A 49,681-nucleotide genomic window follows, 5' to 3' on the forward strand; every position below is an offset into this window, starting at 1 on the left:
TCTTCGGGGTGCTCGACGCGCTCGGTGTCCGGTCCTCGGCGGCACACACCGAGCTCATGCTCACCGACCGGGGGCCGGTGCTGATCGAGGCCGGGGCCCGCCTCGGGGGAGCGACCCTGCCCGACGTCGTGGCGAAGTTCTGCGGTGTGTCACAGACCTTCCTACAGGCCCAGCACCTCGTCGATCCGGCGTCGCTCGACCAGTTCGACGACCGTACACCGGGCTGGGCCGCCGCCGTCCGGAACGTGTCGCTGATCAATCCGGTCCCCGTCGCCGCGCAGGCGGACTGGCACGCCCGGCTGTCGGAGCTGCCGGCGGCCGTGGCGGTCGCGGCGCGCTGCTCCCCCGGGGCCGAACTGCCGCAGACCGTCGACCTGTTCAGTTCGCCCGGCTACCTCTATCTCGCCGCGGAGGACCCGGCCGAGGTCGAGCGGGGCTACGCGATGTTGCGCCGATGGGAACAGCACGGCCTGTACGGGAGCTGACGTGCGGCGCTTCCGGTTCGATCGCGGGCGCCGACGGGGTAAGAAAGGTGCGGAGGAAAACCGCTCACCGGAAGGACCGCCCCGATGACCCTGGAACGACCGATCGCCCCGGACCCGTACGAGCTGCTGCCGACCGTTGCGTCGTTCACCCTGACCAGTGACGACGTGCAGAACGGCGAGCCGATGGACGCCGCGTACGCCCATGGCAGCGTCGGGGGCGACAACGTTTCGCCGCAGCTCACCTGGTCCGGCTTCCCGGCCGAGACCAAGGGTTTCGTGGTGACGTGCTTCGACCCGGACGCGCCGACGGGCAGCGGATTCTGGCACTGGGTCCTGGTCAACCTGCCGGCCGACGTGACGCGGCTGCCGCGCGGCGCGGCCGGGGAGGACCTCGGCGGCGCCTTCACGGTCCGCAACGACTACGGCGAGCAGGGCTACGGCGGCGCCGCCCCGCCGGCCGGCGACCGGCCGCACCGCTACGTGTTCGCGGTGCACGCCCTGGACGTGGAGGGCCTCGACGTCACCCCCGACGCCACCCCCGCGGTCGTCGGCTTCAACCTGGCCTTCCACACCCTGGCCCGCGCCGTGATCCGCCCCACCTACCAGGTCAAGGACTGACCCACCTCGCCGCGATCTTGCACTCCCCGCCTGACGGAAGGGCCGCTGGTGGGCCGAGTGCAAGATCGCGGGCGGGCAGCGACGATCAGGAGGGGACGCGGGCCACCGCGAAGACGGACTGGCCGAACGGCGGGAGGACGAGCTGCTCGGCCGCCTTGGTGGCGGGGAGCACGAGGGTGTCGTAGACCTTGACCATCGGGCCCTCCTTCGGCATCAGCCGGAAGACCTTGGTCGCCATGAAGTAGCCGATCAGGCCGAGCGCGTTCGCGTAGTGGATCTTCTCCACCGTCAGGCCGGCGTCGGTCATCGCGGCGGCCAGGGTCTTCTTGGTGTAACGGCGTACGTGGCCGGTGGCGATGTCGGCCGGGCTCATCGCGAACTGGAACGCCGGCACGATGATGATGACGTTGCCGCCCGGCCGGACCAGGTCGCGCATGCTGCGCAGCGCGCCCACGTGGTCCTCGATGTGCTCCAGCACGTTGTACGACACGGCGGCGCTGTAGTCACCCCGGTCGGAGTGCGGCAGCAGCATCTGCCGGACCTCGATGCGGGGCTGGTCGGCCAGCCGCTCCTTCAGCGAGACGAGCCGGTCCGGGTCCGCCTCGGTGGCGGTGAAGCGCGGCAGGTGCTCCGCCCACTCCAGCGCGTAGTCGCCGAGCCCGCTGCCGATCTCGATCGGGTTGTCACCGAGGTACGGCAGGGCCAGCTCGACGAACCAGCGACGGTGGTTGACCGCTGTCGCGAGGCCCTCCAGGACCTCCGACTGCACGCGCTGATCCCCAGTGATTTCTGCCATGCGTCGATTCCTCACGGTATGAACTCGACCCGCGCCTGGACCGACCGAGTGAATCATCCGCAGTGGCGGCAGAAAAATCGGGGCACCCGGGGTGGCCGAAATGGGGGTCGGGGGTGGGCACGTGATCGGCGGTCGGCGAACCCGGCACATGGTACGCCAGTACCCCGAAACATGTCACGGCGGAGCCTTGGCCTGACTACCCTACGAATCGTCATGACTACTCCTGAATCGGGCCTCCCTGCCGGCGGATCAGGGCCCGGGGCGTCGGCGGGCGCGCCCGACCGGGGCGTACGCCCCTGGAAGGGGTGGTGGACGGACGCCTTGGCGGTGGCGAGCTTCGTCGTACTGGGCTTCTGGGTGACCGCCCGGCTCTGGTTGCGTCCGTCGCACGGCATCCGGGACAACCGTACGGACCAGTCGCAGTTCGAGTGGATGATGGCGCACGGCGCACGTGTGGTGACCGATTTTGTTGATCCATTCACCTCGGGCCAGATGAACGTTCCCGAGACCGTCAATCTCATGGCAAATACGTCCGTATTATCCGTATCTCTGCCAATGACGCCCGTCACACTCCTGATCGGTACCCGCGCGTCGTTTCTGCTCTTTCTCACGCTTGGCATGATCGCCACGGCGACGGCCTGGTACTTCCTGCTGTCCCGGGTGGTCGTCGGCAGTCGCGGGCCCGCCTGGCTCGGCGCCGCCTTCTGCGCGTACGCCCCGGCGATGATCTCGCACGCCAACGCGCACCCCAACATCGTCTCGCAGTACGTGGTGCCCCTGATCGTCTGGCGCACCCTGCGGCTCGCCGAGCCGGGCCGCTGGCTGCGCAACGGCCTGCTCCTCGCGCTCGTCGTCGTGTGGCAGGCCTTCCTCAACCTCGAGGTGCTGCTGATGACGGCCATCGGGCTGGGCGTGGTGGTCGCCGCGCTCGCCCTCGGCCGGCCCGAGCTGCGCCGCCGGTCCCGGCCGTTCCTCGCGGGACTGGCGGTGGCCGCCGCCGTGGCGCTGGTGGCGCTCGCGTACCCGCTCTACGTGCAGTTCTTCGGCCCGGGGGCCTACAACGGGCTGCCCCGGCTGATCCGGGGCTATTCGACGGACCTCGCGTCCTTCGTGGCGTACTCGCGGGAGTCCCTGGCCGGCGACGCCCGCAGCGCGCAGGGGCTGGCGAAGAACCCCACCGAGGAGAACGCCTTCTTCGGCTGGCCGCTGGTGGTGCTCGTCGTCGCCCTGTTCTGGTGGCTGCGCCGCAACGTCGTGGTACGCGGCCTCGCCGTACTCGCGCTCCTCTTCGGCCTGCTCTCCCTCGGGCGTGAGGTGCAGCTCCACGGCGAGGGCACCGGGATACCCGGCCCGTGGGCGGCGCTGGAGAACCTGCCCGTCCTGCACTCGGTGGTGCCGACCCGGTGGGCGCTGGCGATCACCCCGATCGTCGGGATACTGCTCGCGTACGGGGCCGAGCACGTACGCGCCCTGGCCGCCCGGCACCCACGGGCGCGCCCGCAGATCCGCTTCGCCGCCGTCACGATCCTGGCCATGGCCCTGCTGCCGATCCTGCCGACCCCGCTGCCCACCACCCGGCTGGACCCCGTGCCCGCCTTCGTCACCTCGGGCGCCTGGCGGCCGTACGTGCAGGGCGGGCGGAGCGTCGTGACCCTGCCGCTGCCCGACACCCACTACGCCGACCCGCTGCGCTGGTCGGCGCGGACCGGGCTGGACATGCCCATCGCCCGCGGCTACTTCCTCGGCCCGGACACCCGGCCCGGTCGTGACCGGGTCGCCCTCTTCTCCGCCCCGCCCCGCCCCACCAGCGAGTTTTTCGCCGAGATCCGGCGGACCGGGGCGGTGCCGCCGATCACCCCGCAGGCCCGGGTCGACGCGGTCGGTGACCTGCGGTACTGGCGGGCGGGCGCGGTCGTGCTCGGGCCGCACCGGCAGGCCGACGCGCTGCGGCGCGGCATGACCGAGCTGACCGGCATCAGCCCCACGTACACGGCGGGGGTCTGGCTCTGGGACGTCCGTCCGCTCACCGACTGACGGTCTCGCCGGGCGGTCCGGACGGTGGGGGAGAGGCGGGCGTGCGTCGGTCCTTGCGCAGGTCGCCCTCGGAACGGGCGCGCGCGGTCAGCCCTGGCGGACGCAGCAGCCCTGGCAGATCTTGGGCTTGGGGAGGGTGAACGCCAGGCAGCACGTGCGCCGCTGCACGGTGGGCTCGCCGTTCGCGCCGGGGACCAGCTCCACCAGGTCGGCGAGGCCGAGCGTGCCGAGCAGCGTGTCGATCGTCTCGACCGACGAGCCGGGCAGGCCGTCGGCGGCCCGCAGGATGCCGTGGGCGATGCCCGAGGCCACCGAGCCGAGCAGGGTACGCGCGCCGATCCGGACCTCGGCCTGGATCGCGGCCACCATCGGGGCCAGGTGGGCGTCGAGCAGCGTGGCCCGCAGCGTCTGGAGCAGCTCCGCCTCGTCCGCGACGACGCGCAACTCGGGCAGCCCGGTGAGCGCCAGCGGGTCGCTCGGCAGCACGGCGACCGTGGTCGAGCGACGCAGGCCCATGGTGAGCAGCGGCCGGTGGTCCTCGAAGTGGATCAGCACGTCGGCCGGGTCCAGCAGCGGGACCCGCCGGGCCGAGGCCCAGCCGAGCACCACGGGCAGCGCCGTCCAGTAGCTGTACGACTTCCAGGCCAGCGCGGCGCACGCGTGCGGGGTGCCGCCCCAGCGCGAGCTGGCCGAGTGCAGGAACTGCGGCAGGAGGGTGCCGTCGACCAGCGAGGTCGCCTGTTGCCAGCCGAACTCGTCGTGCACGAGCAGGCCGCGCGCGAGACCCGGCACGTCGTCGGTGCCGAACATCGCCCGCATGGCGGCGGTGACCGGGGCCAGCGGCGCGGCGGCGGCATCCTGCTCCGGCATCACCGCTGTCACTGGACTCACCCACCCCGTCGTCAGCCGTCGGCGGGCCGTGGCCCGTCCCATACTAAGGCTAGCCTAACCACACCTGACGAGATAAGGGAAGCCTCGGCTCTGCCGGATCCCCGGGTGCCGGCAACTTTGTCCCGCCTGCGGCGTGCTACCCGGTCGTCGGGGCGGAAAACGCCGCCGCAGTATCGACAAACATCGCTTCATGTCAAGGATCGTGTCGACAAGGTGCCAGTTCCGTGTGTGCGTCGCCACAGAACGTGAAACTGATACTCCCGGCCACGAGGAGGCTGATGACCTCACCGCTCGATCGGGCTGCCGACTCGTTCGCTGCCGAGATCGCCCGGCACCGCACGGGGCGGGGGCTGTCCAAGAAGCAGCTCGCCATCCTGATGGGCTTCGACCCGTCGTACGTGAGCCACGTCGAGGGGCGGCGGCACCGTCCCACCGAGGACTTCGCGCGCCGGGCCGAGGCCGTCCTGGAGGCCGGCGGCGCCGTCTGGCAGCGCTTCAAGGAGTACGACGAACTGCGCCACGCCCGGGCCGAGCGGGCACACCGGGACCCGCCCGTGCCCGGGCAGTGGATGCCGCCCGGCACCGGCCTGATCGTCGAGCGGGAACTCGCCACCCTCACCCACCTGGGCGACGCCTACCGCTGCGTCATCCGGCGCCAGCTCTACAACGCCGGCACCGAGCCGGTCACCCGCTACCTGGTGCGGGTCGCCGTCGACCGCTACCCCAACGACCCCGGGCGTTCCAACCTGCACCACCGGGAACACCCGCTGACCTTCGCCGAACTCCGGCTGCGGGCGCACCGGGAGGACGGGGACGAGCGCGAGGCGATGCACTGGCGGGCCAAGCACGACCGGGATGCCTTCAAGGAGCTGTGGCTGCTCTTCGAGAACGCCGACCGCCGCTTCCCCCTCTACCCCGGCGACCGGGCCACCATCGAGTACGCGTACTGCGTCGGGCACGACAAGTGGGGCCCCTGGTTCCAGCGGGCGGTCCGGCTGCCCACCCGGCAGATGGCCGTACGACTGGATCTTCCGGCGGCCCTCGACCCGCAGGTCTGGGGCGCGGAGACCTCGCTCTCGGCGGAGGAGGGCCCGCTGCGCACGCCCGTGACGAAGCAGGAGGACGCCGACCGGGTGATCTTCGACTGGGCGACCGACGACCCCCCGCTCAACGCCCGGTACCGGTTGCAGTGGCGGTTCCGCAACCAGCCGGAGGACGAGCCGGAGGAGACCGGGCGGGTGCGTCCCAGCGACCGGATGCGCGGCATCGGCATCGTGCAGCGCGGCGCCGAGCTGCTGCGCCAACCCGCGCGCCCGTTCGACCTGCCCCGCGAGGAGCAGGAGGCCCGGGACCTGACCGACCGCCTCACCGCGACCCTCGACCGCCTCGACGAACTGCACCCGTTCCGCAAGGGGGTGGGCATCGCCGCCCCGCAGCTCGGCCTCGACCGGGCGGCGGCGGTGGTCCGGCCACCCGACCGGTCGGCCGAACCCGTCGTGTTGCTCAACCCCCGCGTCGTCGACGCCTCCCCCGACAGCGACGAGCAGTACGAGGGCTGCCTCTCCTTCTTCGACCACCGTGGCCTGGTGCCCCGGCCGCTCCGGCTCGACGTGGAGCACGCCCAGTACGACGGCAGCCGGATCATCACCTCGTTCGAGTTCGGCATGGCCCGGCTCGTCGCCCACGAGATCGACCACCTGGAAGGGCGGCTCTACGTCGACCGGATGACACCGGGGGTGCCGCTCGTCCCGGTCGAGGAGTACCGCGAGACCGGCCGGCCCTGGCGCTACTGACCTCCGCACACGCTACCGACCTCCGCACACCGTCCCCGGCGGCACGACCACGTCCGCGCGGGTGGGAAGGACGGCCGGGCGGACGTGGTCGTGCGGGGCGGTGCCGGTCCGCCCGTACGGGGGACCGGGGCGCGTGCCCCAGGGGGCAGGGGCACGCGCCCCGGCTCGGGGGGAGGAATGCCTAGAGGTTGCCGAAGGTGTCGTAGCGGGTGTGCTCCGGCGGGACGCCGTCCTCGGCGAGGACCCGGAGGGTGGCCCGGACCATGCGGGCCGAACCGGAGACGTAACAGTCGTGCGCCGTCCACGGGCCGTACCGGCTGACGACGTCGGGGACCTCACCCAGCTCGCCGTCGAAGTCGGGATCCTCGCTGCACGCCGGAGTGACCGACAACCACGGGTGCGCGGCCACCAGCTCCTGGAGCCCGGCCAGGCCGTACAGGTCCGCCGCCGTACGGGCGCCGTAGAAGACGTGCACCCAGCGGGTCCGGTTGTAGCTGGCCAGCTCCTCCACGAGCGCCTTGATCGGAGCCAGGCCGACGCCGCCCGCCACGCACAGGATGTCCCGTTCCGAGGAACGGTCCAGGGTCATCGAGCCCATCGGCGCCGCCACCCGCAGCAGGTCGCCCGGCCGCACCCGGCGGACCAGCGCCCCGGACACCCAGCCGGCGCCCTCCGGCGTACGGACGTGGAACTCCAGCACGTTGTCGTCGTTGGGGGCGTTCGCCACCGAGTAGGTGCGCCACACCCGGGGAAGGTGGCGCGGCACCTCCAGGCTCACGTACTGCCCGGCCCGCCAGGGCAGCGGGTGCTGCAACGCCCGGCAGGTCAGCACCGCCGTGTCCCTGCCGTACCGCTCGTGGGTCAGCACCTCCGCGTGCCAGAACGGCGGGTTGTCGTCGGCCGCCGCCCCGGCCAGCATCTTCTCCGTGATCGCCGCGTACGCGTCCCGCCACGCCTGGTCGTACTCCAGGTTCCAGCCGTCGCCGGCGATGCTGCGCAGCGCGTCCATCAGCGCGACGCCCATGGTCTCGTAGTGCGCCGCCTCGACGTGGTACTTCCGGTGGTCCCGACCCAGCGAGCGCAGGTACTCGTCGAAGCTCTCCGGGTCGCCGACCGTCTGCGCGGCGGTGACGATCGCCTCCAGGATCCGGTCGCCCTGCCCGGTCATCTCCACCGGGAAGAGCTTGCGCAGCTCAGGGTCGAGAAGGAAGAGCCGGGCGTAGAAGTGACCACTCAGCCGCTCCCGGTGCTCCTCGACCAGGGTCCAGCTCTCCTTCAGCAGCCTTGCGAAGTCGTCCACGGGCGCGCTCCTTCTCCTGACGGCGGATCGGGCACCCATAGAATGTCCACGGAGCGTGTCGACCGGTCGCACAGAATGTGCGATCGGCTCGTGAGGCTCGTTCGGGCGGTGCCCCCGCCCGTGGAAGTCGGTGCGGCCGCCGGCCCCACCCCGAGGAACGTCGGGCAGAGTGGTGCGGTGACCGTTGAGCTGCAACGCCCGGCGACCCGCCGGATGCTCGGCACCGAGACGCTGCTCGTACTCGGCCTCTCGCTCGGCCAGTCCGCCGTCTACGCGACGGTGTCGATCATCGCGAAGCTGACCGCCGACGGGCCGCTGTCGAAGCAGACCGCCGCGCTCAACACGTCGGCGTCACCCCGGCCGTGGCTGGACCTGACGTACCAGCTGCTCGGGATCGTCTTCGCGCTGCTGCCGGTACTGCTCGCCGTACACCTGCTGGCGCGGGACCCCGGCGACCCGGCGCGGACGCTCGGCCTGGACGCCCGGCGGCCCGGCCAGGACCTGGCGCGCGGCGCCGGCCTGGCCGCGCTCATCGGCCTGCCCGGCCTGGCGCTGTTCTGGGCGGCGGCGCAGCTCGGCGTCAACGCCACGCTGGTCCCGGCCGCGCTGCCCGAACTCTGGTGGACGGTGCCGGTGCTGATCCTCGCCGCCGTGCAGAACTCGGTGCTGGAGGAGGTGATCGTCGTCGGCTACCTGGTCACCCGGCTGCGCCAGCTCAACTGGCGGATCGGCGCGATCGTCGCGACGAGCGCGCTGCTGCGCGGCTCGTACCACCTCTACCAGGGCTTCGGCGCCTTCGTCGGCAACGTGGTCATGGGCGTCGTGTTCAGCCTCTTCTACCTGCGCACCCGCCGGGTCATGCCGCTGGTCGTCGCGCACACCCTGCTCGACGTGGTCGCCTTCGTCGGCTACGCCCTGCTGCCCCGCGAGTGGTTCGACTGGCTCTGACGCCGGGTGCCAGGTGCCGGGGCCCAGCGTGGTGCGGGGCGTCGTCGGTCAGTGGGGCGCGGGCCGCTGCCGGTAGGCCGCGACCGCGCGGGCGGCGAGCCGCTCGGCCGCAGCCGTGTCACCGGCCGCCGCCGCGAGCACCGCCGCGCCGGGCAGCAGCCGGGACGCCAGCCGCAGCGCCAGCCAGCCGCCCGCCTGCGCGACCAGCGGCGCCGCCAGCCGCCAAGCGGCCTCCGCCGCCCGGGGCCAACCCGCCGCGTCCGGCTCCCCCATCGACCGGGCCGCCGTCAACGCCTCCCGCGCGCTCTCGGCGTCCGGATGCACGCGGGTCAGCACCAGCAGGTCCACCGCCCGGTCCGGATCGGCAGGGTCCCGGCCATACGCAGCCGCCAGGTGCAGCACCAGGTTGGCCTGCGCCCACAGGACGGCCGCCAACTCGGCCAGCGGCGCGAAGAGACCCGCCAGCGCGGCGGTCGCCCCACCTGCGCCGGCCTGCCGGACGAACCGCCGGGTCACGAGCCGCGCCAGCCCGTCGGCACCCGCATCGGGGTACGCCTCCCGAAGCCGCTGTGCCCAGTCGCCGGCGCGCGGCCCGAGCACCTCGACAGCGGCCAGGGCCAGCAGCTCCGGCGCGAACGCGGGATGCTCGACCATTCGCGCGGCGGCCAGCCGAAGGACCCTCTCCGGCGTACGCACCAGCGGTGCGCCCGCCATCTCGGTCCGGGTGTCGGTGCCCGGGGCTGGCGTACGTCCCGGGACGGCCTTCTTCACTGCCTTCTTTGCGGGGACCGTCTTCCGGGCGGGCGTGGCCTTCGCCCCGGGAGTGGTCTTCCGGGCGGGCTCGGTCCGCGCGGCCGGCGTGGCCTTCTTCACGGTCGCTCTCTTCTCTGGCACCTTCTTCCCGGGCTCCTTGCGTACCGGCTCCTTGCGCACGGGCTCCTTGCGCACGTCGTCGGCGGTTGTGCTTTCCGGGGCGGACGGGTCGGCGGCAGACGTCGGCTGGTCCCCGGGTACGACGGGCACGCGGTCACCGGTGTGGGGGACGTCACTCCCGTCGCTCTTCCCTGCCCGCGCAGGCCGCTTCCGCGAAGCCGGGTCGGCAGGACCAACGGCCTGGCGGGGCAGCGGCGGATCGGCCGCAGGCGGCTGGAACAGCACCGCGGGCGCCGGCTTCGCCCGCCGTGGGCGCTTCTCGGCACCCTCCGGCCCGGTCGGCTCCGGCGGTGCGGGCGGCGGGCTGAAGGTCGCCTTCGGGGAGCGTCGGCGTGCACCCTCAGCAGGCTCTCGGCGGTTCGGCTCGCGTGGCGGCTGCTCCTGCATATCGATGGAGCGTAGTCTGATCACGCCCGCGTACGACAGTGAAAGGCGAGGTCGGGCCGAGCCCCGGCCCCGTCGCGGACCGCTCCGCGCGCGTGTGGGAGGGGGACCGGGGAAGTCGTTTTGCTCCCGATGGGTGGTGCCCTGTATTCTCGGGCCCGGTGGTCTGCAGGGCCACCAGGGAGACTTCGCCTAGTCTGGTCTATGGCGCCGCACTGCTAATGCGGTTGGGGTCTTAAAGCCCCTCCCGGGTTCGAATCCCGGAGTCTCCGCGCGAAAGCCGGGTGTGTAGACTGGCCAAGCACCGAGCGCCCGTAGCTCAACGGATAGAGCATCTGACTACGGATCAGAAGGTTAGGGGTTCGAGTCCCTTCGGGCGCACTTCACGATCAAGGCCGTAACCAGCGGAAACGCCGGTAGCGGCCTTGATCGCTTCCAAGTGTCGGGAAGGATTTTCCCAGGATTTGGAACTTGGTGCTCCGATGGTGCTCCGTTGTCGATGTGCTGTTCCGGCGGGGTTCCGTGCCGGCCAGTACGGTTGCCTGTCGCGTGGTCCGGATCACGGCCGGGATGCTGGGGCGTCAGCGGTGGCTGTTGTCCGCCGTGGTCACAGTTGTCGATCTTTCTGCATGGTGGGCGTTCGACGGTCGGTCGCGTTGACCTGGGCTGGCGCAGGGTGACAAGCGGATTATTCTGTTGGCCCGGCGATCAACGGCTGGTGACGACGGTAGATCCACGCATCTGACTTGCGCCCCACTCGCCGCCCGGACAACCGAGCCGATCGTTGGGCGCGGGCCGTGCACTCGGCGCTCGGCCCCGGATCGGGCGGGGGCACCCATTGCGGGGCTCCCGACCAAGGGCTGGACAGGCCGTCTGTCCCGGCGGTGCAATGGGTGCCGTGCCGGCGTGAGGGGCCAGGGCTGGCGCGGCCGATCGGGACCGGCACGAGTTCAGTTCGACCGCCCCACGCCCATGTGGCCGATCCTGCGGTGGGAACGTTCGCGACGAGAGCCGGGCGATGCTGCATGCTCATGGCTCCCCTCTGTGTCAAGACACCGCCGGGAGGAGGGTTCTATCCTGGGTCTCGGCGGGTCCAGAAAGTGACTTCTCTATTGTCGGCATCTGCCGACATCAACTCCGACAAATTTTGACACCGCGAACTGCCCTGCAGGGGCGCCGTCGGTCTCACAATGAGACCGACGACAGGTGTGCTGTGGGCACGACCCTGGCACTACCTGCGTTCGGTACCGACGCGGCCTTCGGGCGCATCGGTGACTGTCAGAGCTGGCAGCTGTGGTCTGCACGCTTCGGGACCGCGGCGTCTGCAGGGCGATCGGAGTTAGAAGCAAATGACCAACAGCGACGAGATCCGAGCTGCCCGTCGTGCGCTTGGCCGGCAACTCGCCGAGTTGCGAAAGGCCGCCGGTCACACTCAGCATGGTTTCGCCCGGCTCGTGCAGTACGGCCGCAGCTCTGTGGCGAACACCGAGACCGGTCATCAACACCCTGACCGCGCATTCTGGGTCCGCTGCGACACCACGCTGCAGACCAGGGGCATACTCGTCGCCGAGTACGACCGCATCGCCGAATTGGACCGCCAGCAACGTCGCCTATCGGTGATGCACGCGGTCGAGCCAACGTCTCAGTCGAAGACACCACCTCCCACCAACCCTGACGCACATTGTGCGGACGGCAGCACCGTTCTGTGGGAGCACGAGGATCGCATCGATGCCCGTCGGCTGGCGCTGAAGTCCGCAGCCGACGACGACGCGCGCCTGGCGTATCTCGAGAACGAGGTACGCCAGGCGATCTGCGACAACGAACGCCTCACCCCGGCCCTCCTCACGACACGTATGCGACCGCTGCGCGCCTACGTCGACCAACTCATGGCAGGCCGGCAACACCCACCGCAGCGCGCTCGGCTATACACCGCCGCCGCCCACCTATCCGGACTACTCGCCGCCCTCGCTCTGGACCTCGGCGCGTTCCGCGTCGCACACGCCTACGCCGCCGAAGCCTTTGCCCTCGCCGACGCCGCTAAGGAGCCCGACACACAAGCCTGGGCGCGGGCGACACAGAGCTTAATCGCGTTCTACACCGGCGACTACCACGACGCGCTGGCCTACGCCCAGGACGGCCTGCATCGCGCCGGCACGAGTCCACACCGCATCCGCCTCACGATCAACGGACAAGCGCGTGCCCTTGCCCGTCTCGGCGATCGCTACGGCGTCGACAGCGCTGTCGATCGAGCATTTGCCATGCTGTCCGACTACCCACCCGTCACCCAGGTCAGCACGAGCCTTGCGCTCGGCCCGTACTGCCAGGCCAGGACAGCAGCAAACGCGGCAACCGCCTACCTGGCCCTTGATCGCACCGCACACGTCAACGACCACCTCTCCACCGCCATCGCCGCGTTTGATTCAGCCGGGCTGCGCGGCCCGCAAGCACTGAGCCGCCTTGATATGGCGACCGCGCACCTGCACGTCAACGACCCCGACCCCGAACAGGCGGCCACCCTGGTGATGGAAGCCCTCACCCTCACTGCGGACCAGCGCTTCGAGTCGGTTCACCAACGTGCCCGGCAGGTCCTCGCCACCGCCGGGCCGTTCGCTCGCCACCCGCGGCTGCGGCAGGTGGCGGACCTGCTCGTTGAGCGCACTCAGGTCGCAATCGCAACGCCGCCGGCTCTACCATCGCCGCTATGACCAGCCGGGAACTGGCCAGCCTGCACCAGCGCTGGACCGCCTACCAGGATCTGCCCAAACTCATCGAACACTGGTACTGGCGCCCGGGCTGGCGAGCCGACCGCCGGTTCTACACCTGGCACCTTACTTTCGAACACCAGCCTGAACTGCACCGCCTCGTCACCGGCCTGCAGCGTCAGCTGGTGCTGCCGGGTCTGGACCTGGTGCCGCTTGATGGTCTGCACCTGACTATGCAGGGCCTCGGCTTCACCGACGAGGTCAGCGCCCCCGACCTCAACGCAATCGTCGCCGAAGTGCGGCGGCGTTGCGCCGGCTTGGCGCCGCTGGAGCTGTCCCTCGGCCCCGCCGACCCTGACGCCGAAGGAATCGGTCTGCTGGTCCAGCCTTGGGACCGCGTCGAACATCTCCGCGCCACCATCCGGGACGCCATCGGCACGGTGTGGCCAGCCGTGCCCGAGCCTGCGGGCGGATTCCGGCCGCACGTCACCATCGCCTACAGCGGCTCACGGGCGCCGACAGATCCGATACGTGCCCGGCTAGCCGAACTCCGTAATCAGCCTCCGGCACGGGTGACGGTGAGCGAGGTGACGCTGATCGCGCTGCGGCGAGAGAATCGCACCTATCGCTGGACGACTGCGGCAACGGTGTCTCTGGCCGGGTGACCGTAAACCCTGCCGTCGCTGGCGTGAGAACGGCTTGCTCCGGAATTCCGACCAACTCGGCAGGCGCATATTGACTGTAATCAGTGACGTACTGCTCTCCGGTGCTGTCGCTGACGGTAACCTCGACGTGATGTTGCCGGGTCTCTCTGCGGCGGGCCAATGTGGCGGGTGCGGCAAGGTAGCCGAGTCGATGACACGGTGACAGATGCCGCTGCCCTCGCACCACGTGTCGTAGTCGTCTGCCAGCACCGAGACCGGGCCGAGGGCCAGGGCGGTGGTGGCGGCGACTGGCGTGGAGGTTGTGGTGGGCGCCGTGGGCGTCGCGGCGGCTGCTCGTCAGGTCGGCGCTGGTGTAGCTCCACTCCGGTAGCTTCTGCTGCATGGCGAGCGCGATGCACGGCGCGAGAATCTTCTGAGCGCCGTTGTAGGTGTTTTCCACGGGCTTGCCGGCCACAGCCGGAGCGTGCAGGGCCGTGACGCCGAATACGAGGGCGAGAGGGCCGGCAACGAGAACCCCGCCCCTCCTGAGGCTACGAATGTCCACGCTTCCCCCTTTCACATGCACGCGTGCTGACGCGATCCACCGAATGTCCTGGATGGCAAGTCGAAAAGTGCCTGTCGGTGAATTCCGACAATCCACCGACAATCTTGTCTCCCTCGTGTGGCCACCAGTCCTGCCGGTGGCAACGGTGAAAGAGTCCCCCTAGGAATGTCATCCAGATGTCGGAATTCCTGGTTTCGGGTAGCCGACACCAATGGGTCTCGCCTTTAGTTTTTCATGTTGACGTGACGGATGAATCACCTCGATTGCTGCTCGCGTTCGTCCGGTTCCCGCCTGCACCCAATCGGTCGCGGTGCGCGTCGGTGCCGGGAGGCCGGTCCGCACATCCCGCTGAAGGAGGTAGCGCCGATGCGGCGCAAGTGGTTCGCTCCCGCCGGCGACGGCGAGACCTACAGCCCTTTAGGCATTGACTGTGAAGGCGCGGCCACGCTGTTCGGGGGCCGCAGCGGCTGGATCCGCACTCTTGGTGCATCCGACGAGCAAATTGTCCAGGGGTTCGCCGAGACCAACCGCGCGTTCTGGGCCTTGCTTGACGAGCAACCGCCGCCGCAGTCGCTTCGGCGGCTGGAGCCCCGCCGACGGAAGTGGCGGGCATGAAAGCGGCGCCCCCGATCCCGCAGATCGTCGCGGGCACCCTCTTGCAGCTCGGCGGCGACGACTGGTCCTTCGGCCGGGACCTCACCCCCGGCAGTCCGGTCGACGTTGTAGTTACCTGGCTCCGTAGCGATCTGGCGCACCTCAGCGACGAGTGGATGTGGGTGACCGGCCACCGCCCCGAGTGCCTTTACTCGAGTTCTGACGAGCACCTGCCTTGCATGGAGCTGCGGGTTCGCGTTGCCGCGCTACGTCGGTACGCGAGCGCGACATGAGCCGCGGTGACGAGCCGTGCGGCCCGGCCGACCGGTTTGCGTCCGCGCGGATGACCGTCAAGCAGCACGCCGATGGCCGCAGCTGTTTTCACTGCATGCCCGATGGCAGCTGCGAACAGAACGCCTGGGCGCTACAGGAACTCGCCCAGCGCCTGTCCGTCGCCCAGACCCTCGGCCGGTGCGTCCCCTTGACGAGTGACTAGAAAGGCCAGTTGCGTGCACACTCATCCCGGCATAGCCGACGACGCCGCTTGGCCTGTGCGCGTTCATGCTTCCGTGCCGCAGCGTCAGGTCCGGGCCGCAGGCAACGTGCCCGCTCGGCCCGCGCTAATCGCTGACGAGTTCTGGTTCATGGCCCACGATGACCAGACCGGTCGGCCGCGACTGTTCGAGTCCGCGCTGAACCACGGCTTGGCTGCTGCGTTGCTGGCTGAGCTGTACTCCGAGGAGCGGATCACCTTCATTGGTGGGCGGATTGAGGTGCTGCGGCCGTCGCCGCCGAAGGACTGGCTGCAGCATCTCGTCCTTGACCGGCTGACCACGCAGTTTCAGTACGCCGACGTCCGGACGTGGTTGGCGTTCCTGGCCGTGACCGCGGGTGAGCAGGTCATGACCCGGATGTGGCAGGTCGGGCTGCTGCGGCAGCAGCAGGTCGGCCGGCTGTGGCGTCAACGCACCATCCATGTCCCGACTGACATGAATGTCGCGGCGTCGTCGTGGGCGCGGCTGTCGGTTGATCTGCGGTTGACCCGCCGCCTGACCTCCTTTGACGTGGTGCTCGCGGGCTTGGCCCTGCATACCCAGTTGGACAGGGCCCTGCTCGACGGTGCGTCGCTGGCTGTCCGCACCCATCTGCGTCAGGTGGTCGCGCAGGCCCCACAACCGGTGCGCGAGCTGCTCGCCGAGCTTGACAGCGCTGTCGGCGGAAGCGTCCTGAGTTACCGCACCTGACGTGCGGTCACGCCCTCATCCCCTGTTGAGAGAGAACTGATGCGTTCATCGAAACCCGACACCGTCTCGGCTGTGCTGGCACGCGGCCGTCTCGGGATCCCGTCCGTGGTGTTCTTCGTCATCGCCGCGGCGGCGCCGTTGACCGTTGTCGCCGGGGGCGCGACCACCGGGTACGCCGTCACGGGCGTCGTCGGCATTCCTGTGTCCTACCTTGTCGTCGCTGCGATCCTTGCGCTGTTCGCTGTCGGCTACGTGGCCATGTCGCGGCGCATCGTCAACGCCGGCGCGTTCTACACCTACGTCGCGCACGGTCTGGGCAAGCCGGCCGGCGTCGCCACCGCCTTCGTCGCGCTGTTGGCGTACAACGCGATGCAGATCGGCCTCTACGGCGGGTTCGGCGCGGTGCTGGCCCAGTTCCTGCAGGACCGCTACGGCTGGCACACGACTTGGTGGCTGTGCGCGCTGGCCGCGTGGGCTGCCGTGACCGTTCTCGGGCTGTTGCGTATCGACCTCAACGGCAAGGTGCTGGCCGTCGTGCTTATCGCCGAGTGCGCCGTCGCGGTCGTCTTCGACGTCGTCATGGTCAGCAACCCGGCCGCCGGCGGGATCAGCTTTGACACGCTCGCCCCGTCGCACATCTTCGCCGCTGGCATCGGTGCGGCGCTGGTCACCGCGATCACGGGTTTCGTGGGTTTCGAAGGCACCGTCGTGTTCAGCGAGGAGACGAAGGACCCGCGCCGGACCGTACCGCGGGCCACCTACATCGCGGTGGCGGTCATCGGTCTGCTGTACGGGCTGTCGGCGTGGGCGATGTCCGTCGCCACCGGCCCCGATAAGATCGTCGACTCGGCTCGCGCCGACGGCACCGACCTCATGTTCAACCTGGTGTCGCCGCATCTCGGCGCCAGTGTCGTTATGGTCGGTCGGGTCTTGTTCATCACCAGCCTGTTCGCCGCGCTGCTGGCGTTTCACCACACCGTCGCCCGGTACCTGTTCGCCCTCGGCCGCGAGCGGGTCCTGCCCGCGTGGCTGGGCCGCACGAGCCGCCGCACCGGCGCTCCGAAGGCGGGCTCGATCGTGCAGAGCGTCATCGCGGTAGCCGTCCTCGCCGGCTACGCGGTGGCCGGCGCCGACCCGATCGTGCACTTGTTCTTCTGGATCACCGTCACCGGCGGCCTCGGCGTGCTGATCCTGATGACCGTCACCTCCGCCGCGGTGGTCGCCTTCTTCGCCCGCACCCCACACCACGACGGCCTGTGGCGCACCGCGATCGCACCACTGGCCGCCACCGGAGCGCTGGCCGCCATCCTCGTCGTCACCATCCAAGAGTTCGACACGCTGCTCGGGGTCGCCGCGACATCGCCGCTGCGCTGGTGGTTCCCCGCCGCCTACGCCATCGCCGCCGTCCTCGGCGCCATATGGGCAGTCATTCTGCGCGCTACCCGCCCCGACGTGTTCGCCGCGATCGGGTTGGGCGCGGAGAGCACCACTGCTGCGCTGCGCACCCCCGACGCCACCCGCCTGCCGGTCTGACCAGGAGCGACCATGCGATCGAACAGCACCCTCACCGTCCGCCAGGCCACACGAGACGACGCCGGCCCGCTCATCACCGTGCTGGTGGAGGCGTTCCTCAATGGGCCTGTCGCCGACTGGCTCGTCCCCGACCTCGACGAGCGCCGCAACGTCTACTTCCGCTACTTCACGCACGTTCTCCACCACGGGCTTCAGCACGGTCGCGTCGACACGACCTCCGACCTGTCAGCCGTCGCGATCTGGTACACTCGCGACGAAGTGCCACTACGGGCACCAGCCGACCACCACCACAAGGTGGAGGAAGCCACCGGCAGGTACGCACCGAAGTTCCTGCTGCTCGACGCCATCTTCGAAACACACCACCCACAGGCCCCACACGACTACCTCGCCTACGTCGCCGTCGACCCCTGCCAGCAAGGCCAAGGCGTCGGCTCGGCGCTGCTCACCACCGCACACCGCACGCTGGACGCGACCAACCGGCCGGCGTACCTGGAGGCCAGCAACACCCGCAACCGGGACCTGTACCTACGCCTCGGCTACCGCCAAGGCGCCCCGATCCACCTACCCACCCAAGGCCCTCTGATCTGGAGAATGTGGCGCGGCCAACCAACCGACGGCACCCCCGCACCCTTCCCGACCGACCTCCTACCACGCAGGCGACCACGGTGAACGGCCCCACCCTGGACACCACCATCCGCCAGGCAAAACCATCCGACGTGGCGGCGATCACGGTGCTGCTGGCCGGCGCACTCGACGATGACCCCGTCATCCAGTGGCTGCTGCCCGACTCCACCGAGCGCGTCACCGTCCTGCACCGCCTGCTCGCCGTCGACGTCGATCACGCGATTGAGACCGGGACCGTCGACGTGACGCTGAACCTCTCGGCAGTCGCGGTGTGGCGCAGACACGACCCGGACGCCCCGCGCTGGCCGCTCGGGGACCACCACCTGACAACCTTCGCCGGCACCGCAGCCCACCGCCTGTCGGAGCTCAACTCCGCCATCGACAGCTACAGGTCCTGGGCGCCGCACCACTGGCTGTCCTGGCTCGCCGTGCACCCCGCCTACCAGCGGCAGGGCCTCGCCGGCGAACTGCTGCGCCGACACCACCACGTCGTCGACGGCACCGGATGGCCGATCTACACCATGGCCACCACCGAAGCCGCTCGAAACATGCTCCGCCAGCAGGGATACCACGCCGCACTGCCGCTGCACCTGCCCAGCGGACCGAAGCTCTGGCCCCTGAGCAGAAGGGCCCGCCCGGTCCGCCCGACAGCCGTTTCTTGCCGCCACTGCTGACCAACGCGGCCCCGCCGATCGGCGCCGGGGCCGCCGTGATGCTCCGGCGCCGCATCGCCACCACCCAAGGAGGAACCAACCGCATGCCCATGCCCCGACGACACGCTCCCACCCGCCTTGTGGTGGGTCTTCTCGGCAGCGTCCTGCTCACCGCCTGCCAGTCAGGCCCGCCAACCGGCCGGTCAACGTCCACACCACCATCGCCGCCGCACCAGCAGCCCACCCTCTTACCACCCCCGGTCGCCACCGGACCGAACCTCACCGCGCAGCAACGCCTGACCGCCCTCGCCGCCAGCATTGCCGCCGTCCCGGCCGACACCACCACCGGCCGGCCCTACACCTACCTGCACCTGCAGATGTGGAACCGCGCCACCAACGCGATCACCCGCACCGACCTGCGACGCTGGCGACGCAGCGCGGACAACTCCGGACGCGAAACCACCCGCCGCCTACCCGACATGCTCGGCGTCAACCACCACCCCGACCCCGACGAACGGAAACTGTTCGCACACGCCCCACAGAAGACCACTCAGTACGGGCAGGGCACCCTGCGCCACTACCTGCCCGAGCCGTCACCCACCGACCCCACCACGCTGGCCCACGCCCTCGCGCCACCGATACTGGCCAACGAACCCGCGTACCCCCTCCTGCTCGCCTCCGGCGTCGTCGGACTCGCCACCAGCCAATACCTCAACCATCAACAGCGAATCGCGACCCTGCGACTCCTCGCCAGCATCCCCACCATCACCTACCAAGGCAAAACCACCGACATCGCCGGCCGCACAGGCCTGGCCTTCGCGGTGACCGCCGACGGGTCAACCTGGCAACTCATCATCGACGGACACACAGGCGAACTCCTGGCCGGCCACGAACGTGTGACCGGCACACGACCGGGCCTGTTCTCGTACGTGCTCATCCTCGAACGCGGCCACACCACTGACACCTCCGAGCCCTGTGAGCCACCCACTCCGGTCGAGTAGCGGTCTGAGCCCGGTCGACCGCCGCAAGCCAGGCTCGAATAACCACAGGGTGCCACTGATCAAGGGCATCCCCAGCCGGCCCCGGGAGTGTTGCGATTTCGACACACTCCCGGTAACCAACGCAGTCCGCCACGGCGACGGCCACGGACGTCTGCGAAGCAGAAGGTGCTGGGCAGGCCCGGAACAGGTGTTGTGGTGGTTGTCAGAGGTGGGTAGAGGGCTGGCCCGGCCGTCCGTGCGGGCGCCGCTGGTGGCGCCCCGGAGGATCCCGGCCGGAGCGGAACGTCCCGCCCTGCCAACCTCCGCGATGCGCGACCGTAGCCGCCCGCGACGATGATCAGCCGGCACCAGCCGGCCGGCGTCCGCCGTGCACCTCCGAGCGCGCGGTCCGCGCCCGCAGCTCGGCACGGACCTCGTCGGCCTCGGCGCTGCCCACCTCGGTGAACAGGGCCAGCGCCAGCCGGAGCTGTTGGATCCCGCCAGCGGGGTCACCGCGCCGGAACAGCATCCGGCCGAGCCGGCGTAGCGCCACCGCTTCTCCGTGGCGGAAGTCGGCCCGCCGCATCGCCTCCACGGCCAGTTCGGCGTACCGGACGGCCGGACCGACCTGTCCGTCGCCGAGGCACGCCTCGGCCAGGGTGCCCATCAGGCTGCCCCGGTTGCGCTCGTTGAGCGGTACGCCGGCGACCGCCAGGCCACGCCGCAGGTAGTGCAGCGCCGAGCGGTAGCGACCGAGCATGCACTGCACCTCGCCGAGGTTGCCCAGCGCGTTGGCCTCGATTTCCGGGGCGGCGCTGCGGCGGGCGAGGCGTGCCGCCGCCCGGCAGTGGCGGATCGATTCCTCGTAGCGGCCGGCCAGGCGGTACGCCATGCCGATGTTGCCCTTGGTGGCGGCGCAGGAGCGCAGGTCGCCGAGCCGCTGCCGCAGCCGCAGGCTGCGCGTGAAGCATTCGGCCGACTCCTCGTACTCGCCGGCCATGCCGTGCAGGACGCCGAGTTGGTTGAGCGCGCGGGCTTGGCCCTCGTCGTCGCCCACGGCACGGCTGATCTCCAGGCCGCGGCGCAGCAGGCGCGTCGCCTCTTCGGTGCGGTGCAGGTGGAAGTAGGCCACCGCCAGGTCGTGCAGCAGACCCGCCTGCGCCACCCGGTCGTCCAACCGCTCCGCCGCGGCGATCCCCGCCTGGTCCACGGTGATCCAGTCGCCCACGTGACCGCGCATCTCGAAGAACAGGAAGAGGCTGTCGGCCAGATCGACGCCAGCGCGCGCGGTGGCCGCCGAGGCGGCGGACTGGACCACGGCAGCCACCAGGTTCGGTCGTTCGGCGATCAGCCACTCCAGCGCCGCGTCGGCGTCCACGAAGTGTTCCGGGCCGCTGACCGGCGCCGCCCGGGTGCCCGGACGCAGCAACGCCACCGCATGGCGGGTCCGCTCCAGGTAGTACGTGAACATCCGGTTCAGGGCGGCCGTCCGCTGCGCTTCCGTCTCGTCTTCGGCCCGCTCACGGGCGAAGAGCCGGATCAGGTCGTGCAGTGCGTACCGGTTCGCCACGGGCTCGTCGAGCAGTCGCGCGTCGACCAGCTCGTCGAGCGCGTCCAGCGCCGACGACACGTCGACGTCGAGCAGCGCCGCAGCCACCGCGCAGGTGACGTCCGGGCCGTCGACGGCGCCGATGAGCCCGAACAGCCGGGGCGCCAGCGGATGTGTCAGGTGTTGGTAGCTGACCAGGAAGCTGCTGCGCACCGCGACGTCGCCCAGGCGCAGCTCGTGCAGCACGCGATGCTCGTCGCGCAGGCGGTCGTCGAGCGTCGCCAGGGTCCAGTTCTCTCTGGCCGCCAGGCGCGCGCCGGCGATCCGGATCGCCAGGGGCAGTCCGCCCAGCCGGCGGACCAACCGGGCGGCGGTGTCGGCCTCGGCGTCGATCCGCGTGGCGCCGACGAGCCGGCGGAGCAGTTCGACGGCGTCGGCGTCGTCGAGCACGTCGAGTTCCAGGTGGGTGGCGCCGTCGACGTCGCTGAGGCTGCGACGGGACGTCACCAGGACCGCGCACCCGGCGCCGGCCGGAATCAGGGGCCGCACCTGCCCGGCGTCGTACGCGTTGTCGAGCACCAGCAGCAGGCGCCGGTCGGCCAGCAGCGACCGCAGCGTGGCCGACGCCTCGGCCACGTCGACGGGGATCGCCGTCTCGGCGACACCGAGCGTCCGCAGGAGGCGGCCCAGCGCGTCTAGGGGCGACACCGGGAACACGCCGGCCGTGGCACCGCGCAGGTCCACGTAGAGCTGCCCGTCAGGAAAGGAGTCGGCCACCTGGTGCGCCGCCCGCACCGCCAGCGCCGACTTGCCGACCCCCGCCGGTCCGCTCACCACGCACAGCGGCATGCCGGATCCGGGCCCGGTGCTCAGCGCGTCCCGCAGTGCCGCGAGAGCCCGCTCCCGCCCGACGAGCGTCGGCACGGTGTGCGGCAGCTGCCGGGTCGCCGTAGCCGCCGGCCTGGGCGCGCGGGTGTCGGTCGGCGCCGGCTTCGCCGCCAGTTCGCCGAGCCGGTGCAGCACCGGGCCCGGTTCCAGTTCGAGCTCGTCGGCCAGGGCCCGACGACATCGCCGGTAGGCGTCGACGGCCTCACCGCGGCGCCCGAGGTGGTGCAGCGTCATCACCTGCTGCTCGGCGAAGCGCTCGTGCAACGGGTACCGCGCGACGAGTTCGTCGAGCACCGCCAGCATCTCGTGGTGCCGGCCCAGGTCCAGCCCGACGTCGACGTACTCCTCGTACGCCGTCAGCCGCTGCCGGTGCAGCCACGCGACGTTGACCCCGAAGCTGCCCAGGCACGCCACGTCGGCCAGTGGGTCACCACGCCACAGGTCCAGCGCGCACCGGTAGAGCGTGCCGGCCTCATCGATCAGGCCGGACCCCGCCGCCGCACGGGCGGACTCCAGGAGGGCGTCGAACCGGGACACGTCCAGTTCGGCCGGGTCGACCGTCATCCGGTAGCCGGGCGGGTCCGACGCCAGCCGGTCACCCACGAGCTGCCGCAGGCGCCACACGTGGAGCTGGACGTTCTTGCGCGCGGTGCGGGGCGGCTCGTCACCCCAGAGCAGGTCGACGATGTCGTCGACCGCGGTGGCCCGGTTGGCGTGCAGCAGCAGCGCGGCGAGCACCGCCCGCTGCCGGGGCGGACCGGCGGGGACAGGCTGATCGTCCGCGCAGATCTGCACCGGACCGAGCAGCCCGAAGGTCAGCCGACCACCCATACCCCCGAAGCATAGCGGCCCATCTATACCAGAAATAGAACGGCGGCTGGGAAGCTGCGCCGCACCTCCCACCGGGAAAGGAGATCCTCCCGTGTCTGATCGCAACCTCGGAGAGCGGCTGCCTGTCTGGGTGCCGGCGATGTGGGCCGCCGTGCTCGTCGCCGCGCTGCTGGTGCCGGCCGGCCCCGCCCACGCCTCACACCCCAACCCCTCCTCTACCCGCCACCTGCACAACATGCACTACGCCACGTCCGGATCGTCGGCGGGCGCCAACGACGAGCAGTTCTGCGTCGAGTCCACCGACACGTCCAAGGTCAGCCACAGCGCGGCACGCGCCTTCGTCAAGCAGACGCTGACCGAGATGGGATCCGGGAAGGTCTGGGACGGCCTAGGCAACTGGCGCATCGACCTGTGGGCGACGAGCAGCAACTGCACCTCGTACCCGGCCTCGACCCGCAACACCATCGAAATCGAGATCCACTACGGCTGGGACTGGAGCGCACGCTGCGGCGCCCCCGTGGGCTACTACAACTGCGTCGAGCACGACAACCCCGTGTGGGACGCCGCCCAGGGCCACTACGACAGCCAGTGGGCGTACGTCTTCCTGGTCTTCAGCTCCGGCGGACGCCTCGACAACGTGGGACGGGGCTTCATCAACCACGAGTTCGGGCACGTCTTCGGGCTGGCCGACGACAACGGCAACTGCAACCCGCCCAGCCTCATGCACAGCACCGTCGTCGGCTACGGCTGCGGCAACTGGACCAACTGGTACCCGAGCCCGTCCGACTTCCAGTCCGTCCTGAACGTCATGGCCTGACGTTCCCGCGAGGAGTCACGATGGCACGACACGCCCTCAGGAACCGCCTGTTGACCACGCTGACGGCCTGCCTCGCGTCGGCCGTCGCGGTCGGAGCCGTCGCGGTGTCCGTACTCGACCGCGACCACGGGCACGACCACGACGACCACGCCCACGTCGACACCACCAACGGGCTGCTCGTCACCAACCGCTCGTCGCTGCGGATGTGCGTCGAGGCCGGCGGCGCCGACGGGCAGGCCATCCACACCGACCTGCTCGCGGGACTCGATCGGGCACGTCAGGACCCGAACTGGACCGGCGCCTACGGCAGGGCACGCTTCGACCCGGCGACGGCGCTGACGTCCGGCTGCCCGGCCCCGAACCTTCCTGACCGGGTCGAACGCACGACGGTGGCCGGACCGGGCCTCACCGACGATCCGAGCCCGTACCGCGTCTGGGTCTACGTCCTCGACGAGCCCACCGCCGACCGGATCCTCGGCGTCGGCCGACCGGCCGACGTGGCGACCGCCGAACTGATGCGCGAGGCGAACAGCATGTGGCCCGTCTCCACGGCCCTGCTTGTCCGCCGCAGCCACGTAGCGGACGCGGCTGCGGTGGCGCCGACACTGCGCGCCGCGCTGGGTCTCGTCCGGGCGCACCAGGAACCCGCCCCGTGAACACCCTCCGGCCGGCGCTACCGGCCGGAGGCCAGCGTCCCATCCCGCCCGATCCCGCCCTCGCGGCCGATCGGAACGACTCGAAGGAGGGGCACGTGCAACCATTGCCCTCCCCCGGCCACCCACCACACCGGCGCACCCGGCACCGGGCATCCCGACCGGCACTGCTCGCCGGGCTCTGCGCCGCCGCGCTCTCGACCACCCTCACCGCAGCGGTACCGGCCAACGCCGACCCCACCACGGCCACCCCGGAAGCCGCCCCGGCCACCGTCGGCATCCAAACCGTGCGGTCCGCCGCCGGCTACCAGGTCCGGGTCGACGGCGTCACCCGCGCCACCGTCGCGGTCGGCGACCCCGGCCATTCGGTACGGACCACGCTGAGCCCCACCGGGCGACACGCGGCGCTGATCGGGGACTTCAACGGCCGGTACGGCGCCGAATTGCTCTCCCTCGACGTTGGCAGCGGCAGGTTGACCAGGATCGCCGCCGGACGGATCACCTCCGCCGTCTACACCCACGACGGCCGGCTCGGCTACGTGCTGGCCGGCGACAGCTCCGGGCAGCTGCGGCTGCGCCAGCCCGACGGGGGCGGACCCGACCGGCCCGTCGCCAGTCTCGACGGCGTGGACGTACAGCTGGTCGGCTGGGGGGAGGGCGACGCCGCGGCGCTGCTCACCCACCGCGCCGCCGGCGAACCTTCGGGTCCGTCACTGAGCCGGGTCGACCTGGCCACCGGCGCCACCCGGACCGTGCTGGCCGGCGACGCCGCGAAGGGTGTCGTCTACCGCGACATCCGGGTGACCCGGATCGACGGGGCGCAGCGGGTCAGCGCGATCGTCGCGGACCACATCTACCCGTGCGCCGGCACCTCGTCGAGCCTGCTGCTCGCCGACGAACACGGCGCGACGGTCGTGCGTACGGGCGCCACCCGCGACTCCTACCGCGAGGCGGCCTGGAGTCCGGACGGCGACCGGGTCGCCTACACCATCCAGGCGTGCGTCTCCCCCGCCGAGAAGACGGCCAGCCGATCCCGGGCGTTGCAACGCCTCGACGAACTCAACGGCACCTACGTACGGGACCTCGTCGCGACCACCGCCCGGCGGATCGTCGAGGGCGTAACCCCCCACTACCGTCTCGACGGGTTCACCGGCTCGCAGCTGCGCCTGGCCTCCGAGCGGTACGGCATCCAGACGGTGGACGTGGCGCGGCCGGTGACCGCGGCACAGCTCGACGCCACCGCCGCCGCCCCGGCCTCCGCCGTCACCACCGGCACCAAGGGGGCGACCCCGACGACGCCGGCGGGCGGGCGCGACGGCGCCGGGGACATCGGCGTACAGTCCAAGATCGTCGGCTCGACCTTCATCCACCAGTTGTGGGACACCGCCGACACCTTCAATGGCAACTCGGCCTGCGGCCCGACCAGCGCGGTGATGGACCTCGCCGGCTACCAGCTCGCCAACCAGAACGGCTACTACGTCAGCACGCCGTCGCGGCACTGGTCGCCGTACGGCCGGTACATCACCCACAGTTACACCGCCTACGGCACCACGTACGACGCGGTGGCGCCGGACCCGAACTGGAACTACTTCGCCGGGGCGTACGGCTGGCTGGTGGAGACGCCGTCCCAGGGCACCATCCACCGCTGGATGGGCGACTACCTCGACCGACACGTGAGCTACCCCGTCGCCGAGACCGGCACCGTCACCTGGTCGTGGATCAAATCGAAGATCGACGCCAACCTGATGGTCGTGGTCAGCGGCAACTTCGCCTACGGCCAGTACGGACACATCGGGCTCATCACCGGATACCTCGACGACGGCCGCGTCTACGTCAACGACCCGTACGGCGCCGGCACCGACGGCAGCTGGGACGGCAAGAACACCGTCTACACACTCGACTACATCCGGGGGTGGTACGCATGGGCCGCATGACCCGTGGACTGATCGCACTGGTGGCCGTACTCGGCATCGGGTACGCCGGCGGCCCGGCCGCCGCCGTGCCGGCCAGGACCGACGTGAAGGTCCCAGCGGCCCAGGCCGCGTCGGACGCGGACGAGGTGGGCATCCAGGCCACCGTCCGTTCCGTACGCTGCGCCGGAGCCGCCCGGGCCGCCGGCTGGACCGGCGAGAACCTGGTCATCTCGGTCGCCGTGGCGCTGGCCGAGTCACAGTGCGTCGCGGGCGCGCAGGGCTACAACGGCCCGACGCCCGGCTGCCCCAACGGCTCCCTGGACCGGGGCGCCTGGCAGATCAACAACTGCTACCACTCCTGGGTCACCGACGCCTGCGCCTACGAGGTCTACTGCAACGCCCGCGCCGCCCACGACATCTGGGGCTGGTCGGGATGGAGCGCGTGGGCCACCTACACCAACGGCTCCTACCGCAACTACCTCACCGAGGCCCGCGACGGCGTGAACAACTCCGGCGGCGGGGTCTACGGCACGGTCAACACCGGCGGAGACCCGCTGAACGTCCGCTCCGGCCCGGGCACCTCGTACGCCCTGGTCGGCACAGTGGCCGACGGCACGACCGTACGGATCATCTGCCAGGCCCGGGGCACCCGCGTCTGGAGCGACGTCTACCAGTACTGGACCGACATCTGGGACAAGATCGGCGACGGGCGGTTCGTCTCCGACGGCTTCGTCCACACGGGCTCGTCGGGCACCGTCGCCCCTAGCTGCTGACACCGGACACACGATCCCGCGCCCGGGCGAACAGCCCGGGCGCGGGATCGGGCGCATCGGAGGGTCGCCACCGACCTGCGGACCCACCCGCCGCCCCGTTGACGAACAGGCCACAACCTCGGCTCGGCGGCCAGCGCATTCCACCGCCCCTGTTGCTAGCGCGGTTGTACTAGCAACAGCGCGGTGACGTCGATGTCGTCGCGAGTGGTGATCTGCGGTAGGTCTGCATCGTCGTCTAGGGCTGCCAGCCGCATGGCGTTCTTTCCCTGTTCGAGCGCGATCCCGACAGATTGCGCGGCCGCGATGGCGGCGTAGAACCGGGCGGCGAAGAGGATCGCTGCGGTGTCGTTGATGGTATCGCTCATCGCGATCACGACGGGGACGGCCGGGAGTAGCGCTTCCACGCCGTAGGTGGTGTTGCAGGCGTTGAGGACCAGCAGCGTCGGCGGTGTGCTGGTCGCGCTCAGCACGCGGGCCAGCAGGTCGAACTCCAGCTCGGCACCCTTGAGGTCCCCGTCGGTCGCCTCCATGAGCAGTCTGCCGTAGTTTCCGTGACCCGAGAAGTGCACAACGTGGGGGCGGTGGTCGTTTAGCCCGTCGACGATATCCGAGGCGGTAGCAGCCGGAAGGTGCTCGACGGTGACGAGCTCACGGTGTTTGGCGCCGCGTAGCTGTTGCTTGACCTGCCGCACCTCCTGGTCAACGCGCAACCACACTCCATCGGTGACGACAGTTCCGTCAGGGTGGGTAACCGTCTTCTCCACGGCGTGGGGGTTGGCCGTCACGTACAGCACCCGTAGGGGCTCGGGCTCGGGTTCCTTGACTGGCACGTAACGCACCTGGACGGTCTGCTGGCGCAGCCGGTTGACCTCTCTCGCGTGCTCGATTTCCGCGCGACGGCGCCGTTCGTTCTCTCGGTCACGTGTCCGCTGGTCCGCACGCTCTCGATCAGCGCGCTGCTTCGCGGCCGAGTCTGCGGCCTGCTGCTCCGACTTCAATGCTGCGGTGAGGGACTGCTGCTTGGACGCGATCATCTTCTGGTTGTCGGCGTACTTCTTACGCGCATCGGCGAGCTTCTTCGTCGTGGCGGCGACCTTTTTGTCTTCCCGCTCCGCAGCCGACAGCGCGGAGCGACGGGTTGTCTCCGACTTCGTGCGGGCTGCCTCGCTGCGCTTCTTCTCGGCAGCCGCCCGGGCTTTCCCGGCGTCATCCTCGTGCCGGGCGATCTCCTTCGTCAGGTCTGCGGCCTTGGCTTCCAGGCGCGCCAGCTCGCCGCGCAGTATGTCTGACCTGCCCACCAGCCCCTCCTCCTAGTCACCGTCGATGAACTCGGGACAGGCTCGACCAAAACCTCACGGCAACCTGGGTCCAAGCGAATCAGGTCTACTCGACGGCGGTACTCACAGCCCGGACCGTATAGTCACGGCCCGACAAAATCCGTTCCCTGCTCCAATGCCACGCTGCGCGCGTGTGTGGCAATCGTGGCCGGTTGGCAGGCTGTCCGAGAATCGATCGTTTCCCGAACAAGATCAACTTGTGTCACCGGAGCGGGTAGATAGCGTCCGAAAAACCCGTCCGAGAACTCGGCGTGTCCAACAACGCGACGACAGGTTTGTTGGGCACTCTGGGCGGCGTGACCGTCACCCCCATGCCCACCGAGAGTGACCTGCTCGCCCCGACTCCGCTCGCAGGCGTGCTCGTCGGCTACGGGCGGGTCTCCACCCGAGAGCAGAATCTCGCCCGCCAGCAAGCCGCACTGACTGCCGCCGGCTGCGCCAAGTGCTTCTTCGACAAGGCATCCGGCAAGAACACCGACCGGCCCGAGTTGGCCAAGGTGTTCGAGTACATCCGACCCGGCGACGTGCTCACCGTCGTCTCGCTCGACCGGCTCGGCCGCTCGCTGGAAGACCTAATCGGCATCGTCGGCCGCCTCAAGCGCCATGGCGTCGGCTTCCAGTCCCTGCACGAGAAGCTCGACACCACCACCGCAGGCGGGATGTTCGTCTTCCACGTCTTCGCCGCGCTGGCCGAGTTCCTGCGGACCATCATCGTGGCCAACACCAACGAGGGCCTGGCCGCCGCTCGCGCCCGCGGACAACGCCTCGGCCGGCCACCGGCGATGACCCCAGAGAAGGTCGCGTACGCGCTGCAACTACTCGCCGAGCCGAACCGCACCATGACGTCGATCGCCAAGCTTCTCGGCGTCTCCCGCAGCACCCTATACAACGCGCTGCCTAGCCTCGTTCCGGCCCAACGCGACGGCGCGTACGTGGTCCGGCGCGAGCCGCTGGGCCGGCTGGTGGAGGTCTCCGCCGACGTCGAGCCAGACGACGGGCATCGCCGGTGACCTGGTCGAGAGCTGGATGCACGTCGAAGTCGACCCGGTGCGCGACGCTGCCGAGCGGGACCGGCTGCTTCGGAGCTGCAGCGGGTGCTCACCGACGTGCGGGAGGCGGTGGAGGACTGGCCGAAGATGCGCCAGCGGGCCCTCGCCCTCGCCGACGAGCTGGCCGCCGCGCGGATGTCGGACAACCGGCCGCCGGTGCCGGAGAAGGACATCACGGACTCGGTGGAGCTGCTTCGCTGGCTCGCCCACGACCACTTCACGTTCCTCGGCTACCGGGAGTACCGCCTGGCCGACACCGGCGACGGGGTCAGGCGCGGAAGGCGGGCTCGGCACCGGGCTCAGCGTCCTGCGCAAGGATCCCCCGGAGGCCCGACCGCTGTCGTCGTCGATGATGGCCGAGGCGCACGAGAGGCCACCGAGAAGCGCCTGCTGATCATCACGATGGCGAACTCGCGGGCCACCATGCACGCTCCGCCTACCTCGACTACATCGGTTTCAAGGTCTTCAACCTCGCCGTCCCGCCCAGGGCCACCAGCAGGATCAACGAGGGGCAGGGCGGACCTGACCCCAGCCCGATTCGTTTAGCAGAGCATGACGGATGTGCACCACCTGCGGGACCACCCGGCGCGCTACTACGAGGTGTTGGGACGGGTCATGTCCGCCCTACGCGAGACCGGCGCGCTCAACGGCGGCTCCCACCTCGACTGGTGGTCCGGCAACGGTGGCCGGACCTGGGAGATCGAGTGGCAGGGCGGTCCCTTCCCGGCCGAGGTCGCCGCGCGGCTGCTGGGGACGCCGGAGCCCGGTGCCGTAGAAGACCAAGGCGAGCACGCGGTACGCGGCCTGATCTCGCCGGGCCGGGGCGAGAACGAGCGTGCGCACCTGGTCGTGCTCGACGTGCCGGTGAACCTGCGCGCGATCGACCCGATCGGCACCAGTCAGGTCTGGGCAACCCTCACGCCTACGCAGGGGTAGGGAGTCGGATCACGGCCTGGCCGCCGACGTCCCGGCGACTACCGGCCCCGTCGGGTGTGCGAGCACGTCACCGCTGGTGGCTGAACACCCATTACCTGCCTCCCCGCCCCTCGGGCTGGCCGATCTGGACGTTGTCGGCTTCCGCCGGATGCGCCTCGAACAGATGTGCGCCGTCATCGGCGTGTCGAACCTGGACTGATTCGGGGATGTGTCGGGTTCGTGGGATACCGTCATTCCTCGGCACTGCGGTTGTCACCAACCGTGGATCTCCTACCGTCCGGCGCCGCTTCTCGGAGCGACCGCGGGGCTCCGAACCCCGGAGCCGGCAAGGAGGAACACGGTGCGACAACAGCCGGAGCAGGACCCTCCGCGGGTCACCTCGCGAACCGAGCGGGTGTGGCAGATCGCGAGGCCTGCGCTGGATATGGCCGCCCTGATGGCGGCCTACAACCAGCGCGAGGGCCTCGCCGTGGCGGCGAAGGCCCTCGCGGTGCTAGGGCATGCGACGGTGAGCTGGTTCCTAGGCCGAGGCCACCGGTGATGCCCGGGGCGGGGAGCGTCAGCTTCCCGCCCTTCTCTTTTACTACGTCATACACCCTAAGACGTATCGGAGCTGATACAAGGACCGGCTGGTGTGTTGACTCAATCCGTTCCGCTGATGAGCGAACTCACTACCGGCTGCACCGTGCCCGTCACGATGAGGGTTCCGAAGATGCTCTCGTAGAGGATCCGGAACACCTCTGACATCGCCGAGAAGACTGGGACACCGACGCTGCGCGCCGGCGACTGGACCTGCCCCGACCATGGCCGGATCCGTCCTACCTCCGGCGGTCCGGTGCCGATATGCCCGCACTGCGACGTCGTCGCCCACCAGGTCCGCGTGACCCGCGACGGGCACCGCGAGTTCGTCGCTCCCGTCCCGGCCTACTGCGCCGGGTCCGAACGCTACCCGCTTACCACCGGCCGGTACCAGCTTGGATGCCCTGCCCCTGCCCACCGTCGCACACCCACTACGGCCATCACACCTGGACGTGCTGCTGCGGTGCCCCCACCCACTATCCGCCGGTGCTGCCTCCATCGTCGTAGCCCTCGTGACCTGGCGGCGAGCGCGGTGAGGTGGGGTACCCGGACGCCTTGCGGCGCTTTCGTGCAACGGTGTGCGCCAGCCCTCACTTCTTGCACCGGCGCCTCCTCTGCCTGCACTCAATGTGTGTGTAGAGGGGCGTGACGGCAAGAGTCGTCAGCCCGTGAAGAGCGAGGAGGTCTGCTTATGTCCACTGAGGCACGCACCAGCACGGATCCGGCCGCCCCGGGCCGACGCGTCGATCGGTCCGTCAGTCGGCCGCGCCGTGGTCCGGACGAGGTCGGCAAGATGCTGACGCTGGTGAACGCGACCCTGATCGGAGTTCCCAGCGCCTACCTGGCGTCGGGGTCACTGGCGGTCACCGCGCTCACGGTCATGACCGCGTGCCTCACGCTCTTCGTCTATCTGCGCTATGGACGTCCCGCCGCACCGTAACCCTGGAGTGCGCGAGACCGGGTGGAAAATCTTGACGAGACGTTGCACGGCACCGCCAGCTCGATGCACTCCCCTGATAGAACCGAGGATGCCCGACACCATCGGGCTTCCGTAGCAGTCCCAGCGCAGGGCCGGGGCTGACCAACCTCATCGCCGGAAGGAGAACTCATGGCTACGCCATCTATGACCACTCTCACTGAATGGAGGCCATCTCTATGGCTCACACCGGCGGCACGACCCACACGGTAACCGACAAGGCTCTGCAGGAGTTTCAAGCCTTCTTTCGGAAGTACAGCCTGCGGGTCGAGGGGTTTCTGATCAACCAGGGTGCGACCCGGCACGACGCCGAAGACGCCACCCAGCAGGCGATGCATGACTTGTTCCGCCGGTGGACCCTGATCCAACAACCGCGCTCGTGGGTTTATCGGGCCGCAGAGGGTCACCTTCGCCGGAATGCCTACCGCCAGCGCCGTGAGCAGGCGCATCCTGGCGTCCAACTCGCCTGCGACATCGGCACCGCTCGCAGCGTCTGGGACGGATTGCCGATGCGGCAGCACGACTTCGAGGGCAGCAGCGAGGAGACCCGGCGGGTGATCGCGCTGCTCCAGCAACTTCCTCCCGTCCAGCGCCGAGTCATGGCGTTCAAGCTGGACGGATTCGAGGCCCCGGAAATTGCCGACATGATCGGCAGACCGGTCGGGACGGTGCGGTCGAACATCCGGCATGCCCGCGCTCGACTAGCCCAGGCGCTGCAGGCCGACCCGGTCCCGACGTCAGCCCAAGCAGGAGGCAGCTATGCCACAGGACGAGCAGTTTGACCTTGACGAGATTTTGGCGCGCGTCGCCTCGGATACACTGGAGACATTGCGCGCCACCACCGACATTGAGCGCCGCCTCCAGCAGGTCACCACCGCGCCGCCCCGGCAGCGGCGCAGGACCCGCATCTTGCGTCGCTGCAAGTGGCCGGCCTCGTAAGCCCAGGCAGACCACCTGCGGACCATCATCGTGGCCAACACCAACGAGGGCCTGGCCGCCGCTCGTGCCCGCGGGCAACGCCTCGGTCGGCCACCGGCGATGACCCCAGAGAAGGTCGCGTACGCGCTGCAACTACTCGCCGAGCCGAACCGCACGATGACCTCGATCGCCAAGCTTCTCGGCGTCTCCCGCAGCACCCTGTATAGCGCGTTGCCTAGCCTCGTTCCGGCCCAACGCGACGACCAGGCTGCTGCCTTGCAAGAACGGCTCACCCAGCTCCCGCCTGACTGACGTTGCGACCTTCAGAGCAAACCTCGCCTACCCGCATTACGGGGTCGCGTCGATATCAGTCGAGGTCTAGCTTCGGGGCCAGGTTGTTCGTCTCTCCAACGGGACCAGCCGCTGGAGAGACGAACAGTTCGCAGCTGTGGTGCAGTCACACCGCGGCCGCTTTTCGCCCTCATTTCCTGTCAGAGGAGGTTCCATGAGGACACGCACAAGGCTACTCGCCAGCGCGGTCGTCGCCACTCTCGGCGTCACCGGCCTCGCGAGTCCAGCGATCGCCGCCTCATCCGGTGAGGCCCTGCGCGAAACGTCGCTCGCCTCGTTCCAAGGCCGCACCATCGACCTCTCCCAGAGTTGGGAGGGCGCGCAGGCCTGCGCCGTCCTGTCGCGCACTGAGGTGCGCTGCTACGCCTCCCGCGAGGAGGAGAAGACCGACCTGGCGTCTCTCGCCATGTCGACCGCCGCAGGGCGGGGCACCGCCGGACCCATCGGCACCCTCGACTGGAACGGGTGCGACGAAGACTGGCTGTGCATCTACGAGCACCAGAACTTCGGAGGCCGCAAGCTCAGCTTCAACGACGAGTACTGGCACGACCTCAGCACCTGGGGATTCGTGGACATGACGACGTCATTCACGAACAACCAGGGTGGCGGGCTCCTTGGGTGTTCGGGCAGCGACAGCGGCATCCTCGGCGACGGTGCCGGCGACAACCTGGTGATGACCGACTGCACGGCGTCGGCGAACTTGGGCAGCTACAACGACCGGACCGAGGACGTCCACGGCTGATGCCCTGAGCGGTTCAGCAATCGCATCCTCGTCCGGGTGGGTGGCATTTCCAGGATGCCACCCACCCGGAATCGTCAGCCGGGCATGGTGGTGTACTCGGCGACCAGGTACGACCGGTAGGTGATTACCGCAGGGATCGTCACGTTCAACATGCCCGCTGTCTCGGTCAGCACCGCCTCGTATCCGAGCAGCGCGCCTGAACGTGGGTCGACGATCACGGTGTACTGAGTGGGTAGACCATGGGCGTCGGAGGTGATCGAGAACGCCTCCCCGGACCGTCCGGCGCGGTCGGTGACAGTTCCGGTCACCGTGATGCCCGGCAGGTCAGCGAGGAGGTCGAGTGCCGCCGCGCGTTGCGCCGGGTTCAGCAGCCGCACGCCAGCGAGTTCGGCGACAGCCTCCAGGTACTGCACCGGGGCCTCCGGCGCGGGCGCGCCCGCGGTGAGCCACGCGCGGAGCGTGGTGGCGTCCGTGGGCACTGGGCCCCGCCAGCGGTGGAACTCGCCGGCCGCGTAGTCGCGTGTCTTTTCCGACGAGTCGGTCCGGCCGCCGCGCCTCTTCCACTCCCGGCGGTCCGCGTCGGATTGGAACGTTGGGGGCAGTGCCTTCCAGACCTGCCGGCCGGCGTTGTCGTCGGTCCGCCAGGAGCGCCACTGCTCCGGTACGACAGCGGACGTCGTTCGCCCGCCGGTGATCGAGGAGTTCAGGAACCAGTTCGCCGACTCCAGGTACTCGACCGTGCCGGCCGGCCGCTGCGGTGCTGGCTGGCTTGCCGCGACCTCGGCCAGGCGCCGCAGTCGGACGTTGGCCGGTTCCGCGCTCGCCGGCGGGCCGTAGGTGAGGATCGCGGGGGTTGCGGCGTACGCCGGTTGCGGCTCCCGGGCCGTCTCCAGCGCTACCCCACCGGCAGCTATCGCCAGGACCACCGCGCCGGCCGCCAGCACGAGACGACGTCGCGGCATCGCCCGTCTGGCCGGGCGACCGGTGCGGTCGGAGGCGAGAATGCGCGCCAGGTCGCGCGCGCGACGCTCCTCGCCCTCGGGCCGGCTGTCCCAGGCGGGATCCAAGCCGCCCAGCAGTTGACGCACCTCATCGATAGCGTTCATCTCATCGCCCCCAATTCGACATCGACGGCGCCGTCCGCGGCGCCTGCCCCGCCTCGACACCGACCACACTCAGTTGCGCCCGAAGCCGGCGGCGGGCGCGCATCAATCGCATCGCGAACGTCGCGCGCGAGCACCCGAGAACGACCGCCGCCTCGGCGGCGGTCAGGCGCTCCCAGGCGACCAGCCGAAGGACCTCCCGATCGGCCTCTGGGACCTGATCAAACGCGACCGCCGCGTCACGCTGGCTGATCACTTCGTCCGCGTGATCCGCCACCACTGACTGATTCGGCTCCGCCGCGACGCGCAGCGTCAACTCCCGCCACCGTCGACGGCCTCTGGCCTCGTTGGCCAGCACCAGCCGCGCCACCCCGTACAACCACGGCAGGGCCGACTCCGCCGGAACCTCACGCAGGCGGCGCCACGCGACGAGAAAGACCTCGGCAACCACATCACCTACGTCAGACTCGACGACCCGCCGAGCCACATACCGCCACACGTCACCGTGGTGACGCTCGTACAACTCGGTGAAACGGTCTTCGCTGCCGTCCATGGCACCTCCTACTGTGCTTATGTCCGGCACCAACCGCGACATCACCACCAGCAACGAAAAAGCCACCCAAGAGCGTCAAATGCTCCGGCCGATGGCCGGTGAGTGGCCGACGCCGGCACCCTCTACAACCACATCCCCGACCTGCGCGAGCTGCGCGCCGCCGGCCGGGCCCATCACCAACCGGCGATGACGCCGTAGAAGTCGCCTACACGCTGCAACTGCTCGCCGAGCCCGACCGGTCGATGTCTTCCATCGCCAAACTGCTCGGCATCTCCCGCAGCACCCTCTACAGCGCCCTGCCCGGACTCAGGGAGGCTGCCGTGAGGTCGCGCTCGGGCTGCTGCTCTCAGAACGAGTACAGGAAGAGGCTTGGCGTGTCGGCGGCGGGATCTGACGGGGTCCCTCCGTAACGTGAGTCTCCAGCACTGCTGCGATCGCACGACCTCTACTGGCTGGCTCTTTCCCGGAGCTACCCGGGTGCTCCGGATGTGGGCACGGAAGTGGAGTGAAGAGTGGTCAAGGAGCAGGAGCCGGAGCCTACGCGGCAGGTTTCGTACCTGGTACGGACCTGGCAATTCGCGGGCCCTGCGCTGGAGTTGGTTGCCTTCGTGGCTGCCCACGAGCAGCGCGGGGCCCTCGCCGTGACGGCGAAGGCCCTCGCAGTGCTGGGGCAGGTAGCGGCGACTTGGTTTGACGGCCGTAAGCGTCGCTAGTGCCCACCCGGGGCGGGAGGCTTAGGCTTCCCGCCCCATCCTCATGTCACGCCCAAATGATGCATGGCATGGTCCCGACGGTACGACACGCCACAGGCTGAGGCGGGGTGCAACGCCGCCGGGTCTACTCCTTACCTAGGAAAATTGTAGACCCCGGGTTGGCTATTTTCCGTGAGTCAGGTGGCTGCACCAGCGCAGATGCGGTGGACGGTAGCTTCGAGCTGCAGGTCGGCGGCGAGATGATGGCCGACACCACCGGCCTCGACCGGCTCGCTTATGCCGACGGGCGATGCCACGGAATCAGGAGACGCTGGAATCCGGGAGTTGGGCGAGGACTTCTGGCGGTGCCGGCTCGACGGGCAGGGGCTTGGGTTCGACGTGCTTGTCCGGGCCGCACCGGTTGAACGGCCCGTACTCGGCGGCGAGCGCGGTGAGGTGAGGGTCGAGGTGGTCGCGCCACCAGATGCTCATGCCGGTCTGCGGGTCGGACACCCGCAGGGTCTCCCACGCCCGCCACAGCGCGTACAGGCGGGAGATCGCCTCGGGGTGCGCCCACCAGCGGGGGCACCAGTTCACCCCAGGGGTCGGCCCGGAGGCGAGGCGCCGCTCGACGACGTGGGCGAGGTAGTCCCCGACGAACGCCTCGACGTTGCGGTAGACCGGCTCGGCCTCGGTGGGCTCGGCGGCTGGCGTCGCGGCCGGCGGCGGAGTGTCGCTCGGGTCGCCGGCGAGTTGGCCGAGCAGGGCGCTGAGGTCGGCGACCGGGTCGCCGGCCGGTCCGGGCTGGGGCAGGGTCATGGGGTCGGCTCCGGCGGGGCGTCGTCGGGGGTGAGGGTCCAGTCGGTGCGCTCGTGGGGGTCCCAGCGGGCGATCGACGCGCGGATTGCCGCCGCGTAGGGGCCGTTCTGCCAGGGGGCGGTGCGGGCGAGCGCGGGCGGGGCGCCGGAGGCGTAGACGACCATCCGGCCGCGGGGCAGGGCGTGCAGGTCGGACACGTCGAGGATCCGCTGCCGGCGGGTGGCGTGCGAGACCGACCGCTGGCCCCACCCGGATCCGCTGCTGCTCGTCGACCTGGTCGTGACGTCGTGCTCGCCGATGAGCTTGGACAGTTCTTCGAGCCAGTCGGGGTCGGCGACGCCGCCGCCTTAGGTGCGTACGTTCGCCGCGGACCAGAGTTTGCGCATGCCCTCGCGGCCCCACACGTCGACGCCCTGGGGGTAGGACTGGAGGATCGTGATGATGGGCAGGCCGTGGGAGCCGTAGAAGGAGTAGAGGGCCGGGAGCTGGCGTAGCCGGCAGATGTTCGCGGCCTCGTCGAGGACGCTCAGCAGCGGCGGGTCGAGGCGCCGGCCGGGGCAGGTGCGGGCGCGTAGCTCGCCGGCACGCAGGACGGCGTCGGTGAGGGCGGCGACCAGCGGGGCGGGGGAGCCGGGGCCGCCCTGGGACAGCAGGTACAGCACGTCGGTGGAGGCGACGAAGGCGGCCGGGTCGAACTCGAGGACCCCGCCGCGCGTGGGTGGGGTGACCCAGGCGGTGACCGTCGGCTCGGTGAGGCACATGAGCATCTTCTGCGCGCCCGCGTAGATGCCGCCCCTCGTCTTGTCGGGCATGTTGACCACCCCGGCGACCGCGTCAGCGGGCAGCTCGTAGCCGCGCTCGCGCAGCAGCTCCGCCGGCTCGTCGTCGCGAGGGCGGACAGCCCACCGGTACGCGGCGAGGATGTCCCGGCCGGCCACGGCCGCCGCGAGCAGCAGGTTCGCCACCAACTCCTCGGAGCTCGGGTCGAAGAAGGCGTCGCGGCTGACGCCGGGCTCGCGCTCGGCGGAGGCAAAGTGCTCGGCCAGGCGGCGGGCGTCGGTGATGGTGGCCACGGCACGCAGCGGGTTCCACCACATGCCCTGCTTGGGCCCGAGGATGTGCTGCGGGTCGAACGCCCATACGGTGCCGCGTGCGGCGCGGATCTCGCGGGTGGCGTCGACGATGTCGCCCTTGACGCTGGTGACCAGGGTCGGGCCGGGGGCGGCGACGATGGCGGGGATCGCCCGGCAGGTGGTCTTGCCGGTTCGCGGGCCCCAGATGTCGACGGCCATGTCCTCCCACGACTGGCGCAGCGGCATCCCGCCGGCGACGGTGTGGGCGATCAGCACGCCGAGCTGGTCGGGGTCGAGCCGGTCGACGTCGGCGAGGCTGGGCCGCAGCCGCCGCCCGCTGTCGGCGACACCCTTCGGCCCGAGGTGCGCGAGGTCTCTGCGGCTGGCCATGCGGCGGGCGGCCGGATCGACGCGGGTGCGCTGCCGGCGAGCCCACCGCCAGGCGGCGGCCCCACCGACGGCCAGGAGCAGCAGGACGGTCACCTCGGCGACGGCGATGAGGGTGCAGGTGGTGGTCCAGGTGATGTCACCGCGCAGCACCGCTGCGGCGACCTGGATCGGTCCGCCACCGGTGTATCCGGGCGGGCGGGCCAGCACGACGGGCAGCCACGCGCCGCTGGCGAGGACCAAGACCCCGGCCGCGATACCACCGACGATCAGGCCCGCGTCGTCGTGTCCACCGCGCGGCCCGGCCGGCCGGCTCACGTCATGGTCCAGCGGAAGTCGGTGTTGCCGAGCCGCATCTCCGTCTCGGTGGGTTCCAGGTGCACCGGGATACCCGGCCGCGATCCGACCTTGATCAGGAAGTTGCCACGGCCGACGGTGCCGCTGCCCTCAGCCGCCGTCCACGACGGCGGCGCCGACCAGGACAGCACCTCACGCCGCTCCGCCTGCGACAGCGGCCGGACCCGCGCGACCGCGTCGAGTTCCTGCTCCGAGCACGGGCCGATCATCAGCACCGCGGACCGTTCGGCGAAGCCTCTGGCCTTGGCCCGGTCGTGGGCGGTGGGCAGCGCCTCCAGGTCGGCCAACGAGTGGGTGATGAACGCGGTGCCCGTTCCCTTCTGTCTGTTCAACCGGGTGAGGCCGTCGGCGCGGTCGACCAGGCCGTGCCCGACGCGCAGCGCCCGCCACAACTCGTCGAGGACGGTGAAGAACGTGCGGGCCGGGGCGAGGCCGAGGTCGGCCATCAGGTGCGCGGCCTCCACCTGGGCGAAGCCGTAGGACCAGGTCGACAGCAGGGTCGCGGCGGTACGCAGCTCGTCGGTGTCGTCGATGCTGGAGATGTCGACGCACACGGCCGGGGTGTCGAGGCGGATCGGCGTGGTGGTCTGCCCCTCGAAGGTGTCGCCGAGTGGGCCGTGCAGCAGCGCCAGCAGGGTGCGGTGCAGGCCGGCCGTCTCCTCCCGGAACCGGGGAACGTCCTGGTCCTCCTGCCACAGCGTGACCGCGCGGACCTGCGCCGGGGCGTCGCGGATGACGTTGAGGACGTCGGAGAGTACTGGCGGGGTGTCGGTCTCTCGCTCGGCGAGGTAGCGCAGCGCGGCGGCGAGGACGGTGGTCTCGTCGGAGGTGACGGGCCCGCGCCGCACGAGGGTGGCCAGGGCGACGAGCATGTTGAGCCGCCGGTCGGTCACCGCGGCGCGTACGACGGCGCCGGTGCGCTCGTCGACACGGTCGAGGACTTGGCGCCACGGGCCGGCATCGAGGGGGTTGATGCGGTCCAGGCCGGGGCCGACGCGCAGCACCTGCCCGCCGAGGGCGCGGACCAGCTCGGCGTAGTCGGGTTTGAGGTCGCCGAGGATCAGCGGGGTGACGCCCTGGGCGGTGAGGCCGAGGACCATCCGGCGCACCGCCGTGGACTTGCCCATGCCGGGTTCGCCCTCGATCCACACCGACGGGTTGTTGATCAGTCGAGCGCGGGTGTACCAGGAGATCGGGTCGAAGCAGACCGCCGAGCCGGTGTAGAGGTGCCGGCCGACGGACACGCCGATCATCGGCGTCGACGCGCCGGTGCCGAACGGGTACAGGCCGCACACCTGCACGGTCGTGCCCGGTACTCGGTGGGTGGTTCGATCCACGACCACCGGCCGCCGCCGGGTGCGCCGTAGCCGAGACGGCCGGGCCTACGACCGGCTGGCCGGCGCCGTGGCGGTGGTGGAAGCCAGGGGGCCGAGCGGACAGTCAGGCGAGAAGTGCAGGGAACGCGTGAAACCGGCCCCTCCCGAGGTGGGAGGGGCCGGTTTCGTGTCGCCCCTCCCGAGGTGGGAGGGGCCGGTTTCGTGTCGATACCTGTGTCAAGCTGCTGCGGCACACCTGCCGACAAGATGCGGGGGTGGTTCAGGCCGCGCGGTTGTCGCGGGGGATGAGGTCGGCGACGGCGTCGGCCCTGCCGCGTTCGAGTTCGAGAATCACGCTGGTGTAGGTGTCGGAGGTCAGGCTGATGGTGGAGTGGCCAAGGGTTTCCTGGACCTCTTTCATGTCGGCGCCGCCGTGGCGGAGGTAGGTGGCGGCGCAGTGGCGGAGGTCGTGCAACCGTACTGGCGGCAGGCCGGCCTTCGCGACGAGGCGGTCGAAGCGGTCGCTGATCGTCTGGGGATGCCACTCCTTGCCGTCCGGGCGGACAAAGAACCGGCCGGTGTTGGACCATTGGGTGCCGTTGACGTGTTGCCAGCGGCGGCGCATGTCGAGGTAGGCGCGTAGGGCGATGATGGTTTTCGGGCCGAGGGGGATGATCCGGTCGCCGGCGTCGCTTTTGACGGGCCGGACGATGGGGGTGTAGCCGACGGTGGTGATCTGCTCGACGACAGTGAGGTAGCCGGCGTCGAGGTCGACGTCGTGGTCACGTAGCCCGCACGCCTCACCGCGGCGTAGCCCTCGGTGCAGGATCAGTAGGAACATCGCGTAGAGGGCGATGTCGCGGCGCTCGGCGTGGTCGAGGAACCGTCCGGCCTGCTCTGGCATCCACACCATGACCGGACTTGGGCGGTTCCTCGTGACCTGCCAGTGCTGAATCGCCTTCGTGGTCCAGACCCGTGCCCTGGGTCGTTTCCCGGAGGGCAGTTCGACGCCGAGGGCGGGGTTGCTGGGGATCAGCTTCGACCGGATGACGGCGTCGTTGAGTGCCTTGCGGACTGTGGCGTACAGCCGTTGCATGCTTGAGGCACCCATCGGTCGTACACCTTTCACCCTTCGCGCGGGTGTGGGGGTCGGTGCTGGCGCGGGCGGCGCGGATCTCGTCCTGCTTGAGTGCGATGGCGGTGAACATGGCCTCGATGTGGCCGGTGCGCAGGCTCTGGATCGGGATCGTGCCGAGATGGGGGATCAGGTACTGGCGGATGTGGTCGGAGTAGCCGCGTACCGTTTTCTCCGCCAGACCTCGACGTCCGGCGAGCCAGGCGGTGAGGTACTCAGCAGTGGTGGTGGGCACGCAGGCGGGCACACCGGCGCGGACGCGGGCGGCGACCGCGTCGCGGTCGGGTAGTGGGGTGCCGGGCCGGCAGGCGTGCAGCAGGTCGCCGATCTGCGCGGCGAGGTCGGTGTCGCCGTCGGCGAGTTCGAGTAGGCCGCGGGCGTGGCGCAGCTCGCTGGTGGCGGTGTCGCGGCTGTCGAAGCCGCTACGGCGTAGCTGCCGGCGGGTCTGTCGGGGCCGGACGGGTAGTTCGATCTGGTAGCCCCACACGCCGTGGGTGGGGTGCCAGCCGCCGCCGGGGCGGCGTAGTTTCGGGCATCGCCCGCCTAACCTTTTGCCGGTGTCGGGGTCGGTGCAGGTGCATCGTTTGGTGATGGCGCCTTCGGGGCTGCTCGGGCGGGTCACGGTTCCTTCTTTCCAGCGCCGCCGTGGGTGTCCGGCGGGAGGGTGCTTCTGATTGCGTCGTGGTGATCGACGCTTCGCTTCGCGTCCGGGGTCAAGTCACCGGTGGCGGGTTGCAGCCCGAGGGTGGTGAGGATTCCGGCGACGGGCACCTTGTAGCGGGAGCCGACGCGGATGACCGGCGCCGGGAAGTTGCCGGTGCGGGCGAGGTCGTAGGACAGGGCGCGTCCCAGGCCGAAGACACGACCGGCGGTGGGAAGGTCGGTAATCGCGCCGAGTGCGCGGATGCGCTCTTCGGTCCACACCCCGCCATCGCTGCCGGGGGTGTTGGGCGTTTCTGTGGGATCAATGTCGTGGCTGGTCACGGTAAGTACTCCGAATCGTCGGAAGGGAAGTGAGAGCGATCAGGTTGGACAGGTGTGGGCCTCGCTCGCGGCGGACCTTCGCCCCGCCATCACACGTACTGCCGACACGGCAGTACGTGTGATGGCGTCCTTGCTCAGCGTTGGTAGGTTGCGCTCGTGAATCACGTTCGGGCGGCGCTCTACCTCGACTTCGACAACGTGTTCAGCGGCCTCTACAAGTTGGACCCGGACGTGGCAGTTCACTTCGCCGAGGATCCTGGGGGATGGCTGCACCGGTTGGCGACGACGGCCACGACGGGTGGCACACGGCGCTGGCTGGTTCTGCGCTGCTACCTCAACCCCGCGGGCTGGGTGTACCGCGCAGACCCGGGCGAGGAGCAGTCACGGTTGTACTACTCGAAGTTCCGGCCCTCGTTCGTCCGCGCCGGCTTCGACGTGATCGACTGCCCTCGCTACAACAGCACAAAGAACGCGGCCGACATCAGGATCGTCGTCGACGCCGTCGACGCGCTGTCCGCCGACACCCGGTACGACGAGTTCGTCATTGCCTCCGGCGACTCCGACATGACACCGCTGCTGCAACGCCTGCGCCGCTCCGACCGGCGAACGATGATCGTGTCACCGGCCGACGCAGCCGAGGCCTTCACCGCGATCGCCGACCAGGTTCTCGACAGCCAGCACCTGCTGGCACTGGTGCAGGGCGAGTCGATCGACCTCGACGACGAGCCCGACAGTGAGGTGGAGGACGAGCTCGACGAGCATGTGGTCGCTGCCGACGGTGACGCCCCTGCCTCTGGCCAGAGCGAGGCGTACGAGGCCTTTCGGTCACTCGTGACCCAGGAGTACGCCACGGCGACCGAGCCGTTGAACATGGCCTCGCTCGCTACTCGGCTGCGGAAGCAGCTCGAGCCGTCGGTGAGCGACAGCAACTGGTTCGGCTTCGGCACTTTCAACCGCGCCGTGGCGAGCCTGACGTTGCCGCACCTGCGGATGTTCCAGCACCTGCTCTGGGACACCAGCCGCCATCCGGCTCCGAAAGCCGTCACCGCGACGCCGTCACGCGTCGCCCTGCCGGATCCCATCGAGCGCCTGGGCGACCAGCTCGATCTGCCGCGAATGCCGCAACCCTGGTGGCCGGCGATCTACCGGACACTCGCCGAGTACGCCCAGTCCCAGCGGTTCAACCTGACCCAGTGCACCAGCTGGGCCCGAGACCATCTTCGCGAGCAGGGGCTGCCGGTCAGCCGCAACGCCGTCGGGTTCGTCGTGCGGGGCACGTCGTTCGGTGGTTGCCCGTTGCACCGTCAACCCCCACCAACAGCCGACGAGATCGCAGTAGCTTTCGTCGGCAACGTCCTCAGCCGTGCTGACGCTGCGGAGATCACGTTCTCCGACGATGAGATCGCGACGGTCCACGCCTGGCTGGGCCCACCATCTGACGACAGCACCGAGCAGGCAGGCCGGACGGAGAACCCCAAGTAGCCTGTTTTACCCGCGCGGTGACCGATGATCACGCGGGCACCTCCCACCGCAGGGGGCACAGCAGAATCCGCAACGCTGCGGCAGCCTGTTGGGGAACGACGCCGTTGCCGAGGACCCGTAGTGCGGCGGTGCGCGGCAGCCCGAGAATTGGGTCGGTGACCCAGTGCTCGTCGAGGCCCATGAGCCATTCCACGAACGGCGGCGCCAGGACGGGCTTACCGTGCTGGCCCGGCTGGGTGGGTGCCGGCGCGGGCCGGCCGAGCAGCAGCTCCCATCGAGCCACAGCGACGGCGTAGACGCCCCACTGATCTGCGTAGGACTGGCCGAGCCCGGCGACGGCGGTGCGCAGATCCGCACCGCCATCGCCGTGCTGGCCGGGCCCACGCGCGTCGGACACGCGTGGGGTGAGCAGGGTCCGGGCCGGTACCCGCACGGCCGCCGACGGCAGCGTCAGGTCGCCGTGCGAGCCGCGCTGCCCGGGGCAGCCCTTCGTCCCGTCGGTGGCCCGCAGGGTGGGCAGCAGCACCTGCGACAAGGGCGGCCGAAAACCGGGCCCGGCGCGCCGTCCCGCGGTGCCAGTGTCGCTGACCCTCGGGGCGGGCAGGAGCCGTGCCACGCCGCCTGGAATCAGCCCTTGATGTTCGGTGGGCGTGTTACTCGCGGCGGTGGCTGAGGGGCGGCTGTCGGTCATGGTCGGGTAGGGCAGCGCTCGGGTGGCGACGCCGGTCAAGCGGGGCCGCCTGACAGCACCGGCAGAAGGTGACCTGTTCGACCCGTGTGCCGCTGCGGTCGGCCCCGGCAGCAGGCCATGACGGGTGCCGGCGGGCTCGATGAGGTCGGGCAGCCCGTACTGGTGGCCGGGGCCCTTACCGTCACGGGCGCACGGTGTCGGCAACGTCCGCACCTCCCACGAGTGACTCGGCGGGAGTGGCCAGCAGGAACAGCCGGTCTCTGCGGTGGGCGGCACCGACGTCGGATGCGCGTAGGCATAGCCAGCTCGTGTCGTACCCGATCGCGGCCAGATCACGGTGGACGACGTCGAGTCCTCGCCGAAGGAGAGCGGCGACGTTCTCCACGAAGAGCAGCTGCGGTCGAAGGACGCGAACGGCTTCGGCGACGTGGTTCCAGACGCTGGAGTGCTTACCGGTGATGCCGACACGTCTGCCGGCGTTGGAGATGTCCTGACAAGGGAACCCAGCGGTGACGATGTCGACGGGCGCGACTGTCGTCCAGTCGACGGTGCGGATGTCGCCAAGGTTGGCGACGTGTGGCCAGTGGTGAGCGCAGACGGTGGCGGCGTGCCTGTCGGTTTCGGCGTACCAGGCGAGCTGGCCGCCGAGCACCAGCTCGACGGCCATGTCGAGCCCGCCGTACCCGCTGCAGAGCGACCCGATGCGGGGGGAGGTGGCGCGCGCAATGCTCACGCCACCTCCCCGCGCCCGGCGCCGGCTGTCACCGGCTCGTCGTGAGGGCAGGTCCACGGCCCACAACCAGGCGCATTCTCCGCCCGGGGTCGGGGGCGCAGCGTCACCTCGTCGAGCGGTACCCGCTGCCGGTGCAGGAAGAACTGCCCGCGAAGCGGGTGACCGTCGGCGTTGGCCCGGGCCGAGCCGTGGCGGATGGCGCGGTCGAAGGCGACCGCGTCAGTCCACTCCTGTGGGCTGTGCACGCGTAGGGCGAGCCAGAAGCCGTCGTCGTGGAACGGGCAGCCCACGCACGACGACTTCGGGGTGTCTGCGAGACCGTGCTCGGCCAGGAAACGTCGGCAGTCGCTGCGCCGCCAGCCCAGGTCCAGCAGCGGGTGCACGTTGCGCATGTAGCCGACGTCGGAGTCCCGTGCCCGACCAATCTCGTCTACGCTGATCCCGATCGCCATCTGCGCCCAGACCCCGGCCGGTACTCGCGTCGGGTGGGGGTAGCCCAACCGGCGCCGCACCTCCGCTTTGATGGGTTTGATCTTGTACTCGCCGGTGCATTGCCGCCGTGCCATGCCCCGCTCACCGTTCGGGCCGAGGGTGAACAGGGGCATGGAGGCGAAGCGGTGCTCCGGGTCGAGCGCGTCGGCCCGGATGTCACCGGTACCGACGCGCACGACCTCGATACCGGCCCGCTGCGCGATGCCACTCAGACGGTCCAGATGCCGGTAGACCGCAGCCGGCTCCCAGGAGGTGTCGGCGAGTCCGCCGTGAGTTCGGGAATTCTGAAGGGCTCGTTTGGCGAACTGAGGAGTGTGTTCGACATTGGGCGGGCGGTTGTGCGTCGGGTTCGCGGGAGCTGGCGGCCGAGATCCAGCCACGTGAGCGGCTTGGTCGACAGGTTGAGAGTGTTGATGGGCGGGTCGAGTTGAATGGCTCTGGTGGTCTTGCACTGATTCCTCATTTTTCTGGGCATGCAAAAGCGCCCCTGCCGGGTAGCAGAGGCGCTTGGCACTGGGTGGTGATGGGCTAGGTGTTCTCTGTTCGGCTCTGAAGCTTCAGGGCGGCGAGGGAACCAGGAAAGTTCTGCGGACTCGGTCCCGCAGGGGTGTGCCTATGTGGTGCGTCGATCGCGTTGACACTTCCTGGCGGCCAGTTGAGATGTCCCGGTGTCCGCGTATGCACGCGAGGCATCACACTTCGTGACCGACGCATCGCAGATCAGTCGATGCCTGCTGACGCCCTGCCGGCCACCGATGGGTGCCCGTCCGGGGCACCGCCGGGTGTGTGCCGGAACTGACTTCGGTGGTGCACGGCGGTCCGACGACGGCGTGGGTTTGTGCGAAGGTGGGCCGTATGGGCTTCTTCGATCGCCAGGTAGCGGCACCGGACGTCGAGCCAGAACTGCTCAGACCACCCCGTCCCGCCTGGATGAAACCCGGGGACGTGATCCCCGGTGTCGTGGCCGAAAACCATCTGCTGGTCCACACCGACCGCGCGGCGGTCGCGATCAGCGGCTTGCTCGCTTACCCCACAGGCTTGGAGTTCAGCGTGACTGCGGTTCTGCGTACGCCAGACCACCGGGCCGATCTTTCGCACCACCACCGGATCGGGTATTGGGCGGGTACGCCCTTGCCGGCCGAGTTCCTCCGGGTCGGTGTGCTTTTCGCCGACGGGAGCAGCGTCACCAACATGGACCGGCACGCGTTCACACCGCTGGACACCGAGCCACCTGGTCCGTTGTTGTTTCCGGGCAGCGCCGAGTCGGACGCCCGACGGCACGTGGCCCACTACTGGGTCTGGCCGCTACCGCCGGCCGGGCCGGTGGCCTTCGTCTGCGAGTGGCCGGCGTATGACATCCCCGAGTCGCGGGTGCAGGTCAATGCCCAGGTGATTCTCGACGCCGCCGCGCGGGCGGTCCGGCTCTGGCCCGACACCGACGAGACGACCAATAATCCGCACCCAAACCTGTCGACACCGCCTGATCACCTTCGGGGGTAGCCAGGTTGTGGGATGGTCAGGCCTCTGCTGTTGCCTCCGGCTGGTGTCCGCAGGTCGGGCAGGCGTTGCCGCGTACTCGTCGGCGTATGGTCCGGTGTCGGGAAGCTTGTCCAGCGAGGGCTGCCGTTAGCAGCGCCGCGCCGGCCAGCATGATCGAACCGGTCGTGGCGGCGAGTGCCGCCGGAGTAGGCCCGCCGCCGTGGCTGCCCCAGATTCCCTGGCTGAGCTGGTTGGCGCCGAACAGGCCGGCCGGTGTGGCGAGGAGCAGGGTCGCCCAGAGGCCGGCGTCGTCGGCTCGCAGGGCGCGGCCGATGCCGACGAGTAGGACCAGTGCGAACATCAGCCCACCGGCCATCGCCAACAGCTCGGGAGTCGAGCTGTACGAGGTGAGCATATTTCCGCCGTTCTCAGCGGCGCTGAATGCCACGGACACGGCTGCTACACAGCCGGCCGTGAGCAGCGGCAGGCTACGTGCTACCCAGCCGGGGTGGGAGGGCAGCGCGAGGGTGGCCAGGCCAAGCGCGACGGCGGGAAGCAGCACGAACAGCGGCGGCCGGGGTTGTCCGATGAGAGCAGCAACGAGTGGCACGGCGACAGTCAGCAGGAGACCACCGGCCGCGGCGGTGCGGGTCCAGGCCCAGGGTAGCGCCGTGGCGGTGAGGCCGACGACCAGCCAGCCCAGCCAGATGGCAGCGCCGAGGGTCTGGAACGGACCAACCGGGTCTAGCCTGGCGAAGTGGGGGTCTTCGAATTCGACCTGCAGGAGCAGGAAGGTCGCGACCGCGACGAGGGTGTTCAGCGCGGCGGTCGCGGCTAGGGGGAAGGCCGCGGCCAGCCCGGAGGCGCCGTACCCGCGCAGTCTCTCCCGGAGCCCGGCACCGAGGAGGTCGAGGGCGTCGTGTGGGGAGGGCCAGCGTCGCCCTGGTCTGACCGTGTCGAGGTACGTTCCGACGATCTCGTCGCCCCGCTCGGCCTGGTAGTCACCCGGGTAGGCCCGCAGCAGTCGCCGGTAGCGGGACTCCAGCGGTGATCCGGCCTGCTCCGGCGCGGGGTTGGGCTGGTTCATGCCAGGCCTCCGGTCGGTCGAAGGGTGGGGCGGGCGACCGCCCCCGGGAGGTTGACAGGGGCGCGTGAGGTGCCGCCGGCGGCGGGGATGCCTGCGGGCCGAATCCGTAGCCGCTGGCTGGCGGCCTCGACGTTGCGGCGCAGCCGTTCGGTCTCCGCGGTGAGCACGGATCGGCCCGTTTCGGTGAGCCGGTAGTAGCGGCGTAGCCGCCCCTCGACGACCTCCTCGTGGTCCCGCTCGACCAGCCCCTCGTCGGTGAGGCGATCAAGCGCGCCGTAGAGGGTGCCGGGTCGCAGTGCCAGCCGACCGCCGGAGAGCGCGGCGACGTCGCTGATGATGCCGTAACCGTGCATGGGCTCCCGCGCAAGCGCGGTAAGAATCAGGAAGGTGGGCTCCCGAAGCGGCGTGGGCGTGGCCATGGCCTCAATATACCGGTGATGAAGCTATACCGGTGGCCAGGCGGTGAGAAACGCCGCCCAGTCCTAGCTTGCAGGGGATGGAGATCCTCTGTGCTGGTCGTCGGAGAGGTTGCCCAGCTCCGGTCCCAGCAGGAAACTCCTGATTTCAGGCCCTGTCTCACATTCGGTGGTGACGGAGGGTGGTGGGGTGTGGTTGCCTCCTATGTGGAAGACGTCAACAAGCTTGTGCAGGCGGTGTTTGCGGGGTTGTCCCCGCTGGTCATCGAGGACGTGGTCGACGAGGGTGAGCGGATCGTGGTGCGGGCCCGAACGCAGCAGGACACCGCGGTCTGCCTGATGTGCGGGGCCGCGTCGGGACGGGTCCACGGCTATCACTGGCGGATGGTGGCCGATGTTCCGGTCGACGGGCGCCGGGTGGTGGTCCGCGTGCGGGTGCGGCGTCTGGTGTGCCCCACGCGCGGCTGCCGCCGCACCTTCCGCGAGCAGGTTCCTGGGGTGCTGGAGCGATACCAGCGCCGCACGGCCCGTTTGAACAGGCAGGTCAAGGCCGTGGTCAAGGAGTTAGCGGGCCGGGCAGGCTCACGTTTGCTAGCGATACTGGCCATGGGCCTGTCCCGCCACACCGCCCTGCGCGCCCTGCTGCGCATCCCGTTGCCCACTGGGCGGATGCCCCGTGTGATCGGCGTTGACGATTTTGCTCTGCGCCGGCGGCACCGCTATGCCACCGTGGTGATTGACGCCGAGACCCACGTGAGGTTCCCCCGGTAGCTCGGAGGCTTTCGATCATGCTCTGATGGAGCTGAAGGGAGTCATCCGTGGCAGCACCGAAGAAGTATCCCGATGAGC

The 49,681-nt window shown here is 70.0% G+C and carries 43 protein-coding genes, 2 tRNA genes and 5 pseudogenes (1 of these 50 only partly in view); 31 read left to right on the forward strand and 19 right to left on the reverse strand.

Annotation, left to right across the window (positions count from 1 at the left end):
- Both ACGFIG_RS21695 and ACGFIG_RS21700 read left to right on the forward strand, forming a co-directional pair.
- Nucleotides 1–485: the final stretch of an ATP-grasp domain-containing protein gene (locus ACGFIG_RS21695; RefSeq protein ID WP_393005491.1), read on the forward strand. Its footprint begins 751 nt before the window's first position; 485 of the gene's 1,236 nt are visible here — the last part of the coding sequence; its start codon lies off the left edge, out of view; the stop codon is at nucleotides 483–485.
- Nucleotides 486–569: 84 nt separating this feature from the next.
- On the forward strand, nucleotides 570–1,103 hold the full coding sequence (locus tag ACGFIG_RS21700) for a YbhB/YbcL family Raf kinase inhibitor-like protein (RefSeq protein ID WP_393005493.1): 534 nt from the start codon (nucleotides 570–572) through the stop codon (nucleotides 1,101–1,103).
- A gap of 85 nt (nucleotides 1,104–1,188) precedes the next feature.
- On the opposite strand, the gene ACGFIG_RS21705 is transcribed toward ACGFIG_RS21700, so the two are convergent.
- Nucleotides 1,189–1,899: a class I SAM-dependent methyltransferase gene (locus ACGFIG_RS21705; RefSeq protein WP_393005495.1), complete on the reverse strand. Its 711-nt coding sequence runs from the start codon at nucleotides 1,897–1,899 to the stop codon at nucleotides 1,189–1,191.
- Between the two features lie 213 nt (nucleotides 1,900–2,112).
- Here ACGFIG_RS21705 and ACGFIG_RS21710 point away from each other — a divergent pair, with 213 nt between their 5' ends.
- Nucleotides 2,113–3,933, forward strand: coding sequence for a hypothetical protein (locus tag ACGFIG_RS21710; RefSeq protein ID WP_393005497.1), 1,821 nt, complete (start codon nucleotides 2,113–2,115; stop codon nucleotides 3,931–3,933).
- Between the two features lie 87 nt (nucleotides 3,934–4,020).
- On the opposite strand, the gene ACGFIG_RS21715 is transcribed toward ACGFIG_RS21710, so the two are convergent.
- Nucleotides 4,021–4,803, reverse strand: a complete 783-nt coding sequence (locus tag ACGFIG_RS21715; RefSeq protein WP_393005613.1) for an IucA/IucC family C-terminal-domain containing protein — start codon at nucleotides 4,801–4,803, stop codon at nucleotides 4,021–4,023.
- Between the two features lie 296 nt (nucleotides 4,804–5,099).
- On the opposite strand from ACGFIG_RS21715, the gene ACGFIG_RS21720 reads away from it, so the two are divergent.
- Nucleotides 5,100–6,617, forward strand: a complete 1,518-nt coding sequence (locus tag ACGFIG_RS21720; protein WP_393005615.1) for a peptide deformylase — start codon at nucleotides 5,100–5,102, stop codon at nucleotides 6,615–6,617.
- 181 nt (nucleotides 6,618–6,798) lie between these two features.
- Here the strand turns inward: ACGFIG_RS21720 and ACGFIG_RS21725 are convergent, their stop codons facing one another.
- A complete protein-coding gene (locus ACGFIG_RS21725; protein ID WP_393005499.1) occupies nucleotides 6,799–7,917 on the reverse strand; it encodes a globin domain-containing protein in 1,119 nt (372 codons plus the stop codon).
- A 177-nt stretch (nucleotides 7,918–8,094) separates the two neighbouring features.
- Here ACGFIG_RS21725 and ACGFIG_RS21730 point away from each other — a divergent pair, with 177 nt between their 5' ends.
- Nucleotides 8,095–8,865 (forward strand): CPBP family intramembrane glutamic endopeptidase, encoded by a 771-nt coding sequence (locus ACGFIG_RS21730; protein ID WP_393005501.1) that lies wholly within the window; start codon nucleotides 8,095–8,097, stop codon nucleotides 8,863–8,865.
- A gap of 48 nt (nucleotides 8,866–8,913) precedes the next feature.
- On the opposite strand, the gene ACGFIG_RS21735 is transcribed toward ACGFIG_RS21730, so the two are convergent.
- Nucleotides 8,914–9,888, reverse strand: coding sequence for a hypothetical protein (locus ACGFIG_RS21735; protein ID WP_393005503.1), 975 nt, complete (start codon nucleotides 9,886–9,888; stop codon nucleotides 8,914–8,916).
- 475 nt (nucleotides 9,889–10,363) lie between these two features.
- Between ACGFIG_RS21735 and ACGFIG_RS21740 the strand changes: the two genes are divergently transcribed.
- The 10 genes from ACGFIG_RS21740 to ACGFIG_RS21785 all read left to right on the forward strand — a co-directional run bounded on the left by ACGFIG_RS21740 (nucleotide 10,364) and on the right by ACGFIG_RS21785 (nucleotide 19,742).
- Nucleotides 10,364–10,454: transfer RNA gene (locus tag ACGFIG_RS21740), tRNA-Ser, on the forward strand.
- 36 nt (nucleotides 10,455–10,490) lie between these two features.
- Nucleotides 10,491–10,563: transfer RNA gene (locus ACGFIG_RS21745), tRNA-Arg, on the forward strand.
- A 968-nt stretch (nucleotides 10,564–11,531) separates the two neighbouring features.
- Nucleotides 11,532–12,887, forward strand: coding sequence for a helix-turn-helix domain-containing protein (locus tag ACGFIG_RS21750; protein ID WP_393005505.1), 1,356 nt, complete (start codon nucleotides 11,532–11,534; stop codon nucleotides 12,885–12,887).
- The gene (locus ACGFIG_RS21755; RefSeq protein ID WP_393005507.1) at nucleotides 12,884–13,549 is read left to right on the forward strand and encodes a 2'-5' RNA ligase family protein; all 666 of its coding nucleotides are present in this window, start codon (nucleotides 12,884–12,886) and stop codon (nucleotides 13,547–13,549) included. The genes ACGFIG_RS21750 and ACGFIG_RS21755 overlap by 4 nt, the downstream gene beginning before the upstream one ends.
- Nucleotides 13,550–14,459: 910 nt before the next feature.
- Complete coding sequence (locus ACGFIG_RS21760) at nucleotides 14,460–14,708, forward strand: hypothetical protein (protein ID WP_393005509.1); 249 nt, start codon at nucleotides 14,460–14,462, stop codon at nucleotides 14,706–14,708.
- A gap of 548 nt (nucleotides 14,709–15,256) precedes the next feature.
- The gene (locus ACGFIG_RS21765; RefSeq protein WP_393005511.1) at nucleotides 15,257–15,931 is read left to right on the forward strand and encodes a GPP34 family phosphoprotein; all 675 of its coding nucleotides are present in this window, start codon (nucleotides 15,257–15,259) and stop codon (nucleotides 15,929–15,931) included.
- Nucleotides 15,932–15,970: 39 nt separating this feature from the next.
- Nucleotides 15,971–17,464, forward strand: coding sequence for an APC family permease (locus ACGFIG_RS21770; protein WP_393005513.1), 1,494 nt, complete (start codon nucleotides 15,971–15,973; stop codon nucleotides 17,462–17,464).
- Nucleotides 17,465–17,476: 12 nt separating this feature from the next.
- Nucleotides 17,477–18,133 (forward strand): GNAT family N-acetyltransferase, encoded by a 657-nt coding sequence (locus ACGFIG_RS21775; RefSeq protein WP_393005515.1) that lies wholly within the window; start codon nucleotides 17,477–17,479, stop codon nucleotides 18,131–18,133.
- Nucleotides 18,130–18,762, forward strand: a complete 633-nt coding sequence (locus ACGFIG_RS21780) for a GNAT family N-acetyltransferase (protein ID WP_393005517.1) — start codon at nucleotides 18,130–18,132, stop codon at nucleotides 18,760–18,762. The genes ACGFIG_RS21775 and ACGFIG_RS21780 overlap by 4 nt, the downstream gene beginning before the upstream one ends.
- A gap of 38 nt (nucleotides 18,763–18,800) precedes the next feature.
- Nucleotides 18,801–19,742 (forward strand): hypothetical protein, encoded by a 942-nt coding sequence (locus ACGFIG_RS21785; protein ID WP_393005519.1) that lies wholly within the window; start codon nucleotides 18,801–18,803, stop codon nucleotides 19,740–19,742.
- A gap of 337 nt (nucleotides 19,743–20,079) precedes the next feature.
- On the opposite strand, the gene ACGFIG_RS21790 is transcribed toward ACGFIG_RS21785, so the two are convergent.
- Nucleotides 20,080–22,989 (reverse strand): BTAD domain-containing putative transcriptional regulator, encoded by a 2,910-nt coding sequence (locus tag ACGFIG_RS21790; protein ID WP_393005521.1) that lies wholly within the window; start codon nucleotides 22,987–22,989, stop codon nucleotides 20,080–20,082.
- 91 nt (nucleotides 22,990–23,080) lie between these two features.
- Here ACGFIG_RS21790 and ACGFIG_RS21795 point away from each other — a divergent pair, with 91 nt between their 5' ends.
- The 4 genes from ACGFIG_RS21795 to ACGFIG_RS21810 all read left to right on the forward strand — a co-directional run bounded on the left by ACGFIG_RS21795 (nucleotide 23,081) and on the right by ACGFIG_RS21810 (nucleotide 27,145).
- Complete coding sequence (locus ACGFIG_RS21795) at nucleotides 23,081–23,806, forward strand: hypothetical protein (protein WP_393005523.1); 726 nt, start codon at nucleotides 23,081–23,083, stop codon at nucleotides 23,804–23,806.
- Nucleotides 23,807–23,826: 20 nt separating this feature from the next.
- Nucleotides 23,827–24,462 carry a hypothetical protein gene (locus ACGFIG_RS21800; RefSeq protein WP_393005524.1) on the forward strand — a complete coding sequence of 212 codons (636 nt, stop codon included), beginning with the start codon at nucleotides 23,827–23,829 and terminating at the stop codon, nucleotides 24,460–24,462.
- Nucleotides 24,463–24,557: 95 nt separating this feature from the next.
- Nucleotides 24,558–26,393, forward strand: coding sequence for a C39 family peptidase (locus ACGFIG_RS21805; protein WP_393005526.1), 1,836 nt, complete (start codon nucleotides 24,558–24,560; stop codon nucleotides 26,391–26,393).
- Nucleotides 26,390–27,145, forward strand: coding sequence for an SH3 domain-containing protein (locus ACGFIG_RS21810; protein ID WP_393005528.1), 756 nt, complete (start codon nucleotides 26,390–26,392; stop codon nucleotides 27,143–27,145). Before ACGFIG_RS21805 ends, ACGFIG_RS21810 begins: the two co-directional genes overlap by 4 nt.
- Nucleotides 27,146–27,300: 155 nt before the next feature.
- On the opposite strand, the gene ACGFIG_RS21815 is transcribed toward ACGFIG_RS21810, so the two are convergent.
- Nucleotides 27,301–28,443, reverse strand: a complete 1,143-nt coding sequence (locus ACGFIG_RS21815; RefSeq protein WP_393005530.1) for a CHAT domain-containing protein — start codon at nucleotides 28,441–28,443, stop codon at nucleotides 27,301–27,303.
- Between the two features lie 350 nt (nucleotides 28,444–28,793).
- On the opposite strand from ACGFIG_RS21815, the pseudogene ACGFIG_RS21820 reads away from it, so the two are divergent.
- From ACGFIG_RS21820 to ACGFIG_RS21860, 9 genes and pseudogenes are all read left to right on the forward strand, one after another.
- A pseudogene (locus ACGFIG_RS21820) lies at nucleotides 28,794–29,318 on the forward strand (recombinase family protein); the annotation flags it as partial.
- 96 nt (nucleotides 29,319–29,414) lie between these two features.
- A pseudogene (locus tag ACGFIG_RS21825) lies at nucleotides 29,415–30,007 on the forward strand (NAD-glutamate dehydrogenase); the annotation flags it as partial.
- Nucleotides 30,008–30,083: 76 nt separating this feature from the next.
- Nucleotides 30,084–30,467, forward strand: coding sequence for a hypothetical protein (locus ACGFIG_RS21830; protein WP_393005619.1), 384 nt, complete (start codon nucleotides 30,084–30,086; stop codon nucleotides 30,465–30,467).
- A gap of 76 nt (nucleotides 30,468–30,543) precedes the next feature.
- On the forward strand, nucleotides 30,544–30,666 hold the full coding sequence (locus ACGFIG_RS21835) for a hypothetical protein (protein ID WP_393005621.1): 123 nt from the start codon (nucleotides 30,544–30,546) through the stop codon (nucleotides 30,664–30,666).
- A gap of 1,173 nt (nucleotides 30,667–31,839) precedes the next feature.
- Nucleotides 31,840–31,986: a hypothetical protein gene (locus ACGFIG_RS21840; protein WP_393005532.1), complete on the forward strand. Its 147-nt coding sequence runs from the start codon at nucleotides 31,840–31,842 to the stop codon at nucleotides 31,984–31,986.
- A 200-nt stretch (nucleotides 31,987–32,186) separates the two neighbouring features.
- Nucleotides 32,187–32,804, forward strand: coding sequence for an RNA polymerase sigma factor (locus tag ACGFIG_RS21845; RefSeq protein ID WP_393005534.1), 618 nt, complete (start codon nucleotides 32,187–32,189; stop codon nucleotides 32,802–32,804).
- Entirely contained in the window at nucleotides 32,782–32,961 is a 180-nt protein-coding gene (locus tag ACGFIG_RS21850; RefSeq protein ID WP_393005536.1) for a hypothetical protein, read from the forward strand. The genes ACGFIG_RS21845 and ACGFIG_RS21850 overlap by 23 nt, the downstream gene beginning before the upstream one ends.
- Nucleotides 32,962–32,991: 30 nt before the next feature.
- Entirely contained in the window at nucleotides 32,992–33,252 is a 261-nt protein-coding gene (locus ACGFIG_RS21855) for a helix-turn-helix domain-containing protein (protein WP_393005537.1), read from the forward strand.
- A gap of 193 nt (nucleotides 33,253–33,445) precedes the next feature.
- A complete protein-coding gene (locus ACGFIG_RS21860) occupies nucleotides 33,446–34,033 on the forward strand; it encodes a peptidase inhibitor family I36 protein (protein WP_393005539.1) in 588 nt (195 codons plus the stop codon).
- Between the two features lie 74 nt (nucleotides 34,034–34,107).
- On the opposite strand, the gene ACGFIG_RS21865 is transcribed toward ACGFIG_RS21860, so the two are convergent.
- The 8 genes and pseudogenes from ACGFIG_RS21865 to ACGFIG_RS21900 all read right to left on the reverse strand — a co-directional run bounded on the left by ACGFIG_RS21865 (nucleotide 34,108) and on the right by ACGFIG_RS21900 (nucleotide 42,452).
- Complete coding sequence (locus ACGFIG_RS21865; RefSeq protein ID WP_393005541.1) at nucleotides 34,108–35,139, reverse strand: CU044_5270 family protein; 1,032 nt, start codon at nucleotides 35,137–35,139, stop codon at nucleotides 34,108–34,110.
- Between the two features lies 1 nt (nucleotide 35,140).
- On the reverse strand, nucleotides 35,141–35,689 hold the full coding sequence (locus ACGFIG_RS21870) for an RNA polymerase sigma factor (RefSeq protein ID WP_393005543.1): 549 nt from the start codon (nucleotides 35,687–35,689) through the stop codon (nucleotides 35,141–35,143).
- 1,013 nt (nucleotides 35,690–36,702) lie between these two features.
- Nucleotides 36,703–37,200, reverse strand: a complete 498-nt coding sequence (locus tag ACGFIG_RS21875; protein ID WP_393005545.1) for a DUF4913 domain-containing protein — start codon at nucleotides 37,198–37,200, stop codon at nucleotides 36,703–36,705.
- Nucleotides 37,197–38,663: pseudogene (locus ACGFIG_RS21880) on the reverse strand (type IV secretory system conjugative DNA transfer family protein). Before ACGFIG_RS21880 ends, ACGFIG_RS21875 begins: the two are co-directional and overlap by 4 nt.
- Before the next feature lie 311 nt (nucleotides 38,664–38,974).
- Nucleotides 38,975–40,354 (reverse strand): ATP/GTP-binding protein, encoded by a 1,380-nt coding sequence (locus ACGFIG_RS21885; RefSeq protein WP_393005547.1) that lies wholly within the window; start codon nucleotides 40,352–40,354, stop codon nucleotides 38,975–38,977.
- A gap of 259 nt (nucleotides 40,355–40,613) precedes the next feature.
- Entirely contained in the window at nucleotides 40,614–41,429 is an 816-nt protein-coding gene (locus tag ACGFIG_RS21890; RefSeq protein WP_393005549.1) for a tyrosine-type recombinase/integrase, read from the reverse strand.
- 175 nt (nucleotides 41,430–41,604) lie between these two features.
- Nucleotides 41,605–42,090 (reverse strand): annotated as a pseudogene (locus tag ACGFIG_RS21895) (site-specific integrase); the annotation flags it as partial.
- Nucleotides 42,087–42,452 (reverse strand): hypothetical protein, encoded by a 366-nt coding sequence (locus ACGFIG_RS21900; protein ID WP_393005550.1) that lies wholly within the window; start codon nucleotides 42,450–42,452, stop codon nucleotides 42,087–42,089. The pseudogene ACGFIG_RS21895 and the gene ACGFIG_RS21900, both read right to left, overlap by 4 nt.
- Before the next feature lie 156 nt (nucleotides 42,453–42,608).
- Between ACGFIG_RS21900 and ACGFIG_RS21905 the strand changes: the two genes are divergently transcribed.
- Entirely contained in the window at nucleotides 42,609–43,934 is a 1,326-nt protein-coding gene (locus tag ACGFIG_RS21905; RefSeq protein ID WP_393005552.1) for an NYN domain-containing protein, read from the forward strand.
- Nucleotides 43,935–43,962: 28 nt separating this feature from the next.
- On the opposite strand, the gene ACGFIG_RS21910 is transcribed toward ACGFIG_RS21905, so the two are convergent.
- From ACGFIG_RS21910 to ACGFIG_RS21920, 3 genes are all read right to left on the reverse strand, one after another.
- Nucleotides 43,963–44,460: a hypothetical protein gene (locus tag ACGFIG_RS21910; protein ID WP_393005554.1), complete on the reverse strand. Its 498-nt coding sequence runs from the start codon at nucleotides 44,458–44,460 to the stop codon at nucleotides 43,963–43,965.
- 346 nt (nucleotides 44,461–44,806) lie between these two features.
- Nucleotides 44,807–45,358: a DNA cytosine methyltransferase gene (locus ACGFIG_RS21915; RefSeq protein ID WP_393005556.1), complete on the reverse strand. Its 552-nt coding sequence runs from the start codon at nucleotides 45,356–45,358 to the stop codon at nucleotides 44,807–44,809.
- On the reverse strand, nucleotides 45,355–46,026 hold the full coding sequence (locus ACGFIG_RS21920) for a hypothetical protein (protein WP_393005558.1): 672 nt from the start codon (nucleotides 46,024–46,026) through the stop codon (nucleotides 45,355–45,357). The genes ACGFIG_RS21915 and ACGFIG_RS21920 overlap by 4 nt, the downstream gene beginning before the upstream one ends.
- 679 nt (nucleotides 46,027–46,705) lie before the next feature.
- Between ACGFIG_RS21920 and ACGFIG_RS21925 the strand changes: the two genes are divergently transcribed.
- Nucleotides 46,706–47,350, forward strand: coding sequence for a hypothetical protein (locus ACGFIG_RS21925; protein ID WP_393005560.1), 645 nt, complete (start codon nucleotides 46,706–46,708; stop codon nucleotides 47,348–47,350).
- Nucleotides 47,351–47,366: 16 nt separating this feature from the next.
- Here the strand turns inward: ACGFIG_RS21925 and ACGFIG_RS21930 are convergent, their stop codons facing one another.
- Nucleotides 47,367–48,416: a GlsB/YeaQ/YmgE family stress response membrane protein gene (locus tag ACGFIG_RS21930; protein ID WP_393005562.1), complete on the reverse strand. Its 1,050-nt coding sequence runs from the start codon at nucleotides 48,414–48,416 to the stop codon at nucleotides 47,367–47,369.
- Complete coding sequence (locus ACGFIG_RS21935; protein ID WP_393005564.1) at nucleotides 48,413–48,835, reverse strand: PadR family transcriptional regulator; 423 nt, start codon at nucleotides 48,833–48,835, stop codon at nucleotides 48,413–48,415. Before ACGFIG_RS21935 ends, ACGFIG_RS21930 begins: the two co-directional genes overlap by 4 nt.
- Before the next feature lie 234 nt (nucleotides 48,836–49,069).
- Here ACGFIG_RS21935 and ACGFIG_RS21940 point away from each other — a divergent pair.
- Nucleotides 49,070–49,591: pseudogene (locus ACGFIG_RS21940) on the forward strand (transposase family protein); the annotation flags it as partial.
- Between the last annotated feature and the right edge of the window lie 90 nt (nucleotides 49,592–49,681).

Origin of the sequence: Micromonospora sp. NPDC049048, from assembly GCF_043197615.1 — a bacterium.
Classification (GTDB): Bacteria; Actinomycetota; Actinomycetes; order Mycobacteriales; family Micromonosporaceae; genus Micromonospora.

Bases quoted from the DNA above. Each gene is read 5' to 3' on its own strand.
- ACGFIG_RS21700 (WP_393005493.1), top strand. From the start codon at position 570: ATGACCCTGGAACGACCGATCGCCCCGGACCCGTACGAGCTGCTGCCG.
- ACGFIG_RS21705 (WP_393005495.1), bottom strand. From the start codon at position 1,899: ATGGCAGAAATCACTGGGGATCAGCGCGTGCAGTCGGAGGTCCTGGAG.
- ACGFIG_RS21710 (WP_393005497.1), top strand. From the start codon at position 2,113: ATGACTACTCCTGAATCGGGCCTCCCTGCCGGCGGATCAGGGCCCGGG.
- ACGFIG_RS21715 (WP_393005613.1), bottom strand. From the start codon at position 4,803: ATGCCGGAGCAGGATGCCGCCGCCGCGCCGCTGGCCCCGGTCACCGCC.
- ACGFIG_RS21750 (WP_393005505.1), top strand. From the start codon at position 11,532: ATGACCAACAGCGACGAGATCCGAGCTGCCCGTCGTGCGCTTGGCCGG.
- ACGFIG_RS21755 (WP_393005507.1), top strand. From the start codon at position 12,884: ATGACCAGCCGGGAACTGGCCAGCCTGCACCAGCGCTGGACCGCCTAC.
- ACGFIG_RS21760 (WP_393005509.1), top strand. From the start codon at position 14,460: ATGCGGCGCAAGTGGTTCGCTCCCGCCGGCGACGGCGAGACCTACAGC.
- ACGFIG_RS21770 (WP_393005513.1), top strand. From the start codon at position 15,971: ATGCGTTCATCGAAACCCGACACCGTCTCGGCTGTGCTGGCACGCGGC.
- ACGFIG_RS21775 (WP_393005515.1), top strand. From the start codon at position 17,477: ATGCGATCGAACAGCACCCTCACCGTCCGCCAGGCCACACGAGACGAC.
- ACGFIG_RS21785 (WP_393005519.1), top strand. From the start codon at position 18,801: ATGCTCCGGCGCCGCATCGCCACCACCCAAGGAGGAACCAACCGCATG.
- ACGFIG_RS21790 (WP_393005521.1), bottom strand. From the start codon at position 22,989: ATGGGTGGTCGGCTGACCTTCGGGCTGCTCGGTCCGGTGCAGATCTGC.
- ACGFIG_RS21800 (WP_393005524.1), top strand. From the start codon at position 23,827: ATGGCACGACACGCCCTCAGGAACCGCCTGTTGACCACGCTGACGGCC.
- ACGFIG_RS21810 (WP_393005528.1), top strand. From the start codon at position 26,390: ATGACCCGTGGACTGATCGCACTGGTGGCCGTACTCGGCATCGGGTAC.
- ACGFIG_RS21830 (WP_393005619.1), top strand. From the start codon at position 30,084: ATGACGGATGTGCACCACCTGCGGGACCACCCGGCGCGCTACTACGAG.
- ACGFIG_RS21840 (WP_393005532.1), top strand. From the start codon at position 31,840: ATGCTGACGCTGGTGAACGCGACCCTGATCGGAGTTCCCAGCGCCTAC.
- ACGFIG_RS21845 (WP_393005534.1), top strand. From the start codon at position 32,187: ATGGAGGCCATCTCTATGGCTCACACCGGCGGCACGACCCACACGGTA.
- ACGFIG_RS21850 (WP_393005536.1), top strand. From the start codon at position 32,782: ATGCCACAGGACGAGCAGTTTGACCTTGACGAGATTTTGGCGCGCGTC.
- ACGFIG_RS21860 (WP_393005539.1), top strand. From the start codon at position 33,446: ATGAGGACACGCACAAGGCTACTCGCCAGCGCGGTCGTCGCCACTCTC.
- ACGFIG_RS21865 (WP_393005541.1), bottom strand. From the start codon at position 35,139: ATGAACGCTATCGATGAGGTGCGTCAACTGCTGGGCGGCTTGGATCCC.
- ACGFIG_RS21870 (WP_393005543.1), bottom strand. From the start codon at position 35,689: ATGGACGGCAGCGAAGACCGTTTCACCGAGTTGTACGAGCGTCACCAC.
- ACGFIG_RS21875 (WP_393005545.1), bottom strand. From the start codon at position 37,200: ATGACCCTGCCCCAGCCCGGACCGGCCGGCGACCCGGTCGCCGACCTC.
- ACGFIG_RS21890 (WP_393005549.1), bottom strand. From the start codon at position 41,429: ATGCAACGGCTGTACGCCACAGTCCGCAAGGCACTCAACGACGCCGTC.
- ACGFIG_RS21925 (WP_393005560.1), top strand. From the start codon at position 46,706: ATGGGCTTCTTCGATCGCCAGGTAGCGGCACCGGACGTCGAGCCAGAA.
- ACGFIG_RS21930 (WP_393005562.1), bottom strand. From the start codon at position 48,416: ATGAACCAGCCCAACCCCGCGCCGGAGCAGGCCGGATCACCGCTGGAG.
- ACGFIG_RS21935 (WP_393005564.1), bottom strand. From the start codon at position 48,835: ATGGCCACGCCCACGCCGCTTCGGGAGCCCACCTTCCTGATTCTTACC.